This is a genomic window from Terribacillus sp. DMT04, assembly GCF_019056395.1.
Taxonomy (GTDB): domain Bacteria; phylum Bacillota; class Bacilli; order Bacillales; family Amphibacillaceae; genus Terribacillus; species Terribacillus aidingensis_A.
This window is the reverse complement of sequence record NZ_CP077639.1, coordinates 3323651-3381321: the sequence shown is the minus strand read 5'-3', so window position 1 is coordinate 3381321 and position 57671 is coordinate 3323651. Positions and strand designations below refer to the sequence as shown.

At 42.6% G+C, this 57671-nt stretch carries 54 protein-coding genes (2 of these 54 running past the window's edge); 34 read left to right on the top strand and 20 right to left on the bottom strand.

Going from position 1 to position 57671, the window contains the following annotated elements; translation table 11 throughout:
* A protein-coding gene (locus tag KS242_RS17280; RefSeq protein WP_217322473.1) for a histidinol-phosphatase HisJ family protein crosses the window boundary here: on the bottom strand, window positions 1–262 show its 5' portion. Its footprint begins 554 nt before the window's first position; 262 of the gene's 816 nt are visible here — the first part of the coding sequence; its start codon is at window positions 260–262; the stop codon falls past the left edge of the window.
* Between the two features lie 827 nt (window positions 263–1089).
* On the opposite strand from KS242_RS17280, the gene KS242_RS17275 reads away from it, so the two are divergent.
* From KS242_RS17275 to KS242_RS17215, 13 genes are all read left to right on the top strand, one after another.
* Window positions 1090–2028 carry a YybS family protein gene (locus KS242_RS17275; RefSeq protein ID WP_217322472.1) on the top strand — a complete coding sequence of 313 codons (939 nt, stop codon included), beginning with the start codon at window positions 1090–1092 and terminating at the stop codon, window positions 2026–2028.
* Window positions 2029–2064: 36 nt separating this feature from the next.
* Window positions 2065–4035: a DHH family phosphoesterase gene (locus KS242_RS17270; RefSeq protein WP_217322471.1), complete on the top strand. Its 1971-nt coding sequence runs from the start codon at window positions 2065–2067 to the stop codon at window positions 4033–4035.
* Window positions 4032–4478, top strand: a complete 447-nt coding sequence (rplI, locus tag KS242_RS17265; protein WP_217322470.1) for a 50S ribosomal protein L9 — start codon at window positions 4032–4034, stop codon at window positions 4476–4478. The genes KS242_RS17270 and rplI overlap by 4 nt, the downstream gene beginning before the upstream one ends.
* A gap of 104 nt (window positions 4479–4582) precedes the next feature.
* Entirely contained in the window at window positions 4583–5947 is a 1365-nt protein-coding gene (gene dnaB / locus KS242_RS17260; protein WP_217322469.1) for a replicative DNA helicase, read from the top strand.
* A gap of 152 nt (window positions 5948–6099) precedes the next feature.
* Complete coding sequence (locus tag KS242_RS17255) at window positions 6100–7386, top strand: adenylosuccinate synthase (protein WP_217322468.1); 1287 nt, start codon at window positions 6100–6102, stop codon at window positions 7384–7386.
* Window positions 7387–7570: 184 nt separating this feature from the next.
* On the top strand, window positions 7571–8275 hold the full coding sequence (gene yycF, locus KS242_RS17250) for a response regulator YycF (protein ID WP_097039984.1): 705 nt from the start codon (window positions 7571–7573) through the stop codon (window positions 8273–8275).
* A 5-nt stretch (window positions 8276–8280) separates the two neighbouring features.
* Window positions 8281–10131: a cell wall metabolism sensor histidine kinase WalK gene (gene walK / locus KS242_RS17245; protein ID WP_217322467.1), complete on the top strand. Its 1851-nt coding sequence runs from the start codon at window positions 8281–8283 to the stop codon at window positions 10129–10131.
* Window positions 10128–11420 (top strand): YycH family regulatory protein, encoded by a 1293-nt coding sequence (locus KS242_RS17240; RefSeq protein WP_217322466.1) that lies wholly within the window; start codon window positions 10128–10130, stop codon window positions 11418–11420. Before walK ends, KS242_RS17240 begins: the two co-directional genes overlap by 4 nt.
* Complete coding sequence (locus KS242_RS17235) at window positions 11420–12286, top strand: two-component system regulatory protein YycI (protein ID WP_217322465.1); 867 nt, start codon at window positions 11420–11422, stop codon at window positions 12284–12286. The genes KS242_RS17240 and KS242_RS17235 overlap by 1 nt, the downstream gene beginning before the upstream one ends.
* A gap of 13 nt (window positions 12287–12299) precedes the next feature.
* Window positions 12300–13097 (top strand): MBL fold metallo-hydrolase, encoded by a 798-nt coding sequence (locus KS242_RS17230; RefSeq protein WP_217322464.1) that lies wholly within the window; start codon window positions 12300–12302, stop codon window positions 13095–13097.
* A gap of 57 nt (window positions 13098–13154) precedes the next feature.
* Complete coding sequence (locus tag KS242_RS17225; protein WP_217322463.1) at window positions 13155–14366, top strand: S1C family serine protease; 1212 nt, start codon at window positions 13155–13157, stop codon at window positions 14364–14366.
* A gap of 367 nt (window positions 14367–14733) precedes the next feature.
* Complete coding sequence (locus KS242_RS17220) at window positions 14734–17037, top strand: YhgE/Pip domain-containing protein (protein ID WP_217322462.1); 2304 nt, start codon at window positions 14734–14736, stop codon at window positions 17035–17037.
* A 17-nt stretch (window positions 17038–17054) separates the two neighbouring features.
* On the top strand, window positions 17055–17612 hold the full coding sequence (locus KS242_RS17215) for a TetR/AcrR family transcriptional regulator (RefSeq protein ID WP_217322461.1): 558 nt from the start codon (window positions 17055–17057) through the stop codon (window positions 17610–17612).
* A gap of 452 nt (window positions 17613–18064) precedes the next feature.
* On the opposite strand, the gene KS242_RS17210 is transcribed toward KS242_RS17215, so the two are convergent.
* A complete protein-coding gene (locus KS242_RS17210) occupies window positions 18065–18865 on the bottom strand; it encodes a YtvA family blue-light photoreceptor (RefSeq protein WP_217322460.1) in 801 nt (266 codons plus the stop codon).
* Window positions 18866–19065: 200 nt separating this feature from the next.
* Between KS242_RS17210 and manA the strand changes: the two genes are divergently transcribed.
* The 3 genes from manA (at window position 19066) to KS242_RS17195 (ending at window position 22630) form a co-directional block, all read left to right on the top strand.
* Complete coding sequence (gene manA / locus KS242_RS17205) at window positions 19066–20019, top strand: mannose-6-phosphate isomerase, class I (protein ID WP_217322459.1); 954 nt, start codon at window positions 19066–19068, stop codon at window positions 20017–20019.
* A gap of 219 nt (window positions 20020–20238) precedes the next feature.
* Window positions 20239–22257, top strand: a complete 2019-nt coding sequence (locus tag KS242_RS17200) for a penicillin-binding transpeptidase domain-containing protein (protein WP_217322458.1) — start codon at window positions 20239–20241, stop codon at window positions 22255–22257.
* A gap of 112 nt (window positions 22258–22369) precedes the next feature.
* On the top strand, window positions 22370–22630 hold the full coding sequence (locus KS242_RS17195; protein ID WP_217322457.1) for a DUF4190 domain-containing protein: 261 nt from the start codon (window positions 22370–22372) through the stop codon (window positions 22628–22630).
* Window positions 22631–22653: 23 nt separating this feature from the next.
* On the opposite strand, the gene KS242_RS17190 is transcribed toward KS242_RS17195, so the two are convergent.
* Window positions 22654–24129 carry an amino acid permease gene (locus KS242_RS17190; protein ID WP_305852610.1) on the bottom strand — a complete coding sequence of 492 codons (1476 nt, stop codon included), beginning with the start codon at window positions 24127–24129 and terminating at the stop codon, window positions 22654–22656.
* 284 nt (window positions 24130–24413) lie between these two features.
* Window positions 24414–25835, bottom strand: coding sequence for an amidase family protein (locus KS242_RS17185; protein WP_217322455.1), 1422 nt, complete (start codon window positions 25833–25835; stop codon window positions 24414–24416).
* A 149-nt stretch (window positions 25836–25984) separates the two neighbouring features.
* Here KS242_RS17185 and KS242_RS17180 point away from each other — a divergent pair, with 149 nt between their 5' ends.
* Both KS242_RS17180 and KS242_RS17175 read left to right on the top strand, forming a co-directional pair.
* Window positions 25985–26605, top strand: a complete 621-nt coding sequence (locus KS242_RS17180; protein ID WP_254391757.1) for an acetate uptake transporter — start codon at window positions 25985–25987, stop codon at window positions 26603–26605.
* A 35-nt stretch (window positions 26606–26640) separates the two neighbouring features.
* Entirely contained in the window at window positions 26641–28002 is a 1362-nt protein-coding gene (locus KS242_RS17175; protein ID WP_217322453.1) for an amino acid permease, read from the top strand.
* 43 nt (window positions 28003–28045) lie between these two features.
* Here the strand turns inward: KS242_RS17175 and KS242_RS17170 are convergent, their stop codons facing one another.
* Window positions 28046–28723, bottom strand: coding sequence for an ABC transporter ATP-binding protein (locus KS242_RS17170; protein WP_217322452.1), 678 nt, complete (start codon window positions 28721–28723; stop codon window positions 28046–28048).
* 15 nt (window positions 28724–28738) lie between these two features.
* Window positions 28739–30217 (bottom strand): ABC transporter permease, encoded by a 1479-nt coding sequence (locus tag KS242_RS17165; protein ID WP_217322451.1) that lies wholly within the window; start codon window positions 30215–30217, stop codon window positions 28739–28741.
* A gap of 205 nt (window positions 30218–30422) precedes the next feature.
* Between KS242_RS17165 and KS242_RS17160 the strand changes: the two genes are divergently transcribed.
* Both KS242_RS17160 and KS242_RS17155 read left to right on the top strand, forming a co-directional pair.
* On the top strand, window positions 30423–31100 hold the full coding sequence (locus tag KS242_RS17160) for a response regulator transcription factor (RefSeq protein WP_254391756.1): 678 nt from the start codon (window positions 30423–30425) through the stop codon (window positions 31098–31100).
* Window positions 31097–32530 carry a sensor histidine kinase gene (locus KS242_RS17155; protein ID WP_217322450.1) on the top strand — a complete coding sequence of 478 codons (1434 nt, stop codon included), beginning with the start codon at window positions 31097–31099 and terminating at the stop codon, window positions 32528–32530. The genes KS242_RS17160 and KS242_RS17155 overlap by 4 nt, the downstream gene beginning before the upstream one ends.
* A 19-nt stretch (window positions 32531–32549) precedes the next feature.
* Here KS242_RS17155 and KS242_RS17150 read toward each other — a convergent pair whose 3' ends face one another.
* Window positions 32550–34955, bottom strand: coding sequence for an immune inhibitor A domain-containing protein (locus tag KS242_RS17150; RefSeq protein ID WP_371747645.1), 2406 nt, complete (start codon window positions 34953–34955; stop codon window positions 32550–32552).
* Between the two features lie 438 nt (window positions 34956–35393).
* Between KS242_RS17150 and KS242_RS17145 the strand changes: the two genes are divergently transcribed.
* Window positions 35394–35573: a hypothetical protein gene (locus tag KS242_RS17145; protein WP_217322448.1), complete on the top strand. Its 180-nt coding sequence runs from the start codon at window positions 35394–35396 to the stop codon at window positions 35571–35573.
* A 14-nt stretch (window positions 35574–35587) separates the two neighbouring features.
* On the opposite strand, the gene KS242_RS17140 is transcribed toward KS242_RS17145, so the two are convergent.
* Together KS242_RS17140 and KS242_RS17135 are read right to left on the bottom strand one after the other, a co-directional pair.
* The gene (locus tag KS242_RS17140) at window positions 35588–36049 is read right to left on the bottom strand and encodes an 8-oxo-dGTP diphosphatase (protein ID WP_217322447.1); all 462 of its coding nucleotides are present in this window, start codon (window positions 36047–36049) and stop codon (window positions 35588–35590) included.
* Window position 36050: 1 nt separating this feature from the next.
* A complete protein-coding gene (locus KS242_RS17135) occupies window positions 36051–36410 on the bottom strand; it encodes a Lin0512 family protein (RefSeq protein WP_217322446.1) in 360 nt (119 codons plus the stop codon).
* 100 nt (window positions 36411–36510) lie between these two features.
* Here KS242_RS17135 and KS242_RS17130 point away from each other — a divergent pair, with 100 nt between their 5' ends.
* On the top strand, window positions 36511–36969 hold the full coding sequence (locus KS242_RS17130) for an NUDIX hydrolase (protein WP_371747571.1): 459 nt from the start codon (window positions 36511–36513) through the stop codon (window positions 36967–36969).
* A 41-nt stretch (window positions 36970–37010) separates the two neighbouring features.
* Here the strand turns inward: KS242_RS17130 and KS242_RS17125 are convergent, their stop codons facing one another.
* Complete coding sequence (locus KS242_RS17125; protein WP_217322444.1) at window positions 37011–37283, bottom strand: LPXTG cell wall anchor domain-containing protein; 273 nt, start codon at window positions 37281–37283, stop codon at window positions 37011–37013.
* Window positions 37284–37350: 67 nt separating this feature from the next.
* On the bottom strand, window positions 37351–38349 hold the full coding sequence (locus tag KS242_RS17120; protein WP_217322443.1) for a LacI family DNA-binding transcriptional regulator: 999 nt from the start codon (window positions 38347–38349) through the stop codon (window positions 37351–37353).
* Window positions 38350–38528: 179 nt separating this feature from the next.
* On the opposite strand from KS242_RS17120, the gene KS242_RS17115 reads away from it, so the two are divergent.
* Window positions 38529–39854, top strand: coding sequence for a 6-phospho-beta-glucosidase (locus KS242_RS17115; RefSeq protein ID WP_217322442.1), 1326 nt, complete (start codon window positions 38529–38531; stop codon window positions 39852–39854).
* A gap of 420 nt (window positions 39855–40274) precedes the next feature.
* Here KS242_RS17115 and KS242_RS17110 read toward each other — a convergent pair whose 3' ends face one another.
* Window positions 40275–40448 carry a hypothetical protein gene (locus tag KS242_RS17110; protein WP_217322441.1) on the bottom strand — a complete coding sequence of 58 codons (174 nt, stop codon included), beginning with the start codon at window positions 40446–40448 and terminating at the stop codon, window positions 40275–40277.
* Window positions 40449–40644: 196 nt separating this feature from the next.
* Between KS242_RS17110 and KS242_RS17105 the strand changes: the two genes are divergently transcribed.
* The gene (locus tag KS242_RS17105; protein ID WP_217322440.1) at window positions 40645–41901 is read left to right on the top strand and encodes a Y-family DNA polymerase; all 1257 of its coding nucleotides are present in this window, start codon (window positions 40645–40647) and stop codon (window positions 41899–41901) included.
* A gap of 2 nt (window positions 41902–41903) precedes the next feature.
* On the opposite strand, the gene KS242_RS17100 is transcribed toward KS242_RS17105, so the two are convergent.
* The 4 genes from KS242_RS17100 to KS242_RS17085 form a co-directional block, all read right to left on the bottom strand.
* A complete protein-coding gene (locus tag KS242_RS17100) occupies window positions 41904–43223 on the bottom strand; it encodes an MATE family efflux transporter (protein WP_217322439.1) in 1320 nt (439 codons plus the stop codon).
* 61 nt (window positions 43224–43284) lie between these two features.
* Window positions 43285–44436: an FtsW/RodA/SpoVE family cell cycle protein gene (locus KS242_RS17095; protein ID WP_217322438.1), complete on the bottom strand. Its 1152-nt coding sequence runs from the start codon at window positions 44434–44436 to the stop codon at window positions 43285–43287.
* A gap of 101 nt (window positions 44437–44537) precedes the next feature.
* A complete protein-coding gene (locus KS242_RS17090) occupies window positions 44538–45014 on the bottom strand; it encodes a FixH family protein (RefSeq protein ID WP_217322437.1) in 477 nt (158 codons plus the stop codon).
* Window positions 45015–45030: 16 nt separating this feature from the next.
* Entirely contained in the window at window positions 45031–46401 is a 1371-nt protein-coding gene (locus KS242_RS17085; RefSeq protein WP_217322436.1) for a PepSY-associated TM helix domain-containing protein, read from the bottom strand.
* Between the two features lie 290 nt (window positions 46402–46691).
* On the opposite strand from KS242_RS17085, the gene proC reads away from it, so the two are divergent.
* The 4 genes from proC to KS242_RS17065 all read left to right on the top strand — a co-directional run bounded on the left by proC (window position 46692) and on the right by KS242_RS17065 (window position 50752).
* Entirely contained in the window at window positions 46692–47534 is an 843-nt protein-coding gene (gene proC / locus KS242_RS17080; protein ID WP_305852609.1) for a pyrroline-5-carboxylate reductase, read from the top strand.
* A gap of 48 nt (window positions 47535–47582) precedes the next feature.
* Window positions 47583–48692, top strand: coding sequence for a glutamate 5-kinase (gene proB, locus KS242_RS17075; protein WP_217324218.1), 1110 nt, complete (start codon window positions 47583–47585; stop codon window positions 48690–48692).
* An 18-nt stretch (window positions 48693–48710) separates the two neighbouring features.
* Entirely contained in the window at window positions 48711–49973 is a 1263-nt protein-coding gene (locus tag KS242_RS17070) for a glutamate-5-semialdehyde dehydrogenase (RefSeq protein WP_217322434.1), read from the top strand.
* 137 nt (window positions 49974–50110) lie between these two features.
* The gene (locus tag KS242_RS17065) at window positions 50111–50752 is read left to right on the top strand and encodes a FusB/FusC family EF-G-binding protein (protein WP_217322433.1); all 642 of its coding nucleotides are present in this window, start codon (window positions 50111–50113) and stop codon (window positions 50750–50752) included.
* 44 nt (window positions 50753–50796) lie between these two features.
* Here KS242_RS17065 and KS242_RS17060 read toward each other — a convergent pair whose 3' ends face one another.
* Window positions 50797–51459 (bottom strand): DUF4352 domain-containing protein, encoded by a 663-nt coding sequence (locus KS242_RS17060; RefSeq protein WP_217322432.1) that lies wholly within the window; start codon window positions 51457–51459, stop codon window positions 50797–50799.
* Window positions 51460–51787: 328 nt separating this feature from the next.
* On the opposite strand from KS242_RS17060, the gene KS242_RS17055 reads away from it, so the two are divergent.
* The 6 genes from KS242_RS17055 to KS242_RS17030 all read left to right on the top strand — a co-directional run bounded on the left by KS242_RS17055 (window position 51788) and on the right by KS242_RS17030 (window position 55463).
* Window positions 51788–52174 carry a PH domain-containing protein gene (locus tag KS242_RS17055; protein ID WP_217322431.1) on the top strand — a complete coding sequence of 129 codons (387 nt, stop codon included), beginning with the start codon at window positions 51788–51790 and terminating at the stop codon, window positions 52172–52174.
* Between the two features lie 207 nt (window positions 52175–52381).
* Entirely contained in the window at window positions 52382–52831 is a 450-nt protein-coding gene (locus tag KS242_RS17050; RefSeq protein WP_217322430.1) for an HIT family protein, read from the top strand.
* A complete protein-coding gene (locus tag KS242_RS17045; RefSeq protein WP_217322429.1) occupies window positions 52824–53405 on the top strand; it encodes a PP2C family serine/threonine-protein phosphatase in 582 nt (193 codons plus the stop codon). Before KS242_RS17050 ends, KS242_RS17045 begins: the two co-directional genes overlap by 8 nt.
* Before the next feature lie 65 nt (window positions 53406–53470).
* On the top strand, window positions 53471–53608 hold the full coding sequence (locus KS242_RS17040) for a hypothetical protein (RefSeq protein ID WP_217322428.1): 138 nt from the start codon (window positions 53471–53473) through the stop codon (window positions 53606–53608).
* Window positions 53609–53762: 154 nt separating this feature from the next.
* On the top strand, window positions 53763–54416 hold the full coding sequence (locus KS242_RS17035) for a DUF3298 and DUF4163 domain-containing protein (RefSeq protein WP_217322427.1): 654 nt from the start codon (window positions 53763–53765) through the stop codon (window positions 54414–54416).
* Between the two features lie 81 nt (window positions 54417–54497).
* The gene (locus KS242_RS17030; protein WP_217322426.1) at window positions 54498–55463 is read left to right on the top strand and encodes a Gfo/Idh/MocA family protein; all 966 of its coding nucleotides are present in this window, start codon (window positions 54498–54500) and stop codon (window positions 55461–55463) included.
* A 34-nt stretch (window positions 55464–55497) separates the two neighbouring features.
* On the opposite strand, the gene KS242_RS17025 is transcribed toward KS242_RS17030, so the two are convergent.
* The 3 genes in view from KS242_RS17025 to KS242_RS17015 are tightly spaced (at most 18 nt apart) and all read right to left on the bottom strand, a layout consistent with a single transcriptional unit that may run on beyond the window.
* Entirely contained in the window at window positions 55498–56148 is a 651-nt protein-coding gene (locus KS242_RS17025) for an ABC transporter permease (protein ID WP_217322425.1), read from the bottom strand.
* A gap of 14 nt (window positions 56149–56162) precedes the next feature.
* The gene (locus KS242_RS17020) at window positions 56163–57080 is read right to left on the bottom strand and encodes an osmoprotectant ABC transporter substrate-binding protein (RefSeq protein WP_217322424.1); all 918 of its coding nucleotides are present in this window, start codon (window positions 57078–57080) and stop codon (window positions 56163–56165) included.
* A gap of 18 nt (window positions 57081–57098) precedes the next feature.
* A protein-coding gene (locus KS242_RS17015; RefSeq protein ID WP_217322423.1) for an ABC transporter permease crosses the window boundary here: on the bottom strand, window positions 57099–57671 show its 3' portion. The gene runs 81 nt beyond the window's last position; 573 of the gene's 654 nt are visible here — the last part of the coding sequence; its start codon lies beyond the right edge, outside the window; the stop codon is at window positions 57099–57101.

Here is a 57671-nt window from a genome sequence, read left to right as displayed (position 1 = left end):
CCATTTCAATACCCATTTTCACTGGGAGTTTTTGTTTTTTGATTTCTTCGAAGAAGGCTAGGTAATCTTGAAAATGCAGTGTCCGTCGGTTTTCAACCCAAGGATTGGACAAGATTTTATTTGTTTCCTGGAAGAAATATGCGTGCTCAGAAATTCCGAATTCTTCAATTCCCTTGCTGCGTGCCGCCTCAAGGTATTCGTGAATATATTCCAATGTGAAAGTGCCGGTTTCTGCCATATGTACGTGATAATCTGTCAGCAATTCGTTCCACTCCTATCAATAAAGTTAAAAATATTTTGACATATTATATGAGATGTTCCAAGTACAGATTTGTAAGGTAAGCCTTATATGGAGGAAAATAAAAAAGCTCTGCCTTTTCAGGAGAGCTTCAAGAAGAATAAATATTAAAGAATAGAGTTCAAATAGCCACCGACACTGCTCAGTAGTAATGTTGCTGCAAGAATCACATTAAAACGACTGTTTTTCATGATATTCCTACCCTTTCTGTTGATTTATATTCGTTAGTTTCATCTATACCCGTTTTGTTGTTGTTATAACCTCTGATCTTATTATTATCTTAGCACGCAGTCAGCTTGTATATCTTCTCGATCGTGTAGAAAATATGTGGAAAAAATGTGGAATGAAAAAATCGGCAGCATGCTTGTCGCGATGCTGCCGATTTTAGAATCGTCTCATTAGTAACTAATGAGGTGTAAAGTATTTAATGTAAATCTAATGTAAGGTTGTCTACCTATTATAAGGTCTTGTTTTAGAAAAATAAACAGTTATTTTTCATTTTACAAAGGCATGAGGAATGTATGTTGACGGCTTAACTGCTAGACTGGCTGACCGGATAGGACAATTCCTATAAATAGTCCTATTAACTGTTTGCGTTTGCCTCATTCTATTTCCTACGAATCATTTGTTTGCATACTTGCTTTCGGGTATAATTGGTGGGTAGCATTACTTCAGATGAGAGGGCTATTTTGTGCACCTTCATCTCTTTCAAGCGAACGCAAGCACAGCCTAAGCAGCTGTGCTTTTTCTACACTTGCTTCATTACATATTTAAATGGGGTGTCACGATTCATGAAAAACGCTCGGCAACTGACGGAAGGAGCTATGCTGGGGGCAATTTACCTTGTACTGCTGCTGGTTGCTATATATGTTCCTTTCATTAAGATTTTTGCCTTATGTGCTTTGCCAGTACCAATTATATTGTATTGGCTTCGGCATGGAATCAAGTCAGGTTTCATTTTTTCCGCAGCAATTCTGCTGTTATCTATTATAGCGAGTCCAGCGGGTATACTGACTACGCTAACCATAGCAATCGGAGCCTCGATGACGGGGTATGCGCTGCATCGTAAACAATCAACTTATGAAGCATTGCTAAAAGGAACGGCAGGTTATGCGCTTGGTGTGACAATCTTCTGGGTGTTAACGCAAGCAATAACTGGCATTAACATCATTGATACAGCACAGACGACCATGCAAGAAACAATGCAAGAGGTACGCACTCAAATGGAGAATTTGGGTGGATCAATTCCTGAGGAACGATGGGGACAAGTGACCGAAATGATTGATTATATTTTCGTTCTTGTTCCAACCTTGATTGCAATTTATTCTCTCTTGTATGCGTTCGTAACGCAATGGCTGGCGCAAAAGATTCATAACCGGCAGCAGAAGGAAAAGATTTTGTATCCGCCATTCCGCCGTTTTAACTTGCCTGTTATTGTGCTGTTCATTTACTTTATTGGATCCTTTGCTCGCTGGTTCAATATAGACCCAAACGGCGGTTTGTATCCATTTGTAGTAAACATCACCGAGTTTGCAGGAATATTGCTTATCATACAAGGATTTTCGTTTATGTTTTATTTTGCTTATGAGCGGAAACTAGCAAAGGTATTTCCGATATTAGCTGTTATATTCTGTATCCTTTTAGGGCCTCTTCTGCTGTATCTCGTGCGCGTTTTGGGTATAATTGATATAGGATTCAGGCTTCGGGAACGGCTGAGCAGCAAGAAATAGCATGGTCGCGGAATTTAGGTTTAGGAGCTGACATATATGCCAGAGATATTTAAGAAACCAACATTAAGTAAGCATTTGATCGTGACATATGCGCTTGCTGTCGTCCTGCTTGTTTGTGTGTGGTTTTATGAATGGAAGCTTGGACTGCCATTGACAGTACTCCTGGCTCTTTCTTTCTTTTACAGCATTGTGACGGAGCAGCGGATGCAAGACCAAACGGAGGAATATATCTCCACGATGTCTCACCGGGTGAAAAAGGTCGGTGAGGAAGCGCTGCTGGAAATGCCAATCGGTATTGTGCTTTACAGTGAAAACTACCAGATTGAGTGGACGACCCCGTATATGAACAGATTTGCGGAGGATACACTTGTGGGTATGCCGCTGGATGATTTGTCAGAAGCACTTATCCCGGCAATCAAGGATGAGAAAAACGAGGTATGGATAACGCTAGATGATTATGACTTCTTGACCGTTATTAAGAAAGAAGAGCGCTTGTTATACTTGTTTGATCGAACAAAGCAGCTGGAGATACAGAACTTATATAACGAAGAACAAACCGTCTTAGCTATTATCTTTTTAGATAACTACGAAGAGATGACCCAGAATTTAGATGATACGGCTAAGAGTCAAATAAATTCCCGTGTCACGGCACAATTGAATGAATGGTCGCGCCAAAAAGGATTGTATCTGAAACGTACCTCACAAGAACGATTTCTTGCTGTATTGAATCACCGCATTTTGAGGGATTTAGAGAGAACTAAATTCGAAATTCTAGATGAAATTCGAGGATTAATCACAGATCAGAATATCCCAATTACCTTAAGCATCGGTGTCGGGGCAGGCGGGCAGTCATTGCCTGAGCTTGGAGAGCTTGCACAGTCCAGCTTAGACCTTGCACTTGGCCGAGGCGGTGACCAAGTGGCGATTAAAGGAGAAGGCGGTAAAGTGCGTTTCTACGGCGGTAAAACAAATCCGATGGAGAAGCGCACAAGGGTAAGAGCTCGTGTCATTTCGCACGCATTAAAGGAACTGGTTAAACAGAGTGAACAAGTACTCATCATGGGACATAAAGCGCCTGATATGGATTCAATTGGAGCTGCTATCGGAATTTTGAAGATTGCCGAAGCAAATGATACAGCTGGACATATTGTATTGGATCAGCAAGATATCCATCCTGGTGTGTCTAAGTTAACGACAGCTATTCAAGCGGATGAGGAACTTTGGGAGCAATTTATTAGTCCGGAAGAAGCGCTGGACCGAGTGACTAAGAACACGCTTGTTGTGGTTGTAGATACACATAAACCTGTACTAGTAGCAGAAGAGAAACTGCTTAGCAAGTCAGAGCATGTTGTCGTTATTGATCACCATCGCCGGGCAGAAGAATTCATTGAGAAGCCGACGCTTGTCTATATGGAACCGTATGCTTCTTCGACAGCCGAGCTTGTAACCGAGCTATTGGACTACCAGCCTAAGAAGCTGCGACTTTCTACACTAGAAGCGAGTGCGTTACTTGCAGGAATTATCGTCGATACGAAAAGCTTTACACTTCGCACTGGTTCACGTACATTTGATGCTGCCTCCAATCTTCGTTCAAAGGGTGCAGATACGGTCTTGGTGCAGCGCTTTATGAAAGAAGATTTGGATACGTATGTGAAGCGGGCGCATTTGATAGAACATACAGAGATTTACCGGGAAGGCATCGCTATTTCGACAGCCGAAGCAGGGCAAGTGTTTGGGCCGGTTGTGATTGCCCAAGCCGCGGACACACTGCTGACAATGGATGGTGTCAGTGCCAGCTTTGTCATTTCAGAACGTGAAGATGGACGAATTGGTATTAGTGCCAGATCACTTGGACAAGTGAATGTACAAGTAATCATGGAAAAAATGAATGGCGGCGGTCACCTGACCAATGCTGCCACACAGATTGCTGACAAGACCGTACAGGAAGCGAAAGAAGAACTGCAGCGGATTGTTGATGAATATGTTGAAGGGAGAAATGAAGAATGAAAGTAATTTTCACGGAAGATGTAAAAGGCAAAGGCAAAAAAGGACAAGTAAAAGAAGTGCCAGATGGTTACGCACGCAATTACTTGCTTAAAAATAACTTGGCTGCACCTGCAACAAAAGGGAATGTAAAAGTGCAGGAAGCAAAAGAAAATAAACAGCAGCAGCTGGAACAGCAAGAAGTAGAAGATGCGAAGAAGTTAAGTGAGAAGTTGGCAAGCATTACTGTAGAAGTAAAAGCAAAATCCGGAGAAGGCGGCCGTTTGTTCGGATCAATTACGAGCAAGCAAATTGCCGATGAGCTGAAAAAAACACACAAAATCAAGATCGATAAACGGAAAATCGAATTAGATGATCCGATTCGTGCGCTTGGTTACCGTGACTTGGATGTAAAACTGCACCCGGAAGTAACCGGTAAAATTAAAGTTCATATTAGCGAGCAATAATAATTTTTCCAGCAAAATACCAATAGCTTTTCATCCCCCTTTTGACACAAAAGGGGGATATTTCGGTACAATAAAAGCAGTATGCCAGAAATGGGGGAATCATGATGGAAGAAGTCTGGAATGACCGGACCCCTCCACATAATATAGAAGCAGAGCAAGCGGTGATTGGTGCAATTTTCTTAGAACCAGAAGCACTGTCCAGAGCTTCCGAACAGTTAATCGCTGACGATTTCTACAGAGCCAGCCACCAGCGCATTTTCGATGCAATGATGCGCTTGTCTGACAGAGGTGAGCCAGTTGATTTGGTAACTGTCACCACTGCACTTGCAAATGCAAAACTGTTGGAGGAGGTCGGCGGAGTATCATATCTCAGCGATCTAGCAAATGCCGTTCCGACAGCAGCAAATATTGATTATTATAGTAAAATTGTTGCTGAGAAAGCTTTATTACGTCGTTTAATCCGCTCTGCTACAGATATTGTGACATCAAGCTATGCGAAAGAAGACGAAGTAGAAGATGTCCTGAATGAAGCGGAGAAAACGATCATGGAAGTTTCCGGACGTAAGAATTCCGGTGCTTTCCAAAATATTAAAGATGTTTTAATCGATGTTTATGATAATATCGAAAAACTGCACCATCAAAGTGCTTCCGTAACAGGTATTCCAACAGGTTATCGGGATTTGGACAAGATGACATCAGGATTTCAGCGCAATGATTTAATCATCATTGCTGCCCGTCCGTCGGTTGGTAAGACAGCCTTTGCTTTGAATATTGCACAAAATGTTTCCATCCACGCAGGAGAGAATGTAGCAATTTTCAGCTTAGAGATGGGAGCGGAGCAGCTTGTTTCTCGTATGCTTTGTGCCGAGGGAAATATTGACGCACAGCGATTGCGTACAGGAAGCTTGCAGGAAGAAGATTGGGCTAAGCTCACCATGGCAATGGGAAGCTTGTCCAATGCGGGTGTATATATTGATGATACTCCCGGTATTCGTGTAAGTGATATTCGATCAAAGTGCCGCCGTCTAAAGCAGGAAGGCGGCATCGGGATGATTCTGATTGATTACTTGCAGCTCATTGCGGGTTCTAGCTCAGGAAAAGGCGAAAACCGTCAGCAGGAAGTATCGGAAATCTCCCGTTCCCTGAAAGCTTTAGCGCGTGAATTAGAAGTTCCGGTAATTGCTTTATCTCAGCTTTCCCGCGGAGTAGAGCAGCGTCAAGATAAGCGTCCAATGATGTCCGATTTACGTGAATCCGGAAGTATTGAGCAGGATGCCGATATTGTTGGCTTCCTCTATCGAGACGATTATTACGACAAAGAATCAGAGAAACAGAATATCATTGAAATTATTCTTGCTAAGCAGCGTAACGGCCCAGTTGGGACAGTTGAGCTGGCATTCGTAAAAGAATACAATAAATTCGTAGATTTAGATCACCGATATTCGGAAAGTGATATACCACCTGCATAATAAAAACGCCTTATCAGATGATAGGGCGTTTTTTAACGAACGAATATGGTGGGTAGTGAATAATTGTTCGGATGTATCATTGACATGTGTTTTGGGGATTGATAAACTTTAGAGGTGTTAAAAATAGTTTATTTGGCGGAGGTGCCACACAGATGTCCTCAGTAGTCGTAGTAGGAACCCAATGGGGAGATGAAGGAAAAGGAAAGATCACTGACTTTCTTTCACAAAATGCCGAAGTTGTTGCGCGTTATCAAGGCGGTAACAATGCAGGTCACACAATTAAATTCGATGATGTCACATATAAACTTCACTTAATTCCATCCGGTATCTTTTTCTCAGAAAAGAAATGTGTATTAGGTAATGGGATGGTTATTGATCCAAAAGCATTGATTGAAGAATTGGAATATTTGCACGAACGTAACGTCAGCACAGATAATCTGGTTATTTCAAACCGAGCGCATGTTATTCTTCCGTATCATCTAAAATTAGATGAACTGCAGGAAGAGGCGAAAGGTGCAAATAAAATTGGAACAACTAAAAAGGGTATCGGACCAGCTTACATGGATAAAGCTGCACGTATGGGTATCCGTATTGCTGATTTGCTGGACAAAGATGCTTTTCGTGAGAAGTTAGAACAAAACTTGGAAGAGAAAAACCGATTGTTTGAAAAAGTATATGAATGTGAGCCATTCACAGTCGAAGAAATTTTAGAAGAGTATTATGATTACGGTCAGCAGATTGCAAAGTATGTAACAGATACTTCCGTTGAACTAAACGAAGCACTTGATCAAGGCCGTCGAGTTCTCTTTGAAGGTGCACAAGGTGTTATGCTGGATATTGATCAAGGAACATATCCATTCGTTACGAGCTCCAACCCGATTGCTGGTGGTGTTACAATCGGTTCTGGTGTTGGACCGACAAAGATCAATCATGTAGTAGGTGTATCGAAGGCATACACAACACGTGTTGGTGATGGCCCGTTCCCAACAGAATTACATGATGAGATTGGTGATCAAATCCGAGAAGTAGGCCGCGAGTACGGTACAACTACAGGCCGTCCACGCCGCGTCGGCTGGTTCGATAGTGTTGTCGTACGTCACGCACAGCGCGTCAGTGGTATCACAGATCTTTCTCTTAATTCCATTGATGTACTCACAGGTATCGAAACATTGAAAATCTGTGTAGCTTATCGCTACAAAGGCGAAATTATGGAACACTTCCCGGCTAGCTTGAAAGAACTGGCTGATTGCGAACCAGTTTATGAAGAACTGCCAGGCTGGACAGAAGATATTACAGGCGTTCGCAACTTGAACGAGCTGCCAGTTAACGCGCGTCATTATTTAGAGCGCATCTCACAGCTGACAGGTATTCCGCTCAGTATCTTCTCTGTTGGACCAGATCGTACACAAACAAATGAAGTAAGAAGCGTATATAGTTAAGATAAATGAGAAATCGTCCTGTTGGGCGGTTTTTCTTTTTACTTCCAAATAACCCCATGAGACCCCCCGTACAAAGACATTTTCTGCGAATTGCTGTAAAATAGAAATAGTATGCACAAACTAAACTAATAAAGAAAAAGTAATTCATTTAGATAAAAATTATACGAGAAAGCGTGGGAATACGATGAACCATAAGATACTAGTGGTCGATGACGAGAAACCAATCGCTGATATATTGAAATTCAACTTAGAAAAAGAAGGATACGAGGTAGTCTGTGCCTATGACGGTGACGAGGCTGTTGAACTCGTACAGCAGGAGAATCCAGATTTGATTTTATTGGATATTATGCTGCCGAATAAAGATGGTAATGAAGTATGCCGGGAAGTACGTAAGACGCACAATATGCCAATCATCATGCTGACAGCCAAGGATGCAGAGATTGATAAGGTGCTTGGTCTGGAACTTGGTGCAGATGACTATGTCACAAAGCCGTTCAGTAACCGAGAAGTAATTGCACGTGTGAAAGCGAATCTTCGCAGACAGGCACAAATACCAGAAGAAGACAGCAAGGAAAACAAAGATATCGAGATCGGAAAACTTGTTATTCACCCAGAAGCTTACACAGTCACAAATGATGGCGTGCAAGTGGAATTAACACACCGGGAGTTTGAATTGCTCCATTACTTGGCGCGTCACAGCGGACAAGTAATGACACGTGAACATTTGTTAGAAACGGTATGGGGGTATGATTACTTTGGCGATGTCCGTACAGTTGATGTAACCGTTCGCCGTCTCCGTGAGAAGATCGAAGACAATCCAAGCAGCCCGCTTTGGATTATTACAAGAAGGGGTGTAGGATATTATCTTCGCAGCCCTGAACAGGAGTAATAGCAATGAATAAAATAGGCTTCTTTCGATCGGTGAGCCTGAAATTGGTTCTGGTTTATATTTTGCTGCTGATTATCGCACTTTTGCTAATCGGCGTCTTTTTTACAAATAGCTTAGAGAATCAGCTTATTAAAAATACCAGAGTCTCACTTGAGTCCAATATTGAGTGGCTGAATCAATCGTTAGTCCAGGAATTTGAAGAGGAAAGATCTCCTACTGATCCAACTTTAGAAGAAGATATTGCCGATCTGCTCGTCAATTATTCCGACGGGGATAATACAAAAATACAAGTAATTGATAACCAGAGACAGCTGGTAGGTACGAGTGAACCTGGCGGCCAGGACTTGGTAGGAGCTCGTGTAATAGAAAGTAATATTATTCAGGCCATCACCAATAATGGTATTCTTCCTTCTTCAGAGCAACCGAATATCGTTATTGATGAAGAAACCGGTGATCGCACGCTTCGATATTATGATGAAATAATGAGGACAGGCAGTAATGGAGAAGAGGAATTACTCGGCATTATCTATGTACGTAAATCAATAGAAGATGTATATAGTCAGTTGAAGAGTACAAATATTATCTTCTTGCAAGCAACCTTTATCGCATTGATATTTGCTGCCGTTTTAGGAATTCTCATTGCCCGGGCAATAACGAAGCCAATTAAAGAGATGCAAAAGCAAGCACGTGTTATGGCTACAGGGGATTTTTCAAAACGAGTGAATGTATATGGTGAAGATGAAATTGGACAGCTTGCTCGTACGTTTAATCATATGAACGATGAACTGCGGCAGGCACATATGCGCACAGAAGGCGAGCGCAGAAAGCTGAGTTCCGTGCTTTCCCATATGTCAGATGGCGTTATCGCAACAGACAGGAATGGAGCAATCACCTTGATGAATGCGCCAGCAGAAAGTCTGATTGGGCGCAGTGCGGAAGAAGTTCGCGGACAATTTCTAATTGAGGTTTTAAACTTAAATGAAAAAATAGTTGATATAACAGAAATACAAGAAACAGGCTCCATTATTATTGATATGAGTGATGATGATCAATATCTACTTCTGCGCTGTAATTTTTCGATTGTGCAGGATGAATATGAGCAGATTAGCGGATTCATTACTGTAATCAGTGATGTGACAGAGCAAGAACAAATTGAACAGGAGCGCCGGGAATTTGTTTCCAATGTATCTCATGAGCTCCGAACACCGCTGACAACAATGAGAAGTTATTTAGAAGCATTAACAGATGGTGCATGGAAAGACGAAGGTATTGCCCCTCACTTCCTTGATGTAACACAACAGGAGACAGATCGAATGATACGTCTTGTTAATGACTTGCTGCAGCTTTCCCGAATGGATAGCAGTAATTATACGATGGAATGGCAGCGGATCGATTTTACAGAATTCTTCCATCATGTGATTGACCGATTTGATATGAACAAGCGTGAGGATATTCACTTTGAACGCTATTTGCCGAAGGATGAAGCAATTGTATCGGTTGATCAAGATAAGATGATGCAAGTGCTGGATAATATCATCAGTAACGCGATTAAATATTCTCCGGATGGCGGGACAATTCGTTTCCGTCTTCGTAAGGATAGCCAGAAGCTTCTCATCAGCATTTCTGACGAAGGAATGGGTATTGCGCATGAAAAACTAGACAAGATATTCGAGCGTTTTTACCGAACAGACAAAGCACGTACACGTAAACTAGGTGGTACTGGACTAGGTTTAGCGATTGCGAAAGATCTTGTTGATGCGCACCACGGGGTGATTTGGGCTGAAAGCAAGGAAGGAAGAGGTACAACTGTGCTCTTCACCATTCCGCTTAATCGGAAAAGGGGTGAGCTGCGATGAAGCTGGAAACATTTAATACAATTTTACTTGTCATTCTTGTGGCACTTAGCTTGGTGTTAACAGCTTTTGTATGGACATTTCAGTCAAACGGTTTTGAATCAGATAATCTAATTACGGAAGAGCCGCAGACTTTAGATGGAACAGAGAAACAGCTTGCAGACTTGGTAAGACCGAGCCACGTATATATCAATGAAGAGAATAACCACTTTGTCTTCGCATCAAAAGACGATACAGAAGAGGCTTTTGTGAATGGATTGTCGGAATGGACGCTGACTAATCTGAAACAAAGTGAATTATCGAGTATACCCGATACGAGTATAGAACTTGTATATCCAGTAACAATCTCGTATTCGCAGCTGAATACCTTATTTCAGGTAGAAGGGACAAATAGTGATACAAGCAGTCTGGTAAACGGTGAATTCACAAGAATATACCTATCCAATAATGATGATAACACCACTACGCTGATCTTTCTAAACGAGACTTTGGATAATCCTCTAGAAAATGTTGTCACGGCAACCGTTGTAAACAGCGTAAATGATGTTATAAATGATAAGGAAGATTTATTAGCAGCTGTACCATTAGCTGAAAATCAATCTAATGCTTGGGATCAGATTTATCTGCCGCAAAATCTTCAGATAGAAAACAGAGTTGTTCGCAGTGAGACAGTGTCCAGAGATGAATTTTCAAATATATATTTAGATGATCCAATCACATTGGGCGATCAATACATTGACTCCAATCGCTTGGAATCTGTGAAATTTAGCAATAACGGAAACTATGGTACTTATTATACAAATCGTACTTCTTCCACGAGAGCAGCGAGCAGAGCAGAGCAGCTGCAGGCGGCAATTCATGCGATCAATTCACATAAAGGTTGGACAAATAACTTCCGTTTATATGATGTTGCAGGGAAAGGGAATTTCACGTTTGAATTCCGGATGATACTAGATGGCTACCCGGTATTTCAGCAAAATAAATTGTCACTCTTATCTATCCAAATGCAGTATGGTCACCCTGAGCCTGGTAGATACGAAAGAACATTGCTTAATATAAGCTCTACGTCAGGTCGGCCAGATGGGGAGAAAACGCTGACAGCTCAGGAAGTAAAGAATTGGATTTCAGATAATAATTACATTTCTCGTGACATACAAGATGTTGCAGTTGGTTATCAGTTAGAAGAGTTTGATTCAGATATCTACAAATACAAGCTATCACCATACTGGTATATTGAAGTTGATGGAAGATGGATTGAAGTAGGGGACAATACGGCAGGAGGCACAGACTGATGCAATGGAATAAGATTAAGCTGACGTTTATCCTTGCCTTCCTTGTTTTGAATGTTTATCTCGTTATTCAGTTGTTTCCGCAGGAAGAGACGGAACAAATTGGACTGGAAACAGAATCTACAGCATCTGTACTAGAAAGTGTAAAGGGGTATCAAGAGCTTTCTGATGAGGAAACGGAAACGAATCAGCAGTACGAAGCAACAAAGATGCAATTTAAAGCAAAAGATTTGGAAGAGCTTCCGGGTAATATAAACTTTGACATTAATTCAGGCACAGAGCTTGTTGCAACATTTGAAGAGCCTGTAGAATTGCCAGTTGAGCTGCCTTTTGATAAGGAAACAAAAGAGTCTATTGATGACTTAAACAGCTTTGTTAACGAATATGTTCTGCATGGAGAAGATTATGCGTACTGGGGCCGACAAGGAAAAGAATTGCTTTTCTTTCAAGAAACCGATAAAGGACAGACTTATTTTAGTGAAGACAGTTTGCTGATGGTAACAATTAATGAGGACTATCATGTAACTGACTACACACAGACATATATTGAAAACTTTAAGAAGAGTGAAAACGAGGAAGGCTGGGAAGTGAATCATTATTCAGAGAAACAGGCAGTGAAGGCGCTGACAGCAAAGCAGTATATTGAACGCGGGGATACAATTGAGGTAGAGAAAGGCTTCTATCCGATTATTGAACTTTCATCCAAGCCGAATTATACACCTGCTTACAAAATCACTGTTAATAATACGAAGCATTATTTCTATTTGATGCTTCCAGATAATAATCCCTATATACGCCAGCAAACCGAGTCAGCGTTTATAAACAACTTAGACTTAGAGAAAGAAACAGAGACAGAAGATACACAATAAGAGGTGAAACAGCATGACATTAAGCTTTAGCGTACTTGCTTCAGGCAGTTCTGGTAATGCATTTTTTATCGGAACAGAAAAAGAGCGTATCCTGGTGGATGCTGGTCTAACGGGCAAGGAGCTGCAGCGTTTATTAGAGGAGACGGGGATTGATCCGGCTTCGCTCACAAAGATTCTGGTCACGCACGAGCATAGTGATCATATAAAAGGATTAGGTGTGGCAGCACGGAAATTTGATTTACCAATCTATGCGAATGAAAAGACGTGGAAAGCGATGGAGAATAGCATCGGAAAGATACCATTAGATCATAAGTTTGTCTTCCAAATGGAGGAGACAAAAACATTTGGTGATCTGGATGTTCAGTCCTTCGGTGTTTCCCATGATGCGGCTGAACCGATGTTTTACACATTTCATCATGAAGGAAAGAAAGTCGCCTTAGTGACAGATACTGGCTATGTCTCAGAACGAGTGAAGGGAATTGTGGAGAAGGCTGATGCGTATATCTTCGAAGCAAATCACGATGTGAGCATGCTGCAGATGGGAAGTTATCCGTGGAACGTAAAGCGGAGAATTTTAGGCGATTTAGGTCATGTGTCGAATGAAGATAGTGCTTTGGCGCTCACCGATTTAATTGATAACAACACAAAGCGTATTTATCTTGCGCATTTAAGCCGCGATAATAACATGAAGGATCTGGCTCGTCTTGCAGTAGGTAACATCTTAGAGGAACGAGGCTTTGACCTTACAAAACATATTGAACTGCATGATACAGATCCAAAAATGCCAACACCGCTCTTCCAAGTAGTTTAAATTTCCAAAACGGTGGAAAGATAAACTATATCAAAAGATGCAGGAACGGAGGCTCATATGGATTACTTTGATGATCAACACAAAGAACCGAAAAAGCCGAAGCGCCCAAATTGGCTGCTGCCAGCTATTTTAGGCGGTATTATCGGTGCTGGTATTGTATTGCTTGTTGCGTATGGACTTGATCAAAATGGTATGACAATGAACAATCAATCACAGTCGCAGCAAGAGGGAACTGTGCAGCAAGTGTCTGATACGAATCAAGATACTGGTTTGCAGAATGTAAGTGTTGATGTTCAATCAGGTATTACCGACATTGTGGAGGAAACATCTCCAGCAGTTGTAGGGGTTGTTAATCTTCAGCAAGGAGATGCTTTGTTTTCTCAAGAAGAAAGTACTGCAGGAAGCGGTTCTGGTGTTATTTATAAAAAACAAGGAAACAAAGCTTATGTGGTGACCAATCATCATGTTGTCGAAGGGGCAACAGATGTGGATGTTGTTTTGCATAATGGCGCAGAGATCTCTGCTGAATTACTAGGCAGTGATGTTTTTACCGACTTAGCAGTGCTGGAGATGGACGCTTCCCGCGTGGAAAAGGTAATTGAAATTGGGGATTCCTCTTCTGTTAAAACAGGTGAACCTGTCATTGCTATCGGTGATCCGCTAGGTTTCTCTGGTTCCGTTACACAAGGAATTATCAGCGGTATCAATCGTACTGTTCCGCAGGATTTCAATGGAGATGGCAGATCTGATTGGCAGGCAGACGTGATGCAAACAGACGCAGCCATTAACCCAGGTAACAGCGGCGGAGCACTTATTAACATGGCAGGTCAGCTAATTGGAATCAATTCCATGAAGATTGCAGAATCATCCGTTGAAGGAATTGGATTTGCTATTCCTGTAGATTCAGCGGTACCTGTCATGGAACAGCTCGAGCAGAATGGCCAAGTGAAACGTCCATATTTAGGTGTGGAGGCTTATTCTTTGAATGAGATTCCGGCTGGAGAAAGAACAGGACATCTAGGTTTGCCGGAAGATATCGAGAATGGTGTATATATTTGGAGTCTGGTACCGTCATCTCCTGCTCAGCAAAGCGGGCTGCAAGAACTGGATGTTATTACGGAACTTGATGGCCAGGCAATCAAGGATATGACAGCGTTACGAAAGCATCTATATGAGGAAAAGCAAATAGGAGACAAAATGAAAGTCACGTATTATCGTGATGGGCAGCGTGGAGAAACAACAGTCACTCTAAGTGAACAAGAGCAGTAAAAGCAGCCATTCGCGGCTGCTTTTTTAGTTATGCACAACTTGTGGATTCAGTGAGGATAAGATACTCTATTTGGTAGCGAACAAGTATTCTTATCACTAAATAAAGAATTGCGATTGTGTATATGTGTATAAGTGTGTGGATAATTTGTTTATAGTATGTGGAATACTGTGTATAAGGAACTTGTCCACAGGTTGTACACATTAAAAGTGGATAACATACTGAAAGCGGATACTTAGCTAGGATTAGGTCTATCTATTGTACAGATAGGCTTTTTCTGCTATTATAAGTCAGTAAAATGACCAAAAGTCCAAATTGGTCAGTTGGTATTTGTGGATAAGTGTTACAGTGAATATAGGGGGGAAAGTTATGAACATGTTGAAAAAGGAATGGCGGCGTATATGGAAAGATCGTAAGTTGCTGTTGGCGATATGCGGTATTCTTGTTGTGCCTTTGCTATATAGTGCTATTTTTCTAGCAGCAAACTGGGATCCTTACAACAATACGAATCAATTGCCTGTTGCTGTCGTCAATTTAGACAAAGGGTCAACCTTTGAAGGAAAAGAGCTTCATGTTGGGTCGGATTTTGTGGATAATCTGCAGGATAACGATAAATTCAATTGGCAATTTGTAGAAGAAAAGCAGGCAATGGATGGATTAAAGGCAGAGGATTATTATATGGTTGTCAAAATCCCTGAAAATTTCTCTGCTAACGCAGCAACATTACTCAATGAGAATCCGGAGCAAATGGATATTAACTATTACTCAAACCCTGGTAAGAACTATCCGGCTTCCAAGATTACGGACAGTGCGATTCAGCAATTAGAAAGAGAAGTTGCTGAACAAGTGACCGAAGAATATGCACACGCTGTATTTACTAGCTTAGCGGATGTTGCAGATGGATTAAAACAGGCAAGTGATGGTTCGAAAGAGCTGGCAGATGGCTCAAGTGAATTAAATGAAGGTGCAAAAAATTTGAACAAAAACTTAGCCAGTTTATCAACTAGTACTGCCACTTATACAGAGAAAGTCGGAGAAGCGGATCAAGGTATGCAGGATTTGAATCAAGGTATAGGAAGTCTAGCTTCCCAATATCCTGAAGTAGATGATGGCATTACACAGTTAAATAAAGGCTTGCAAACTTTAAATGGTAAAAGCGGTGATCTGACAAGTGGGTCGGATCAGTTAGTGAGTGGCACTAATGCGTTAACCAGCGGGCTAGATCAGCTGCAGCAAGCGACAGGCCAATTGGCTGGGAGTTTTCCAGAATTAAATAATGGGATAGCGGCTGCTAATGAAAAAGTGCAAACTGCCGGAGATACTATAAAAACTAGTCTGGATGAACTTGCCGAGGTTGCACAGCAGCTGCAGAAGTCACAGGAAGAGCAGACGTCTCAACTCAGTCAGCTGCAAGCTACTCTGGCAAATGACGATTTAACAACGGAGGAAAAGCAGCAGCAATTGCAAAAACAGGTAAAGAAACTTGCTGATCATGCATCTGTTCCAGAAGTTCAACTGCCAACTATTGACCCAGAAGCGGTGCAAGAGGAACTTGAAGGAATCAATAAGCAGCTTGGTCAAATTCAAAAACTTGCAGATGGTGCTGAGCAAACACAAACTGCACTGACGGATATCAACGCGGCTGCTGGCAAATTATATAATGGAGCAGCAGAAATTCAATCTGGTCAGTCAGAACTCAATAGCGGCATAGGTGCTTATGCAGATGGTGTTAGTCAAGCTGCAAATGGAGCACCAGCTTTAGTGAGCGGTTCCCAAGCTGTGCGTGACGCTTTAGGGCAGCTGCAGTCAGGCAGCTCCAAGATCACCAATGGACTCGATCAGTTGAACATCAATGGTCCGCAGTTAGCGGATGGTGCGAGCAAGCTGACAGATGGCTCTAAAACATTATCTGATGGAACACAAAGTGTAACGGATGGAAGCAGCGAATTGTATGATCAGCTGGCCAAAGGTGCAGAAGATGCAAATGTTAGTACCAGTGATAAGACAGAGACGATGTTTGCCAGCCCTACAGATGTGCAGAATGAGAAATTAAGTACAGTGCATAGCTATGGAGAAGGGCTTGCTCCGTACATTCTTTCCATCGGGCTGTTCGTTGGGGCGCTCGTGTTTACAAACATCTTTCCGCTTCGAGATCCTGCGGGCAGACCAACATCTGGTTTCTCTTGGTTCCTAAGCAAATTTAGTATTGTGTTCTTTGTAAGTATATTGCAATCGTTATTTGCGGTTATTATGCTCGTCCATGTTGTTCATTTACAAGTACACAGTGAATGGCGCTTGCTCGTCTTTGCTCTCCTCTTTAGCTTAACAAGCTTCCTGTTAATACAGCTGCTTACGGTTGCTTTAGATAATGTCGGACGTTTCCTAGGTATCATTGTATTGCTCGTCCAAATTGGAGCTGGTGCGGGAACGTATCCGGTTGCATTGCTTCCGGAATTTTTCCAAGTCATTCACAAGTTTGTACCGATGACGTACGCAATCAGCGGTTTTAGGGAGATAATCTCGATTGGAGATGACTGGGGATTTCTCTGGCAGCAAGCAGGTTACTTGAGTATCTTTTCTGTGCTATTCTTAGCATTGACGATTTTAGTTTACGCATTGCAGACACGGAAATATAAAAAAGAGACAGAAGAAGAAACAGCGGTCTCCATGTAAAGAAGGGGTAGAAAACAATGATTATAGATAAAAAAGAACGGATTATAGAGGCTGCTGAGACGTCATTCAGCCAATTTGGATTCAAAGCGACAACCATGGCATCAGTCGCAAAGATTGCCAAGGTAGCTAAAGGGACAATCTATACGTTCTTTGATAGTAAAGAAACATTGTTTTCTACTATTCTTGACCGAACAATGAAGAATCTTCGGCAATCGGCAGAAGCAGCCTTACATGAAGACGCGGCATTCCATGAGAATATCCAGGCGATGCTGGATGCCATTCTAAACTTCCGAGAAAACCATCAGCTATTAATCAAGCTGGGACAAGAAGCGAAGGAATTAGGTACAGCTGAAGTGCTGGAGATTTTGACACAAGTGGAGAGGATGATTCTCGATTACATCAAGTCAGTGATCGAGAAGGAGCAAGAAAAAGGGATTAGTACAATGCATGAACCTGAGCTTCTGGCATTTTTAATTTATCGAACCTATATTGCGCTCATATCAGACTGGGAGCGGCAGCATGAACCACTGCCGAAAGAAACCATTACAGAGATAATTAAGTCGCAAATACATTGAAAAAGACTGGGACAAACTGTTTAAGCTATATAAAAATCCAAACAATACTGCAATTAAAAGCAGTATTGTTTGGATTTTTGCATTGAAGGAATAGGAGAGCATCGCTTCGGAAATACACTCCGCTTTCCTGCGGGCGGCTGGGAAGCCTCCTCGTGCAAAAAGCGCATTGCGGGGTCTACCCTAGCCTTCCTCCCGCGGGAGTCTCCGTGTATTTCCTACACTAATTCTTGTTATGAGGACCTTTACTAGTATAGAAAGAATACGTAGACTCCTCGAAAATAAAAAGCGATTTTCTTGTCGGCATCTACTTCAAAAGCCATTCTTGTCCGACTATAACAGCTAGATTTGGAAAGCAGCAACTATCAGAGGGCTGCATGAAAAAGTATGGATCTAGTCATTGTTCGCTTTTAGGATGAATTAATCTCGTTTTGTCCCAGCCTCTTTCCATTATATTAAGTATTCAAGGCACGGATACCTTCTAAAGCCTGCTGTACACTGGCATAGAAAGATATATTGTTTTTACGAAAATCAGCCAGATTCACACCAGCTTTAGCTGTGCTCGGCTCAATTCCAGTTACAATGAGTTTTGCTCCCATCACTTGAAGCAACTGCTGTAATTTCAGAATCCCTTTATGCACATCATCATTTAAATCCTGGATACCTTGGAGATCCATAATAAAAATTTCTTCATCATGATCATACACATGAGCAGAAATACGCTGATATATTTCTTCCCAACGCTGAGCATCTATATTACCGACAAGCGGCAGAATGCAGATATTCTCGGTAATTGGGACAAATGGCGTCGAAAGCAAGCTAGCTTCCTGTTTATAGCCTGCTGTTTTTGCTTCTTCGGACTTACGGTCAGAGACATCTTTTTGAACTCCAACAAAATAAAGTTTATCTTCACTTGGAACATAGATTGGGTATAAAGCAAGTTCATTCCAAAACATTGTCCCGTCTTTGCGGTAATTCTCCAATTCTACGACCACTGAGCGCTCTTCCTTAATTGCCTCACGAACTTTTGCTACTTCTGTTCTAGTAGTCTTTTCACCTTGCAAAAAGCGGCAGTTTTGACCAATGATTTCTTTCGTCGGATAGCCAGAAATCTTTTCGAAGGCAGCATTCGTATAAATGATCGGATTATCTGGCAATGCGGGATCTGTAATGACAACCCCTGCGCCTACATAATCAATGACCTGGCGGAAAAATGCATCGCTAATTTTCGTAGAATAATGGATTTCTTTCTCCATAGTTTTCTTTCCTTCCTTTGTTAGAGTACATTGTATAAGTTCCTCATTCGGTAGTTTCTAAACGCTTTTGTAAAAAGATAGATTATTATATCCATCATATATAAATCAGAACAATCAAACAACAATAAAGTATAGTCAGCAGTATAAATCTATTGGTAAAATAAAGGAGGTTAGTAGAATCGGAAGGTGAGGATTTATATATGTATACAGAAGAACCTATCTTCCTGGATCCTGTTTTGCAGGAGCGAATCTGGGGAGGTACCAAATTGGCAGAGGTATTTGGATATAATCTGTCATCGGAGCATACTGGCGAAGCTTGGGTAATATCGGCACACCCAAACGGACCAAGTAAAATAAAGAACGGCGCTTTAGCTGGTAAGACATTATTAGATGCCTGGCAGCATCATCGAGAATTGTTTGGCGAATATAGCAACGAAGATTATCCTTTGCTAGTAAAGTTACTTGATGCTAAGACGGATTTATCCGTGCAAGTGCATCCAGATGATACATATGCGCAGAAAGTAGAGAATCAACCGTACGGAAAGACAGAGTGCTGGTATATTGTTGATGCAGAGCCAGGTGCTGAGATTGTGTTCGGCCACCATGCGCAAACGAAAGAGCAGTTAGAGCAAATGATTGACCAAGGCGAATGGGATCAGCTGCTGCGCCGTATTCCAGTATCAAAAGGAGAATTTGTTTATGTGCCAAGTGGCGCTATCCATGCCATTGGTGCGGGTATCGTTATTTTAGAAACACAGCAAAGTTCCGACATTACCTATCGTGTATATGATTACGACCGAGAAGATGATCAAGGAAACACACGTGATCTGCATCTAGATTCGGCCAAGGCCGTTTCAACTGTTCCACATGAAACAACTGATACGAGAAAGCCTGCTGTGACGATAGGAAATTGTACAGAGCAGAAGCTTGTGCAAAACGAATATTTTTCCGTTTATCATTGGCACATAACAGGTGAGTCAGAAGTGAAAACCCCTGATAGCTTCATGCAAGTTAGCATCATTGCCGGGACAGGAGAGATAACTTTGGGCGGCCAGTCTTTCCAGCTGCACAAAGGGGATCACTTCGTTTTACCTGTACACATTGATCGTTACGTTATAAGAGGCAGCATGGAAGCTATTGTGTCCCATGTATGAGGCTTAAACTGTGAGCTTATAAAGCGTAAACAAACCGAACTTCTGAAAATTCTAGTGTAGGATTCTCTGCAGTTCGGTTTGTTATTTGATAACTTGTAATAAAAGCTCATTAGCGACATAGTTAGGTTATTTCCTGGGAAATACTTGGGTTAATTCTGCAAAGTTTTTCCTTTGCTATGCTATAATTGGGGACAGCATATTGAAGAGGAAAGGTGAACTATGAAACGTCTAGCAGCAGTTTTATTTATCGTGAGTGCGCTATTCTTGCTTTCCGCTTGTTCGGATGATCAGTCAGCCAAAGATGGCTTGAATGAGTTCGTTGACAATTGGAATTCACAGGATTTCGATAAGATGTACAGTCAGTTGACAGAAGAATCGCAACAGGATATTACCAAGGAAGCGTTTGTTAAACGTTATACAGATATTTATGAACAAGCTGGCGTCACGGATTTAAAAGTGAAAGTTGGCGAAGTCTCCGAGGAAGAAGCGAAATCTGATGCAGATACCCAGCAGCTTCCATTATCTGTCTCTATGCAGACGGTTGCTGGAGAAGTAGCTTTTGATAAGGATGCAGAGCTTGTGAAAGTGGACGGAGAAGATGGGGCAGCTTGGAAAGTAAACTGGGATCCATCTTATATCTTTGCGCAGTTGAACGGAGAAGAAAGTGTGCGGATATCATCAATTGAACCAGAGCGGGGTCGTATTCTTGATGCAAATGGAGCAGAGCTGGCATTTAATGCAACTGTACCATCCATTGGACTTATCCCAGGTCAGCTTGAAGCTGACGGCAAGACAAAAGATGAGACTTTGAATCAAGTAGCAGAGATTTTGGAGATGGATAGGGAAGAGATTGATTCGCTATTAGAGCAAAGCTGGGTGACGGATGAGGTAAATGTTCCCATCAAGACATTGCGCCCAGATGAGCGTGATCTCGCGAAAGAAGTGACCGCTTTACCTGGTGTACAAAGTACAGAAACTACTTCCAGATTTTACACACTTGGAGAAGCTGCAGCACATTTGACTGGTTATGTGAAGAAAGTAGATGCAGATTTCTTAGAGGAAGACGACAATGCTTCCAATTATAGTTCGACTTCTTATGTCGGCTCGACTGGATTAGAATCTGTCTTTGAAGATAAACTTCGGGGTGAAATCGGCTGGAAGATTTACACAGACTCTAGTGAAGAACAAGAAATTATTGCAGAAACCGAAGTTCAAAATGGGGAAGATGTTGAAACAACAATTGATAGCGAAACGCAAAAAGAGATCTATAACCAGCTGAAGGATGATAGCGGTGCATCTGCAGCAATAGATCCGAAAACCGGAGCAACATTAGCCTTAGTAAGCACACCATCTTATGATCCGAATAATTTCATTTTCGGCTGGGATGCAGAGGAATATGAAAAGCTGTCTAATAATGAGAACAGTCCATTTTCTGCAAAGTTTAATAAAACATACGCACCTGGTTCTACAATCAAGCCGTTAACAGCAGCGGTTGGCTTAGAAAATGGTGTTATCACACCTGATGAGGCGAAACATATTGAAGGAAAAACGTGGGATAATGATGGCAAATTCGGTGACTACAGTGTTACACGTGTATCGAGTAGTTTAAGTGATGTTGACTTGGAGAATGCGCTGATTACTTCCGATAATATTTATTTCGCTATGACAGCGGTGGATACAGGGGCAGAAAACTTCCAAAAAGGTCTGGAGTCATTCGGCTTTGATGAGGAATTAGACTACGCATTCCCAACAAAAGCATCATCTGTTTCAAATGATGGTCTTAACAGTGAAACATTGCTGGCGGACTCTGGATATGGTCAGGGTCAAGTACTCATGTCTCCGCTGCATTTAGCCGCTGCTTATACACCATTCTTAAATGATGGGAATCTGATTAAACCTACATTGCTGAAATCAAAAGCAGCTGAACCTGCAGTGTGGCATGAGGATGTTCTGCCGGCTGATGGAGCAAATGCGATTACAGAGGGTCTTCGCGGTGTTGTAGAAGATGAACGCGGATCAGCTCATCAGCCTGCAGTGGACGGTTTAACGATTGCGGGTAAGACTGGTACAGCTGAGCTGAAGCAAAGCAAAGATGATGAAAATGGGAAAGAAAACGGCTGGTTTGTAGCATATGATTATGATAAGCAAGATATGCTGATTAGTATGATGATAGAAGATGTACAAGATAAGGGCGGCAGTCATTATACGGTTGAAAAAGTGAAGAATGTATTCAAGTAAGTATGGGAAGGCATGCGGTGCAGCTGCATGCTTTTTCTATGATTTGGAAAATGTGCTATAAAAGCAGTTCGTACGGGAATAAAGATAGAGAGAAAAAGGGAGGGATTTAGTCATGGAAGAAAAACGTTATTCGCCGTCAGGTACATTAGCATTAGGAATTTTAGCTATCTTCCTGCCTGTTATTGGTCTTATTACAGGTATCATAGCAATTATATTTGCTAACAAGAGTCTTAAGACTACAGAGGATACGGAGGCAATTAAAGCATTGTACTTAGGCGGAAGAGTATGTGCCATCATTGGTTTATGCTATCAAGGTCTTTTCGTTCTTTATTTAATCTTCATTATCGCGTTGGCTATATCAATGCCTTATTAGTAATGAAAAAACAGCCTCGGACATTAGTCCGGGGCTGTTTCATGTTCAGGAGTTGTTAAATCAACATCCTCTAATTTATGCACTTTTGTTTTGTATTTCACTTTATAGATAATCCAGCACAGCAAGAAGATCGGGATTCCGATATAGGAAGCAATAAAACCGCCCCAGTCAAATCCGTTCTCTGTAAAGGATGAGACACTTTGTCCAATAATGACAAAGATACTCAAGGTGAGTGCAAACAACGGCGCATATGGGTAAAACTTCGCTGTGTAAGGCAAGTCTTTGATGTCATATCCTTGCGCCACATAAGCTTTACGGAAGCGATAGTGACTGACAGCAATCCCGATCCAGATAATAAATCCAGTCATTCCTGATACACTCAGGAGCCATGTATAGACGATACCATTGCCGAAGAATGAGGTAAGGAAGGCCGCGCATCCGACAGCTGCTGTTGCAAGCAAAGCGTTTACCGGTACGCCGTTTTTATTCAGTTTGCCAAGAAAACGCGGAGCTTTTCCTTCTTTTGCAAGATTCCATAACATCCGAGTGCTGGCATACATGCCGGAGTTACCAGCTGACAGCACAGCAGTCAAAATAACAGCGTTCATGACAGATGCAGCAAAAGCAATCCCAGCCTTCTCAAACACTAAAGTGAAAGGACTTAGTCGAACGTCTTCGCTTGCCAAACTCTCCGTTGTATAAGGAATGAGCATACCAATAACGAATATTGCTAGAATATAGAACAAAAGAATTCGCCAGAAAACAGATCGAATTGCTTTCGGTATGGATACTTTTGGATTATCTGCTTCACCTGCAGCAGCTCCTAATAGTTCGGTTCCCATGAAGGAGAACCCTGCTGCCATGAACACCCCAAGTAATGCAAGAAAGCCGCCATTGAACGGAGCATCTTTTACTGTGAAGTTTGAGAAACCAGGAGATTCTCCGCCAAAAATGCCAATGATCATTAATACGCCGACGATAATAAATACAATGACAGTGATTACTTTAATAAGAGAGAACCAATATTCAGATTCTCCAAAGCCTTTAACAGAAATATAATTCAATAAAAACATGATGATCAGGCTGATACCGCTCCAAATCCAAGACGGTACATCTGGAAACCAGAAATCCATAATGAGCGTGACAGCTACGAGTTCTGCCGCAATGGTAGTTGCCCAGCTGAACCAATAATTCCAACCGAGGGCAAAGCCAAGTGATTCATCAATGAATTTGGTAGCATATGTGCTAAAGCTTCCGGATACAGGCATGAAGGCTGCCATCTCTGCCAAACTGGTCATTAGGAAGAACACCATGCTGCCAATTAGAGCGTATGCAAGCAGCGCGCCACCGGGACCTGCTTGGCTGATCGCTCCGCCGCTTGCTAGGAACAACCCTGTTCCAATTGTTCCTCCAAGGGAGATCATCCCCAAATGACGGGCTTTGAGCTTTCGTTGCAGTCCAGGTTCCGTCTTGTTATGTTGTTTGCTCACTTCTTTCACCTCGTCTATAGTATGGGCTTGTTTTATTTGTTTACTAAAAAAAGCCGCAGCGGATACACTTGCTCTATCCGAACGGCTTATTATATACAACAGTGTCATTCTAAATAAAAAAGATAGTGCCCGCTCAAAATGTGCCGAGCTTCGGCAGCTTTACGCTTGAGAGATACATACAAACAAGCTGTAATTAATGATTGGCTATGCAAATTAATGAGTTCTTATGCAATTTAAAACCTCTATAACCTTACTATACAAGGCAAGAGATTTCAACTGTAATTTAGAATAGATTAATTTGGAGCTCTTCGATGCTTTGTGACACTTTCATAGCTGCCGCCGATTTCTATTAAGGTAGATTCCTCAAAAGCACCAGCAGTAAACGTAATTCCAAACGGCTCTCCAGTCTTTGTGTAACCTGCTGGAACAGTTATGGAAGGATAACCCGCTTTTGCTGCAATATCACACCCATGATAGCTTGGAAAGACAATAGCATCTAAAGTAGATTCTGTCATGATTTTATCAATGCCTTCTGTTTGGGAGTCGTGAATATCTGCTAAACGGTCCGCTAAATAGTTACTTTGTTTTAATGTGCCGTCTGTTTTCTCAGCTGCTTCTAACAGATCCTGACCATATGGTAAAGCATTATCGGTGTGCATGCGGTTCCAGTCAATTACCTCTTTTAGTGTATGAGCCGGTAAGTAAGATTCCACAGACTGCAAGTAGCGGTTTACCCCATGTTTAAACTCGTGAAATAAGACGCTTGAATCTCGCGTGATCTCTGGCACATACACATCAATAAGTTCAGCCCCTTCCTCACGTAAGACAGCAAATGCTCTCTCCATCAGTTCCAGTCTGTCTGGATCTAAATTTTCTAATGTGCGTCCATCAATACCAAGACGCTTGTCTTGCAGTCCCTTGTTCTTCAGAAACTCTGTATAATTCGGTACTTGGGGTGCGGCGAGTGTTGCAGGATCACGTGCATCTGAACCTGCTATTACTTGGAGCAACATCGCTGCATCTCGAACAGTTCTTGTCATCGGTCCAGCGGTATCCTGGCTGTGTGCAATCGGGATAATACCAGTTCGAGAGACGAGCCCGACAGTTGGTTTAATCCCGACTAATGAGTTACTGCTTGCGGGACTGAGAATAGAACCACTGGTCTCCGTACCAATACCTACAGCGGCGAGGTTATTAGCTATAGCAGCTCCAGTGCCCGAACTTGAACCACCAACGTCAAAGCTGCCATACGGATTGCGAACTTGACCGCCACGGCTACTAAAGCCATTCGGCATAGGATCGGACATAAAATTAGCCCATTCTGTCATGTTCACTTTGCCTAAAATAATGGCACCTGCTTCTCGCAGCTTTTTGACAATGAAGGCATCAGTTTTAGCATAATGATGGGCCAGCACGAGAGCACCCGCACTTGTATGCATACCATCTGCTGTATTGATATTGTCCTTTAAGAGGACAGGGATACCGTGAAGTTCTCCGCGCAAGTGTTGTTCTTTTCTCTCTTTGTCCATTTGTTCAGCAAGAAATAAGCTATCAGGATTGATTTCCAATATACTGTTCGTTCCGTCTTTACTTGAATCTCTTTTCGCAATTCGCTCCAGATATGTCTGCACTAGCGTCACGGAGGATACTTTCCCGGATGCAAGGTCTGCTTGTAAGGATGAAATACTGGTTTCTTCAATCTTAAATTTACGCATAGACTAGATTCTCCCCTATAAAATGTGTATGATTAGAAAATCTGCTGTATTTGGACAAAACGGGCATTCATATAATTATACTAAATTTTCTTGCAATTGATCTCCCGTATATTTCCAATATAAAGATAAATATGAAAGGGGTATTCATTTTGGAAACATCAAAAACATCAGTGAAGATCGTTACAGCTGACCCGAGTGCATTAGGATTATTCGGTCTGGCAATGGTAACGCTTGTTGCATCTTCTCAGAAGCTAGGTTTAACGGATGGACTTTCTATGATCCTGCCATGGGCATTTTTCTTAGGAGGAATTGCACAGCTGATCGCTTCGATTCAGGATTTCAAACACAATAATATTTTTGGAGCAACAGCTTTTGGCGCTTTTGGACTTTTCTGGTTCGGCGTGGGGATGAGCTGGCTTATGCAGCTTGGAGCACTTGGAGAAAGCTTGCAGACAGGAGCAGACGGCCATCAGTTGGGCGTAGCTTTTATTGGGTATCTTATTTTTAGTCTCTTCATGACAGTTGGAGCTATGGGTACACATAAAGTATTGTTCTTTATTTTCGTGGCAATTGACTTCTTATTTATCGGTTTATCTTTAAGTTCATTTGATATAGCATATGAAGTAACGCATACAATTGCAGGAATTGCAGAGTTAATCATTTCCCTATTATCTTTCTATGGTTCTGCAGCAGCAGTACTAAATGGGCATTATGGTCATACTGTCTTGCCAATTGGTAAAGCATTTGGCCGTTTCATTAAGAAAGATTAAGGCAATTTATTAGATAGTTGGTAAGGAGCATCGACATGGCAAGAAAAGATCAAACACCGAATACATTACACAAAGGGTTGAAGAACCGACATGTGCAGATGATTGCACTTGGCGGGGCGATAGGGACGGGTTTGTTCTACGGTTCTGCTTCTTCCATCGGATTAGCTGGACCGGCAATCTCGCTTGCGTATCTAGTCGGTGGATTGATGATCTTCCTTATTATGCGCGCTTTGGGTGAGTTGTCTGTTGACTCACCTAATTCTGGCTCGATTAGTTATTATGCTCAGCAGAATATGGGCGATTACTTTGGATTTATCTCAGGCTGGAATTATTGGTTCAACTATATTGCCATCAGCATGGCGGAACTAACCGTTGTCGGCATCTATGTGCAATATTGGTTCCCAGATATTCCGACTTGGTTAACAGCATTTGGTTTTCTAGTGTTGATTACCTGTATCAATTTATTGAGTGTCAAGTTATATGGAGAATTTGAATTCTACTTTGCGATTATAAAAGTTGCAGCAATTATCGGGATGATCATTCTCGGGTTGCTCATCATTTTTACTGGTATTGGTAATGACGGCGTTCCTACTGGAATTTCGAACTTGTTTGATGAAGGTGGGTTCATGCCGAATGGCTTGACTGGCGTCGTATTAGCGCTTGTTCTTGTGATGTTCAGTTTCGGCGGAGTGGAGCTTATCGGTATTACAGCAGGTGAAGTAGAGACACCGAAAAAAACGATACCCAAAGCAATCAATCAGGTTGTTTATCGTATCTTAATTTTCTATGTTGGCGCATTACTCGTCATTATGGCGATCTTTCCATGGAATGAAGTGGATGGCAATAGCAGCCCATTCGTCCAGATTTTTGATAGCGTTGGTATACCGGCAGCTGCTGGTATTCTGAATGTCGTTGTTCTTACTGCTGCAGTTTCTGCTTATAACAGCAGTCTGTATAGTAATGGCCGTATGTTACATTCCCTAGCCCGGCAAGGAAGTGCACCTAAGTTTCTTCAAAAGGTGGACAAGCGGACAGGAGCGCCTGTACCTGCTATCTTAGTTTCCTCGGGTGCAGCTGCTATCACAGTCATTCTCAACTTCTTATTTCCCGAGAAAGTCTTTAGTTATTTGATGTCAATTGCAACAGCATCTATCGTGATCAATTGGACAATGATTATGATTAGTCAAATAAGATTTCGGAAACGAATAGGAAGAGAAGCGGAGAAGAAGCTGACATTCAAGCTTCCGTTCTATCCGATATCCAATTATCTTGTCATGCTATTTCTAGCTGCAATCGTTGTAATCATGGCATATATTCCAGATTATCGTCTGGCACTTGTCATTTTACCAATCTGGATTGTTATCTTGTCTATCGGTTATATAGTAAAAAGGAAATAAGAAAATGCGTATCCGTTGATGGATACGCATTTTTCATTAGCTTTTATACATGCTGCAACATGCGGAAACTGCCGTTGGACAGTTGGATGTTAACATCAGATTGTGCTGCAATTTGAGGGTCATGGGTAACCATAATGACACATTTATTTTCCTGGTGAGCGAGATCAATAAACAGTTTTAAGATGTCCTTTGACGTTTCATCATCAAGATTCCCTGTCGGTTCATCTGCTACGATCAATTCGGTATCACAGCAGAATGCACGTGTGATTGCAACTCGCTGCTGCTGTCCGCCGCTAAGGGTGAGAACACGCTGTTTTGCTTGTTCTTCAGAAATACCAACTTTTGCGAGCATCTTTAAGATAAAATCCTCTTGGTTTTCCACTTTTGTCCCAGTAATAGCCATCGCAGACGCTATATTTTGATAAGCTGTCATATAAGGAATCAAATTGTAGGATTGAAAGACAATCGAGACGTAGTCGTGACGAAATTTGCCAAGTCCCATTTTGCGAATAGATTTTCCGTTGTATTCAATATCTCCTTCTCGCGGTTTATCCAACCCTCCTGCTAGAGACAGGAAGGTAGTTTTACCGGATCCGGAAGTTCCAGTAATGGTGTAGAATGTATTTTTATAGAAATCGATATTTACTGTTTGAAAGAGTGGATTTTCTTTATCTGTATACCAATAGCTAACGTTTTTAAATGACAGTAAAGCTGTTTTCATACTTATACCTGCTTTCTATTCTTGTTTAGTTAAAATGTTTTTCGGCTGTAATCGAAGGATGGAAATGGACGGAATCAGTGCTGAGATAATCGCAACTGCCAATCCAATACCGACAAGCAATAGGATATTTTCCCACGTCACATTAATATTTAAGCTGCTGACTGCGTCACTAGACTGGCTGAATACATCAGACACAGCTTGTCCTGGACCGCCGCCCATCGGACCACCGCCGCCAGGTCCTTGCTGCATAGAAGTTGAAGCAGTCTCCGCTGATGCAGTTGTTTGCTGATCTAATAGTTGATTGCCTAACACGTTTGCAATCGGGTTTCCGAATAAAGAAGACAATCCAATTGCTACGATGCTAGTTACCACAATTTCTGTTACAAATTGTCCTGCTAGCTTCCATTTGCTCTCACCAATGGCCATCAAAACACCCATCTCGTACTTACGCTCTCGAATAGAAAGCATAACAATTAGTGCAAGGATAATCGCACCGGCAACTGTGACAAGGTAGACGATATTTTTAGCAAATGATGCCACGTTTTCGATTGGTCCTACCATCTGCTGGTAAAGATCATCGTTTGCATCTAATTCATATACATCAAAATCGACATCTGTCTTCTCAGCTGCACGAAGGAATGCATCAATGTTCTCTGCATCATCCATTTGATATGTTACCGATTCTACGGTATCCGTATAATCTTCGCCTTTTAGCGTATTTGCTGCAGTATAAGGTACATAAACTGTGTTGTACGGATTCAAGAATGAAAAATTCATTGCTTGGTCACTGCCTGCAGAACTAGTCTCATAAATACCGACAATTTCTAATTCTTGTGTTGTATCTTCATCGTTGGAAGAACTGATTGTGATTGTATCACCAACTACTAAATCATTTTCCTCAGCAAGTGTTTGCTCAATTACAGCAACATTGCTGCCAGCATCAGATGTTTCAATACCGCGACCATCAACAATTTCTGCTTCTCCATCGCTAAAACTGTCTGCTTCATCACTCGTTAGTGTACCGTTGACAGTCAGGTCAGCTTGTACCATACCGCCTCGGCCTTGATCTCCACCAAGGGCCTGTTCACTATTAGTATCACTGCTGTCACTTTCTGATGAGGTGCTGCTTTCTATAATATCGAAGTCTTCTGCATTCGCTGATGCTGATACAGAATAGTTGTAGCTATTCACATGATCCAAAGCTGCAATAGACGCTGCATCATCCAAGCTTATAGGGGTACTTGTAAATTGCGGCGGTCCATCTGTTTCACTTTGCTCACTTCTTTGCTGCTCCATTGCTGCTTCACGATCAACCTGCAGTGTGACAGAGCCTCCGAGTTCTTGCCTTGCCAACTCACTGGATGCTTTGGCAGCAGATTGTATGGTTAATCCAGATAGTACAAACACACATATGACTGTGAAAATAATCAGCTGAAGCAATGTCTTACCTTTTTTTGCTTTCATACTCCAAAATGCACGTTTTATAAAATTCATTACACCGTCTCCTTTATGTTTTTCAAGCATGCTATAATGCGTCTGTGTCATGCCGACTCTAACTAATTGCTAGTATGGCGTCTTGCGCTGAAGTACACATGAAAGATAGCTGAAGGTTTGCTGAAAGTGAAAAAAAACGGGAATCTTCAGCTGTTTCTCAGCTAGTTGTTCCATAATGAAGAAAAAAGAAAGAATGGATAACAGGATGGAAAAAATCAAAGTTTTAATCGTTGATGATGAACAAACAATTACACAGTTCCTAATGCTGGGATTACAAAATGAAGGATATATAGTAGAAAGTGCTGCTGATGGAATGCAAGGAATTTCCAAAGCAGAACAATTCGAACCGCATCTGGTTATTTTGGATGTGATGATGCCGGGGATGGATGGTTTTGAGGTATGTCGCATGCTGAAAAAGAAAGGCAGAAAGCTATCTATTATTATGCTGACTGCCAGGGATCAAGTAGATGATCGGATTAAAGGGCTGAACGACGGAGCTGATGATTACTTAGTCAAACCTTTTAGCTTTGAAGAATTGCTCGCCAGAATGCAAGCGCGCTTGCGTAATCAATTCCCGGAAATAGGTGATTCATTGCAAGCAGGTCCTTTGCGAATTGATGACCGTCGGAAAGAAGCTTATTTGGAAGAAGAGGTGCTAAAGCTGTCACCAACAGAGTATGAACTGCTCAAGTATTTAGTAATGAATCAAGGTATTGTGCTGAGCAAGGCACTCATTCTTGATAAAGTATGGGGCTACAGTTTCAATGGAGAAGAAAACATTGTAGAAGTGTATATACGGTCTTTGCGAGAGAAGCTGCATGACAAAGATCGGCAGCTGATTCGAACGATCCGTGGTGCGGGCTATCGCCTGGATGTGAGATGAAGAAAAGATTACAGCAAGTAAGACCAAAAACGCTTAATAAACAGATCGTGGCTTTATCTTGTCTGATTCTAGCCATCATTCTAATCGTAGTCGGTATCCTGCAGTATATTTTAATGAAAGATTTTCTCTATCAAAATGAAGCGGATGCGATGCAAGCGCAGCTGCATTCACTTCCGCCGGTATTATTAAATGATGATGTATCAGATATGCGCCAGCCCTTTCTGTTTGATCATTCTTTGGCGAAGATAGATACAGCTGGAAACTACACAGATCTGTCAGCGGAATCGAGTCTTTCTAGCCCCCGCCTCGAGCAAGAGGATATTCAGACGGCGGTGAATAACAGAGACGATAAGGACGCACAATATATCGTTACAGAAGATGAAGAAGGGAATGAACAGCTTGTTGTTATCATGGCGGAAGGCCGCTTTGGTAATATAACAAGCTACTTGCAAGCAGGGACAAAAACAGCGCCTTTAGAAGATATCATCAATGGACAGCTGCAAGTCTTCATCCTATTAGCTGTATTGGCATTAGGAGCAGGCGGCTTACTGTATACACAAGTAATTAAAAAAGCATTGGATCCGCTGCACCGGATTATTCGCAAGGTTGAGCGAACAAGTGCGGAAAACTTGTCGGAACGGCTGGATGAAGAAACAGAACAAGTTGAGATTAAGCGGCTTACACTCGCGTTTAACCAAATGATTGAGCGAATTGACCGTTCGTTTCAATCGGAAAGGGAAGCGAAGGAGCAGATGCAGCGTTTTATCGCAGATGCTTCTCATGAATTGCGCACACCGCTCACATCCATCCATGGATTTCTTGAAGTACTGCTGCGCGGAGCCGCGAGTAACTCTGACCAGTTATATCCTGCATTGGAGAGTATGCTAAAGGAATCACAGCGGATTAAGAAGTTAGTTGAGGATTTGCTGTTACTTACCAAGCTTGAACAATCAGAAGGGCTGCAGTTACAGCAATTGAACTTGAATCAAGTATTAGAAGAATTGCAGCCGCATTTTGAAATGCTGGCTGGGAATCGGGAACTGCGTCTTTTGATGCAGGAGCAGATTATGGTGGAGGCTGACAGAGATAAGCTGAAACAAGTGATGCTGAACTTGTTTTATAATGCTGTCCAGCACACCAATCCCGAGCAAGGCGTCGTTGAAATACAATTGCAAACAAATCATGCTGCAGCGGAAATGCGTATCCGTGATAATGGCTCCGGTATACCTGCAGCGCATATAGCGCATATATTTGATCGATTTTATCGCAGTGACAGTTCGCGTACACGTCAGCAAGGCGGTGCAGGACTAGGTTTGTCGATCAGTCATTCTATTATAAAGGCCCATCAAGGTACAATTGAAGTCGCGAGCGAAGAAGATAAAGGCACCATTTTCACCGTGCTGCTACCGAAAAAAAGCAGGAACCTTTAACAGGTTCCTGCTTTATCATTTAATCTTCATGTGAGATTTCAATTTTACCAACTGAACCGTCTCTGCTGTCCGCTTTTACTTCAAACTCCAATCCGTATTCTGGTACGTTACGTCCAGCATCAGGGAGTGCTTTATTCAAGTAGTTGTCATCATCCTCAAATTCATCATAGCGCTTTGTATGGTTATCTTTAAGTGTCAAACCAGTTGTAGCGCGATAATCAAGGAACATTTTTTCTGACTTGTCTTTGCTAAATGCTGCATCATGGATTTGATATCGTGTGGAAGCCACAGATTTATCGCTCCAGTAAAGTGCTTTTTGGTCCGCATCGACTACACCTAGGAATCCTTCACCTGGATGTGTGCCTGTGTAGTTATTGTCATAGGAATTATCTACATACCAGACTAGCAGACCTTCATTGTAGCTCATCAAGCTATCTCCACGGCGAATATGGTCAAGTCCAAGGTCAACACCGTTGTGCGTACGCCATTCAAGCAAGTAATAATGTTCGGATAAAGAAACTCCCTTATCCTTTGCGAATCCATTTAGCGCAAAGCTGCTGTCAGACTCTGCATCATCTGTGAGGACAGAGCTCCCATCTGCTGTCACTTGAATGTCATCGACATAGAACCCGGGGTTGCTTGCTGCTACATCTGTCCAGTAGTTTAGTGAAAGTTCAACTTCCTGACCAGCGTACGCACTCAGGTCGAAGGTTGCATCTACCCAGCCATCAGAAGTACCAGTGATCCCATCACCTGGGTTTTGTTCATTCGGATTATCTGTTGTTGTAATGGAGCCAGGGATGGTCTTACCGTTTACTTGAACAGAAGCATAATCCCAGTCTTGTTCAATGTCATACCACGTCTTGAATGTAAGCTCGGCTGAAGAGGCATTAGTCAAATCAACCGCTGTTGTCATATTGTTATCAACGTCATTTCCTTTCCCGCTAAAGTACGCATAAGTACCGCTAGCAGGCTTTGTAATCTCTTTTTCCTTATCTGGCAGATTCACACGGATGACATCATTATTGGTTCCTTTTGTCACTGCTTCATCCAACAGCAGCTCAATTCCGTCATCATCTAGATCTTTGGCATCAATAGTTGTACCGCTAAGCCAGTTGCCGCCGTGCGCGTTTTGCAAGTATTCCTTAGCATAAGCACTGAATCCAGACGGCTCTGTTCCCGGAACATCACCAGCCCAGCTTCCGCTTGCCATAATAGACCAATATGCAACAGCTTCACCTTGACCTGTATAATTTGTGTCATACTCATCCGGTAAACCTAGGTCATGGCCATATTCGTGTGCAAACACGCCCATTGCGCCATCTTCTGGCATCATTGTGTAATCATATGCCGCCAGCTGTCCGTCAAAACGGTCACTTGTAGAGCTTCCGCCCGGAACAGCTACAAGTCCGCCAAGATTCCAACGGTGAGACCAAATCGCGTCAGCGCCAAGGTTTCCGCCGCCAGCTTCCTCACCAACACCTGCGTGAATAACCATCAGATGGTCAATGATGCCATCTGGCTCATGATAGACACCGTCACCATCATAGTCATCGCGATCCCACTGATCATAATCGCTAAGATTTACATTTGGATCTTCGCCCGCTTTTCTTAGAGCTTCATAAACCAATTCACGAGCTGCCGCATCACTTCCATCTGGAGCAGGGTCATTTCCACCGTAATATGCAGCAGGATGATCTGCTGTATACCAGCCGGCTATCTCGCCATCAACGGTATAGCTTCCGCCAGACTGATTTTCATAATACTGTTTCATGGAAGTGAAATTTTGGCCATCGGGACCAGTGTAGCCCTTTTCACCAAAGACCATGTCTTGGTAGTGATCATGTGTATAATCTTCATACCACATATCTGTTTCTTCAGGTGTAATGGAACTGTTCTGGTAATCAGGGAAGTCAATTGCCAAGACAAGTACTTTATCTTTGCGGACTTCTCCGTCATATGCTTCTTCTTTTACGTTATCAACTTTCTTGTTTTTCTTTTTGTCTTTCCCTTTCTTCCATGAATCTTCTCGCTTAGACTGGCTCGCAGCATTATCTGCGTTCCCATTCTCTTTATCCGTGTCGCTTACGACCGTTTCATCAATCTTAGCTTCTTCTAATTCCTCTGGCAGTGGTTCCTTCGCAGCTTCTTCACTTTTTTCTTCCCGCTCTTTCAAGTAGGCATTCACTGCTTCCTGTGCTTCTGTTTCGGTAGCATCTCTACTGATTTTTCCTTCTTCTTTCAGTAATTCAATAAGTTTATCTGTATTGGCAATTGCACTGTCAAAAGGACCACCTTGTGTGGTTTTCGGCGAATAGGTTACAGCAGGTACGTTCTCTGCGGTTGCAGCTTCTGTTTCTTGTGCGGGCGTCAATGATAATGTAAAAGTGCTAAATCCAATAACTGCTGCCATCGCAGAAGCCATCCATTTATTCTTCTTCAAGCATGTCACTCTCCCTTGTGCTAATAGTTTAAATAGTCGGAAAACAAAAGGTGTATGTAGGTAAAGTTTTCCTTAAAAGATAGTATAGCTTCAAGTTTGCTAGATTCACAATGGTTCTTTAGAAGGGGGAGCAGCAGTAAGGAGCCTGATTTCATGCGGTTTTCGTGAGTTATTCTCACACAATCCGACAGAATAAGAAGGAAAGTTGGGAAAGATGATAGTAGAAATAATTACAGATTTCATATAAATGTGTAGAAGCATGCAGGAAGTTGGGAAAGTGGGAAACTGCTGAAAATCATGCTTCACACCTAAAAAATAAGTAAAAATACCTAGTTGGTAATGTTCTATTTATCATATTACCTATTAAGAAGTTACAATAACTGGAACTGATATATAATAGATTTTAAGGGGGAGCTAAATATGTGGATTAAAGTAGGTATTACAATGCTGATTATTGCGTTTCTGCAGTTATTCACACTGCATGTAGCAGAACAATTCACTGTTATTTCTACGTCACTATTTTATTATCCGGTAGGAAGCGCCATCTTCGGCAGCTTTTGCATCACATTAATGTATATAGTAAAGGAAAGAGGAAGCTGACTGGCTCCCTCTTTTTAGGTGTACAAAACTGCTTCCTTGTCAGCGGTTTCTTCAGATCCTGCTTGAAGATACAATTCGAAGGTGCCTTCTTGAAAGAATAGTGGAAAGGCTGTACGAACAACATCTTGCATAGGCAGCTCCATTGCATCTGATTTTTTGAACCAAGAGGGCTTCCCTTCTCGTGATTCTGTCAGTAAATGACCGGAAAAGGAGCTTGTGATATAGTAAAAAATCAGATAACGAACATGTTGTTTCTCATCGACATAATGCTGTATACCTTTGTATTCCAAGTCCTGCACATCCAGCCCGGTCTCTTCTTTTACTTCACGTATGGCACTGGACATAAGACTCTCCGGAAAGTCGACTTTCCCGCCAGGCGGAATAAAACCGCTGAAATCATCATGCTGCCGGTCTAATAAAAGTACGTGATCTTCTGTGTGCACCATGACCATGTTATAAAGTTTGTGAGCAACCATGTTAGCAGCCTGTTTCGACGGAAGCATTAACGATATACATCATGTCGTTTTTATCCTGTTTCTCCTCTAAGAAAATAGCGCTTGAAGTCAGCATTCCACCATCAATAACTTCCACTGTAACGGTACCGTATGGAATACGAGCTTTTACTTGTTCGATATCTAGCTTGTCCTTATCGGCAGGAACTGCGAGTCGTATATTCACCTTCATATTATGTAAGTCATTTTCGGGAAGCACACTCTTAATACCTGGCATTGAGTTTGTGTGAATGGCATTCACAACTGCGCGGACGGCAGCCTTGGTCACGTCTTGACCATGAACATCAACGCCGAATCCGGTTTGAATGAACATGATTTTATCCATATAATCACTCCTTGTTCTCTTTATCTTAACTGTATCACATCGGGAACAAAGAATTCTATTAGCTGGGTATACATTTGGTAAAATGAAGAAGAGAGGAGTAATGCTTGTGAATTATGTAGAAAATCTCCGTAAATATATTGGGCATCAGCCGGTCATATTAGTCGGGGCATTATGTTTGCTTTTTGATCGTGAAAAACGTGTTCTATTGCAGCAGCGGGTTCACCCTCATGAAACATGGGGTTTGCCAGGAGGATTGATGGAGCTTGGTGAATCAGCAGAACAAACAGCCGCTAGAGAAGTGTTAGAAGAGACAGGACTGACTGTTGAAGGTCTAGAGCTGGTCGATGTGTATTCTGGGAAAGATAACTTTGCCGTAGCTGCAAATGGTGATGAATTCTACAATGTAACGATTGTTTATCGTGCGAATTCTTATATTGGAGAGCTCGTGCATGACGAAACGGAATCAATCCAGCTGGCATTTTTCCCGCTGGACGCATTACCGGAAAAGATGATCGGCAGTCACCGGCGTATTTTAAATGACTTTAGTGAAAAGGAGTAGCTGCTTAGGCTATTCCTTTTCATTCTACGTGCCTCCGTCCTTCACGGCATGGACGAAACACTGATTTCAATGAGCGCAGATAGCAATGCCAGCAGAATAAGTATAGAGGTAGATAGCGCTACTAACCGATCACTATTGTCTATTCTTTCTCTGCGTTTCCATAATAAGAATAGACCGGCACCTAATAACGCGGCAGCGCCCCAGATGATAAGGCCAAATGTGGTGAAAAGCTTCTCCCATGCTGCCAGCCAAAACACTAGTATACCTAGATGGATTGTACAAACTGTAAGATTAGTGAGTTTCCTTATTACCATATTATGTATTCCTCCTATGTGACTATCCTAGCATAGGAAACGAATCTATTTACTATTTTCTATAATTTTATGTCCCTTGCGTCACAGCTTTGGCAGTTGATTGTCGCTCGGTAATCGAGAAGGAAAGTGGTCTAGCAGTATAAGCAGACGCTGTTAACAGGGCATACAAGCGGCGGAATGCTTCAGCTCCCATTTCCTTAAGCGGATTACGTACATGTGTCAGCTCCATGAGGCCAGCGATATCACTTTGATCAGATTCAAACCCGACCAGACCCAGCTCATCTGGAATACGAATACCATTCTTTTGTGCTTCTGCTGCCATGCCGGCAGCGACATAATCGCTGGCATGGATAACTGCATCAGGCATTCTTTTCCTGGCTAGCAGTTCTTGAAGGGCTTTACGTCCGTCATCAACAGTGAATGTCTCATTTAAAATCCACTCCTTATGAATGGGAAGGTTATGTTTTCTCAACACATCCTCAAATGCTTTCTTTCGCTCCAGGCTATTTCTGCTGTCTGTTCGGCCGATTGTGCAAGCGATGCGAGTATAACCTTTCTCTATCAAATGCTCCAGACCGAGCTGGAAGCCCTCATAATGATTCATATAGATAGATGATATTTTCGAGTGCTGCAAAGGCTCGCATGTCATAATCGGTCCGTATTTTGTATAGGTGCTGACTTTTTCCCAACTAGTTTCGCAGCGCAAAATAATTAGACCATCGAGGCGTTTCTGGCGCAGCATCTCCAACGCTTGCAGTTCCTGTTCAGGCTTTCCGTTCGTTTGATAAAGTAATGTTTGATAATGACAGGAAGCGCCTGCCTCCGCTATGCCTTGGACAATTTGCATAAAGTAGTGGCTGATAGAAGGAGATACAATGCCTATTGTATTTGTTTTGCCTTTTTTCAGCTGAACAGCATTGCTGTTTTGTATATAATCCAATTCATCAATAATTTTCTGTACTTTGTTTCTTGTCTCTTCGTGGACGTGCGGGTGGTGATTGAGGACACGGGAAACAGTGCTGCGGGAAACACCAGCCAGCTTGGCAATCTGCTTGATATTACTCATGTGCATCACCTCTTTGGAAATCGCTTTCTTTCCTTTATTGTAGCGGAAAATGACCTTCTTGTATGCTTTCAGCTGCTCCTTTACAAATTCCTTACGAATTTGTACTTGACCTGGGATGCATTCCAGCATATAAGCTTTGTTTGCAGAGATAAAACATAACCAAATAGGAGGCCGAAATCATGGGGAAATTGAAGATCGTTACAATTGGCGGAGGTTCCAGCTATACACCTGAAATCGTAGAAGGATTCATTAAGCGTTATGAGGAGCTGCCGATTACGGAGCTTTGGCTTGTCGATGTGGAAGCAGGAAAAGAAAAGCTAGAGATTGTAGGAAACATGGCAAAGCGTATGGTCAAAGAAGCAGGACTTCCAATTGATGTACATTTGACATTGGATCGCCGCGAAGCTTTGAAGGATGCCGACTTTGTAACGACGCAATTCCGTGTCGGTCTATTGGATGCCCGTGCAAAAGATGAGCGTATTCCATTAAAATATAATGTTATCGGTCAGGAAACAAATGGACCGGGCGGCTTGTTCAAAGGTTTGCGAACTATTCCAGTTATTCTTGATATCTGCAAGGATATGGAGGAGTTGTGTCCGAACGCTTGGCTCGTTAACTTCACCAATCCAGCTGGTATGGTAACAGAAGCAGTGCTTCGCTATTCCAATATCAATAAAGTCGTTGGCTTATGTAATGTGCCGATTATGATGAAAATGCAAGTAGCAGAGCTGCTCGGGGCAGATGGTGATCGTGTGCATATTGACTTTGCTGGGCTGAATCACATGGTATTTGGTTTGAATGTATACTTGGACGGCGAGAATGTGACAGAGACAGTGCTTGATAAAATGACGAGCGAAGAGAATAAAATGACGATGCAAAATATCAAAGCGATGGATTGGGAGCCGGGTTTTATCAAAGGATTGAAGGCGATTCCTTGTCCATACCACCGTTATTATTATAAAACATCCAGCATGCTGGAAGCGGAGCTGGAATCAGCGGATAGCGAAGGAACTCGTGCTGAGGTTGTGCAAGGCGTAGAGCGTGACTTGTTCGAGCTTTATAAAGATCCAAATTTGGCGCATAAACCAGAACAGCTGTCCAAGCGCGGCGGTGCATACTACAGTGATGCAGCCTGCAGCTTAATCAACTCGATTTACAATGACAAACGCGATATCCAAACAGTGAACACAGTGAATAACGGTGCGATTCAAAGCATTCCGAATGATTCAGCCATTGAAATCAACAGTGTCATTACAAAAGATGGTCCAAAACCTATCGGAATTGGTGACTTGCCTGTTGCTGTACGCGGACTCGTTCAGCAAATAAAGTCATTTGAGCGTGTTGGAGCAGAAGCTGCCGTAACAGGTGACTACAATACGGCGCTGCTGGCAATGACAATCAACCCGCTAGTTCCTTCTGATGAGACAGCGAAGAAAATTGTGGATGAGATGCTGGAAGCACATAAAGAGCATTTGCCGCAGTTCTTTAAAAAGATAGAAGCATAAAAGGAATAAAAAATAGTTGCATGAAAATCCAAACAATACTGCTGTTAATTGCAGCGTTGTTTGGATTTTTCGCACTAGATACTTAGATAGAGCACCGCTTCGGAAATACAATCCGCTTTCCTGCGGGCGGCTGGGGAGCCACCTTGTGCAAAGAACGCACTGCGGGAGTCTCCGTGTATTTCCTACGCTGATTTGTGTATGGGAAATCTTCACTAGTGTAGAGCTAGAACACAGACTCCTCGAAAATATGAAGCGATTTTCTTGTCGGTGTCTTGCATCAAAAGCTAGGCTTGCTCAATGGTAACAGCAAAAGTTGGAAAGGCAGCAGCCGTCAAAGGACTGCATTAAGATGTATTAATTGTTCGCTTTTAAGATGGAGTAATCTTATTTTGTTCCAATCTCTATTTACATATGCCTACGTTATTCGGCGACTTGCTCTTTCTGTTCTTTCTTTGCTGCATATATAGCACCTATCTGACTAATTAATATGACGAAATAAAACCAGTTAATGCTGACTTCTTGAACGAACTGATAGATAAGCTCAGCACTTGCTAAAAATGCCGCTATATAGAATAAAGTTAGCCATTTTTTCATCCAATACCCACCTCTTAATTATTCAAAAAACACCTATTACATAACTATAATACCAAAATATAGTATGATTTTCAGCTGTTGGAAGCAGACTCTTTCCTCATTTTCCTCTCTATCCAAAAATTACAGCTACTATAACCGCCAGAAATCGAGTAAGCTATTAACAAGAACATTTGTTCCCTTTTTGGAGGTGGAGAGAATGGATTACAGCGGATTTCAGCAGCATGAGCTGCTATGTGTGGATATGCGGAGTTTTTATGCCAGTGTAGAATGTGTGAAGCGCGGCTTGGACCCGATGACGACATTGCTTGCGGTAGTCGGAGATACGAAGCGGCCTGGCAGTATTGTACTAGCAGCAAGTCCTGCATTGAAGAAAAAGCATGGTGTTAGTAATGTAAGTCGTTATTTTGAACTGCCGGAAGATCCGGACATCGTGATTGCAGAAGCGCATATGAAGGACTATTTAGAAGTTTCCGTAGCGATTACGGAGCTGGTTCACGAGTATGTACCGATGGAGGCCATCCACGTCTACTCGGTCGATGAGTTTTGGGTAACACTTGATGGGACGGAACAGCTGCACGGATCAGCAGAAGAAACAGCAGCTAAGCTGCAAGCTGATATATTGGAGCAATTTGGCGTTACGGCAGCAATCGGTATTGGGGATAATAAGTTTCTCGCTAAAGTTGTCATGGATATTCACGCAAAAAAGCAGGCTTCTGGCATAGCTGTTTGTCGTTATCAAGATGTTCCACGCTTATTATGGCCTGTTCCGATACAAGATATTTGGGGAATAGGGCGCCGAATGCAGCGAAATTTAAACAGAATGGGCATTGTCACACTTGGCCATTTGGCAAATGCTTCTTTGGAACAGTTAAAAAAACGGTATGGTGTTATGGGAGAGCAGTTGTATTGGCATGCATGGGGAATTGATGAAAGTGAAGTGCTTGGTGATTTTGTTAAACAAGAGCAGAAGAGCTATGGACATGGCATTACCTTGCTTCGCAATTATCAGGGGGAAGAAATCCCGACAATCATTTTGGAGCTGTGCGAAGAGGCTTGCAGGAGAGCAAGAAGAGATAAGAAGGAAGGCAATACCGTACACCTGTCTGTCGGATATGCAAGTCAGTACGGCGGAGGATTCAGCCGCTCTCGTTCTTTTACCAGTCCATCCAATTTGACGACGGATATGTATAAGTTGTGCTTGGAGTTATTTTATGAGAATTACCAAAAAGGCCACGAAGTCAGACGTGTGTCTGTCTCCCTGACCAATTTATATAATGAGGAAGCAACGCAGCTCAGCTTGTTTGAGGACAAAAGCAAGCAAAAAGATTTGAGCAAAGCAATGGATCAAATCCGCGCTCGCTTTGGAACGACTGCCATACTGCGCGCCAGCAGTTATAAAGCTGCCGGAATGACAATTGAGCGCAGTACAAAAATTGGCGGTCACCAAGCTTGAGTTTATGCTGCTGCCGTTTGTTTAAACAGGCGGCGCAGCTTTGGTACATAAAGGATAAGAAAAACAGAGCGTCCAAGGCTGAACAGCAGGAAAGCGAGCCAAAGTCCATGGTTGCCCAGCGGCTGAAACAGGAATAGTGCAGCCAGATAAAGCAGCACTGCTAATATCATGGAATTACGCACGAACCTTACTTCTGTCATGCCGGTGAATACACCGTAATAAACAAGGCCAAGACTAGCAACAAGCGGAAACAGAACAAGCCAGTTTGCATATGTGCTGGTTAAATCAATAATATGCTGCTGGTTCGAAAAGAGCGGGTAAATCCACTGCTTTCCTGCTAGGAAAACAAGCGCAAGTGTAATACCTAAACCTATTCCCCACTGTAAAGACAGCCGCAGTGACTGCGAGAAGAGTTTTTCATTGCGTTCGCCAAGTGCTCGGCCAGCTGCAATGCTGGAGGCATTGGCGAAGCCGTCAAAGAAGTATGCCATCATATAATGAATCTGAATAAGAATCGCATTAGCTGCTAAAACATCTTCTCCAAACGCAGCACCATTTGCAGTAAACAGATTAAACACAACAAGCAGACAAATGGTTCGGATAAATAAATCACGATTCACTTTCATCATCTGCCACATCGGTTTAGGATCCAGTGCGCGCTTGAGCAGCTGCACCAATGGATGCTGCCAGATGCTCCCGGCATATTTCCGCAACAGCACGAGACCGAATACACAAGAGAAAATCTCCGCAATGAGGGTGGATGCGCCTACTCCGGCTACACCCCAATCCCACACATGAACTGCTAAGATACACAGAAAAATATTCAGCACATTCGTACTGATCTGAAGGATAAGTGTTGCTTTAATATAACTCATACCAATCAGCCAGCCGAGGATAACATAGTTTGCAAGTGCAAAAGGTGCTCCCCAGATTCGAATGGAAAAGTAAGCGGAAGCGCTGGCATTGACTGCATCACTCGCTCCCAAGAAGGAAAGGGAATAGTGCAGAATGGGCTGCTGAATCAAAACAAACAGCAAACCGACCGCAAAAGCGACCACAAAAGGCCGCAATAGTGCCATAACATGTTCTTCTGTGTTAAGACTAGTGGAAGCTTGCGCTGCAAAGCCAGAGGTGCTGACCCGCAGGAAACCAAAGAGCCAGTACATGGTATTAAATATAATGGTGCCAATCGCAACTCCGCCAATATAGGAAGAATCGGAAAGCTGACCGACAACGGCAGTATCAACAACTCCGAGAAGCGGGGTTGTGATTGTTGAGAGGGTCAGCGGCAAAGCTAAGGCTAAATACTGTTTATGCTGCATACGTTCTCCTTAATAGTAGTGATTACGAATAATATAACGCAACTGTTTGCAGAAGTAAACGTTATTTGCTTCCGAACATAAACGTCATCGTATTCACGCGCATATTAAGGATCAGTCCAAGGGAAGCAAGTGTAATGACAAGCGCACTGCCTCCATAGCTGATTAGCGGCAATCCAAGTCCGGTAACAGGCATCAATCCAATACTCATGCCGACATTCTGGAATATCTGAAACGTTAAAAAGCCAGCAATTCCAGCTCCGATGAGGGAACCGAAGGAGTCGTGATAACGCTGTGAGATCATGATGATTTTGTAAATAAGTGTGAAGTATAGCAGCAAGACAATGCTCGTGCCTAGGAAGCCAAACACACCGCCAATAACAGCGAAAATCAAATCAGAGTAAGCGTATGGCACATGCGGCAATTGTTCATAGCCGCCCATGTTCCCAGCCCCAATTGCCATAATCGATTGGTTAAGCTGATAGCCCGAAATAGCATATTTCTCCGGCTGCAGCCAGCCATAGAATCGACTTGCCTGGTAACTCGGCAGCATACCAAGAATTCGGTCAAAGAAAAAATCGGGCGCTGCGAAATAGGTAATCGCCAATGCTAGCACAACCGTGATAGGTATCGAAAATATTAAAAGAATTGTTTTCATACGCACACGGGAAACAATTAGCATCACACCGTAGATAGCAAGATAAACCATGGCATTTCCGAAATCCGGGAACTGCATCACAACACCAACAGGAATTAACGTGATTAGTGTCAGTTTTCCCACAAGCAGCATCTCTTCTTTCAGAGTAGGTGGTACTTCGGTCCCTTTACTAATAACCTGAGCAAGGTACAAGATCAAACCAATCTTCATCGACTCCGCCGGCTGGAAGGAAAAGCCGCCAATCGAGTACCACCCGTATGCTTCATTAATCTTTGTAGAAATACTAGCTGGTGCAACAAGAATGCCGATTAGCAACAGCAGGAAAAACAAGTAAATAAACAGTGACAGACGCTTTATAATGTCTAAATCAAGGAAGAATGAGACAACAAAGCAGCCTCCTAGACCAACGACATACCAGACAATTTGCTGTACAACAAAATATTCACCCTGCAGAATTTGGACTTGATATAAACTGACAAGGCTTGTCAGCCCAAGCAGTACGATGAGTGAAAAATATATATAATCGAATTTCTCAAAGTAAGATTGCAGTCTTTGCATCGTTTCACCATTTCATAATGTAATAAGATATGACTCTATCGTAACAGAAATTTCCATTGAAAAAAGCCGTATTTCGCGAAAATACGACTTTTTTCTATCAATTAGTGGTGATGATGACCGCCACTGTCCTTTTGTTTTCTTTGTTCTTGTTCTTGCAGAATCTTTTGTTTCTCTGCCTCTGTCAACTCACCGACTCGGAGCTGTTTTGTTGGCATCAGATGGATATTATCTACGTTAATGTCAGCTTTTACATAATAGACGCCTTCCGATGCAAATTTATATTCCAGTTGATAGCTGCCCTCTTCGTTTCGTGACGCTGGAATTGTGTCTGCATCGGCTTTGTTATCATCTTTCCAAACAAGGAAGGTAACGGATGCTTCCTTGTCGAGGGCCTTTCCATCACTTGTCAGCAATACATCAATGCGAGGAACGGAATCAGCTTCAATGGAGTCAGGGACTTCAATGTTCACGTTCACTTCTTTCCGTTGGGCATAGTGTTCAGCTGCATCCGGATCAGCGGAGCAAGCAGCGAGCAGGAATAACATCAGTAGCAACCCTGTGAAGACAAGTCTTCGCATCTGCTTTCCCCCTTTCTTAAGCATTGAAAAATCGTTTTAGTGCAGGTACACGCGGGATGACGAATCGATCAAACAGCCAGACAAGAATAATGGAAATTCCCACAAGCGGGAAAATAATGCCTAGAATAATCATGATGGCAATGACACCCTTCATCACCTTATCAGACGGTGCCTTCGGTGAACCAAGCTTTCCTTCCGGCTTACGAGAAAGCCAGAGAATAAACCCACTTACTGCAATACCGACAATTCCCAAGCAAACGAGTACGCCGATAATTTGGTTCCAAATGCCAAACTCAGTTCCTTTGTGAATGGTAATACCGTACGCAATAATCTTTCCTAGCAGGTGGTAATTATCATATCGATAGTCTGCGAGAACAGCGCCTGTATACTGATCAATATGCATCGTCACTTCATCGCGAGCATTCGGCGGGAATGCAGACAGTGTGAAGACGCCATCTTGTGTTTGTGGAATCATGATATTATAGCCAGGTTTCACGCCTTCCTCATCGGCTATTTGTACGACATCATCTACAGACAGCTGTGCATATTGCTGGTTAGTAGATACAGGGACTGGCAAATTCTCAGCTGACCATGGCACATCGGCTATTTCTTTTGTTTTCACATCAGATGCTGGTGCATCGCCGACCCATACGGAAGGCGGGTAGCCAATGCCAGCATTTGTTGTTAGTGCCTGAAAATTGTTACCCCATAATCCCGACCAAGGAAGACCGGTTAGTATTAAGAAAAGCAGACCTAAGGAAATCCAAAACGCTGGTACAACGTGCAAATCGCGTGCACGAAGTTTCTTTCCTTTATTTAGTCGCGGAACAAGTACACCGCGGATTTTTCCTTTTGATTTAGGCCAGCCTAAGTAAACGCCGGTAATAAGCAATATGAGCGCCCAACAAGCAGCCCACTCTACGATACGATCCCCGACAGTTCCCAATAAGAGTTCACCGTGAATCTTTTCTATAACATTAACCAGCCGATAGGAATCCTCCAATTTGCCGAGTACAACGTTTGTATATGGGTCGACAAAAACGGTAAATGCAGTACCATCTTGCTGTATGCCTATTTCAGCAGAACGATCTGGACTGTCACTTGGTCGATACGACGTTACGGCTGCATCCGGATAGATTGTTTCTACCGTATCAATCTGTTCCGATGGAGTTGCGGCAGTCGTCTGCGGTGTCACTTCGTAATAGTCCGCATAAAGGGCAGCTTCAATTTGTGGTTTAAAGAGATAGATACCGCCCGTGACAGCCAAAATGATAAGAAATGGCATGATAATCAGACCAGCGTAAAAATGCCAGCGCCAAACAGACTGATAAAGAGAACGACGTCGCAGTTTCTTCTTATGTGCCGGTGGCTTTTGTTGTGCCTCCATTCGTTGGACAACTCCTTTTTCTATATAAAATCCAATAATAAGCGTAGTAGTACAAGCATAAGCGTAGGTCAATTTCCTCTCTAATACAAGTAGGAAAGAGCATGATATTATGACCATTTCTTGAACTTCTTCAATATAACTTGTAAAGCGCTTCCATCGTGTTGTCTTTGAGGATGAAACGCTGATGGGACAGGCTTTTGCGCTGTGACATTCCTTGACATCGTATCCTATAGTGATAGCATAGATAACTGTTAACAGAGATCGAAATATTCTAAAAGGAGCGATTAGGTATCTTAACTAACAAACGGATTATGTATGTAGGAGCAGGATCAATGGCAGAGGGAATGATTGCGGGGATGTGCGGATCAGACAGCTTGCAGAATGAGCAGATTTTCGTGACGAACCGAAGCAACGCTGCACGCCTTCGTGAGCTGCAGGAGCGTTACGGTCTTACCGCAATTTCGCAAAGTGATGTGGATTGGCACAGTATGGATGTCATCATACTCGCAATGAAACCGAAGGATCTAACTGCTGCATTGATTGATTTGCAAGACAAGGTTCAGGAAGAACAGCTGCTTATATCAGTAGCGGCAGGCATCCAGAATGAACAGATCGAGCATTATCTTCCCAAAAATCAACCCGTTGTTCGTATTATGCCTAACACCTCCAGTACCATTGGGGAATCAGCTACAGCTATTGCACCAGGAAATCATGTTTCAGCTGAACAGCTTAACATGGTGACAGAACTTGTGACGGCCTTTGGTGAGGCGTTTGTGATTAAAGAAGAACAAATGGATGTATTCACAGGGATGGCTGGCAGCGGACCTGCTTACTTTTATAAGCTGATGGAGCATTTCACAGAAACAGGTGTAGCGGCAGGATTTGACCAGGACACAGCCCGTCAAATTGGAATTCAGACGATGCTGGGAGCAGCCAGAATGTTAGTGGAAACGAAAGAAGACCCAGCCAGTTTACGAAAGAAAGTTACGTCTCCAAACGGAACAACAGCAGCGGGTCTGGAAACATTAAACGGTGCTGGAGCAGGAGAAGCGATGACAAAAGCCATTCTAGCTGCAGCAGAACGATCAAATGAAATCAGTGAAGATCTAAAGAAACAATTGCTGACACGCTAGTACCTTTGCAAACACTCGGTCAAAAATCGAAAACTGGAGGAACTTATCATTTCTAAACCAGCAACAGAATTAAAGCGTATTGTCGTCAAGATAGGAAGCAGTTCATTAACAAGTTTACACGGAGAAATCAGCCGCAAAAAGCTTGAAAAGCTAGTAGAGCAGCTGGTGAAGCTGAAGGACAATGGGTATGAAGTACTGCTTGTCTCTTCGGGTGCAGTAGCAGCCGGCTACCGCAAACTAGGATTTTTGGAGCGTCCAAAATCACTCCCCGAAAAACAAGCTGCTGCATCAATCGGCCAAGGACTGCTGATGGAGGCTTATTCAGATCTTTTCCTGTCGCATGGCTATGTTGCGTCACAAATTTTGATTACCCGTGGCGACTTCTTGGATGAAACTCGCTATAATAATGTTAGGAATACAATCAATGTATTAGTAGATCGAGGCATTATCCCGATCATCAATGAAAACGACACAGTAACAGTTGATAGGCTTCGCTTTGGCGATAATGACACACTTTCAGCTAAGGTAGCAGGTTTGGTTGGAGCAGATTTCCTTGCAGTTCTTTCTGATATCGATGGATTGTACACGGATAACCCAGCCAAGAACCCGGAAGCGACACGTATTGAGCTTGTAGATGCGATCACTCCGGAAATAGAAGCTGCAGCAGGCGATGCGGGCAGTACGATTGGAACTGGCGGCATGAAATCCAAGCTGGATGCCTTCAAGATAGCGATGGCTTCTGGTATCAAGGGCTTTCTTGGTGAAGCAACAGCAGAAGACATTATCTATCGCTCTGTGCGCGGAGATGCGGAAGGCACGTATTTTGAGGCGAGTGAGGATATAGACTATTTGAACCGCAAAAAACAGTGGATTGCTTTCAATTCCGGTCCAGTTGGCGAAATTATCATGAAGCATAGTAATCAATCACCTATATTGATCAATTTGAGTGATATCCAAACAGTTAAAGGTAATTTCAAGAAAGGCGATGTTGTCCGAATTCAGAGTGAGGCAGGAGAAAGAATTGGACTTGGCATCGTAAACCAAGATGCATCCGAGCTTTGGCAGGCATTGGCGAGCCCGGTGAAGAATATGGAAGAGACGATTGTCGATCAAGAAGCGTTTGTTTGTGAACTAGATCATACTGTACCGATTCAATAATATACAAGGAGGAAAACCGTGGAGCATACATTAAAAGGACTAACAGTTGAAGAACAGGCGATTTCTGCCAAAGCAGCTGGCAAGCAGCTTGCACTTTTAACAACAGATGAGAGAAATGAAGCACTGCTGGCGGTTGCCGATCAGTTGGCAAAGGACTACGAAGTGATTTTAGCCGCAAATGATAAAGATATGCAGGCGGGGGAAGCGAAAGGCTTTGATGCAGCATTTCTGGATCGTTTAAAGCTCACAAGAAATCGTATCGAGGATTTTGCCAACGGATTGAAGGAAGTAGTCGATCTTGACGACCCTACTGGCAAGGTTACGAGTGAGTGGACGCTGGAAAATGGCTTACAAGTCAGCCGCATTACTGTACCATTGGGCGTTATCGGCATGATTTATGAAGCACGTCCGAACGTAACTGCTGATGCAACGGGTTTAGCACTTAAATCCGGTAATAGTATCGTTTTAAAAGGTGGTTCTTCTGCCATCCATACAAATAAAGCTATTGTTGAGGTAATCAAGCGAGCACTGGAACAGACGAAGGTGCCAGCGGAGGCAGTGCAGCTTATTCAATCAACAAATCGAAAAGAAACAGCAAAACTGTTTACAATGAAAGAGCATATCGATGTGCTTATCCCTCGCGGAGGTGCATCTTTAATTCAAGCAGTTGTTGATTCAGCAACCGTACCGGTACTGGAAACAGGTGTAGGCAACTGTCATATGTATATCGATAGAAGCGCAGAAGTCGAAATGGCGCTGGCAACATTCTTAAATGCGAAAACAGATCGGCCTGCTGTATGCAACGCGTTGGAAACGTTAATTGTTCACCGAGATTGGCTGCAGGCACATAAAGCGGAATTCGTGAAGGCGTTACAAGATAATGGCATTCAAACACATGGTGATGAATCGGCGGTTCAGCTGCTTCCTGACTGCAAGCCAGCGACAGAAGAAGACTGGTCCAATGAATATCTGAGCCTTGATGTTGCGGTGAAGGTTGTAGATTCAGTCGAAGAAGCGATTAAGCATATTGATCAATACGGAACAAAACATTCTGAAGCGATTATTTCAGAAGATGACGAAGCAGTTAAAGTATTTATGAAAACAGTAGATGCGGCAGCTCTTTACCATAATGCTTCCACTCGGTTCACAGATGGTCATGCATTAGGTTTTGGAGCAGAAATCGGAATTTCAACCCAAAAACTGCATGCTCGCGGACCAATGGGACTGCCGGCATTAACGACTTATAAGTATGTCATGACAGGCAATGGCCAAACAAGATAAAGTGTTAGCTCATCCAATATTGGGTGGGCTTTTTTTTATTTTCTGCTGATCATGCAAACTCGTTATCCTGCATTTTTTGTTTCCTGCTCATTATCTGCTAAAATAGGAGGAAGCGATCAAAACGGAGGGATGTCCACATGCAAGCCTTTATCCGAAACGACCAATATAATAATATAAAAGAGCAGGCGCAGCAGCTGGTGAATAGCTCAGCTGCAGTAAAAGATATAGATATGATCTACGGACTTCGCTCGTTGGCGGAAGAGAAAATTAAAGACCGTTTCGAGGAGTTATCAGAAGAACAAGCAGAAATGTTAGAGCGCATTTCAACGGTAAGCGATGAAATTGATGCAGAGCTTTACTTGGCACAGCTTCGTCCGTCTATTAAACCTTTCCCTGCATATACAGAGCAGCAGCTGCGAGATTTGTTTCCAAAGGTAAAGCAGCTGTACTTGCCGAAATTAAGTGAAGTAGACTTAGAAAAAACCTCTTATCTTGGCTGGAATGATAACGGTCAGCAGGCAAAGTACTTGGTTGCGCCGTATAAGGAAGGAACATTAGCAGCTCGCGGTACGTTTACGCCTTCCTCACAGCCGGGAATTTGTACGATATGCAATAAATTAGAAAGTGTTGGTCTTTTCATGGCTGATCCAGTCAGCCGCAGTCACGGTACGTACGTGAAACGCGGAAATTATGTATGCAGAGATAGTGCCAAATGCAACCGAAACCTTACAGACATTCGTCGATTTTATAGCTTTCTGTCTCATTTGCATGCCTCGTAATAAAAGAAGAGCACATGCGCCATCCTGGCCATGTGCTCTTCTTCTTAATTTGCGGGCAAATCGAACGTTAAGTCCGCTGCCAGCAGATCTTCTTCCTCGTCATCTAAAACACTGGAGATCCGCAGGGAAAATGTGTCCTCTTTTTTGAAATCTTTCTGATCCATTAGAAAAACAATATATTTGGTAGAAGTTTTACCAGGATCAATTTCGCCTGTATCTGCTTCCAGTATATTATGGTTCAAGATACGATAGGTTGACGTTTCCAGAAAAGCGCCGAGCTCACTCAATGGTATTGCCTGATCACTATCATTCTTTACTTTCAGTTTTGCTGTAGCAGCTACAATTTTATTCGGGTCCTGAAAGCCAGTAAATGATGACGCATAGGATGAAGCGGGTGTTAACTTCGTATATTGAATTCCCTCTAGGGTTACTTCCAAATTATCAGCAGTTTGAGACTGATCAAGGCTCTGTTCAGCTAGTATTTCCTTCTCCGCTACTGCATCTCTTGTCAGGCGGTCAGGGAAGAAGGGATTATCCGCTGCCACAGCCTTTGACAAATCAGCGGGCAATGTTTTGGCGCTGTTTGTCTCCGCAGCTTCTGCTGTCGGTGTAGATTTCTCCGCAGCTTCTTCGTCGTTACTGCAAGCTGATAAAACAAGGGTGAGTGCGAATAACAATACTGCAACCGGTGTACGGAACAGTTTCATATTTCTTTCATCCTCTCTGTTACAGGTCTTGTCTTCTAATAATAAACAAATAAAGACATAAACATCATACCGTAACACTATATGGAATGAAATGAAAAGAGCCTAAATTCCTAGAAGAAAGTCTAGGAAGGACTGGAAAATACGGTGCAAGGTGGTATCATTCTGTACAAGGTGCTGGTAAAATGTAGGTTGATTAGCAAACATTTGACTGCTTATGAAGTGCAACAGCTGTTACTTTTCCTTGCATAATTTCCAGAATGATATATATATTTAGAAGGTATGGAATAAAGTCGTGAGTGAGTATATTTAAGTGAGGAGAACGCGGAGAATGGGACAAAAAAGAGATCTGAAGGTGTTGTCCACGTATTTAGATGAAGATGAACGAATTTTTCTCTACGCACCTTGTAAGCTAGAGGAAAAGAACGGCATAGTTGGTGTCACACAAAATCGAATTCTGTTCACGCATAAGCCGTTAATGAAGCCTGCTTACCTGGATATGACGCTTTATGAGAACATCGATTATGTCCTCTATACCGAAGGCACAGGTGAAGGAGAGTTATCCATTCATTTAAATAGCGGTGATATTAAGTATATGACAAGTCACCAGCTGATTCATCTTAAAGGTGTAAGTGATATTGTTCGTATGTTTGTGAACAATCACCAGCGGGATCTCTTGTTTCGAAATACATTCAACCGCAAACAATTTTTGGAATAGATAAACACAGTGAACAGCTGCCGGATGGTGCAAGGCAGTCAGAGAATCATCTGAACTCAGCTGGGAGTGTTCGGAAGGAAATGTCCGACCGGCAAGCTGCCGTTATCAGCATAGGAGGGCGAGCTTGCTCTCTGAGAAAGAGTGGTACCGCAATGTCCATTGTCTCTTTAGGAGATGATGGGCATTTTTTTAAAAGGAGGAAAAGAGATGGGTTGCTTTATTTGTGATAAGCATGCAGGGCGTATTCAAGCTAATGGTGATTGTATTTTTGAAGATGACTATATTTATGTAAGTCATATCGATAAGCAGGGCCAGCCAACCTATATTGGTCATATTATGCTGGATCTTAAAAGGCATGTTCCGCAAATAGGAGATCTGTCAGAGAAGGAAGCCGAGGTTCTTGGTGTAACGATGAAACGAGTAGCACAAGCATTGCAGGAAGTTTTGGAAGCTGAGCATGTATATACACTTGTGTCTGGCAATGCAGTACCCCATGTACATATGCATATTGTCCCGCGATATCCAGGAACACCGGTAGAACACTGGGGACCAATGGATGTCTATGATTGGCCAGACGCTCCCTTTGGCAATGAGGAAGACATTCGGCTTGTCTCAAGTAAACTACAGCAATACATGAGCAGGTATCACCATGGATAAATTCTGTTGGACAGGCAATCAGGAAGCATGGCTGAATCAATCACACACAAAAGCAATAGGCCATGTAGTATTAGGCAGATTAGGTGGCATGACACAAGCAGGACAAACAAAAAACGAAGATGGATTTTTACTTTTTAGTGGGCGGGATTGGGAATTCATGCTGCTGATGGATGCACATAACTCTGCTGCAAGTGCAGAATTGGTTGCTTCTGCTTTTCTTGCTGCAGAGGAAGATTTGAGAGCAGCAAGCAATGCGGAGAATGCCTTTCATCAAATACCTAATCTAGTAACAGAGCAATTATCAAATCCTAATTTTCTGGAAGCTTGCAAACAGGTCCAGGGAGAAACTGCTTGCTTGTTCGTTTTTCGAAAGGGTTCCTATTTGTGGTGGCTGTCAGTCGGTGATTGCCAGCTCTATATATTCCATGAGCAATTAGCGCAAATTGGGGAATTTGAACAAAATACACGGCATTTTTATGAATGGATTGGGGAGAGAAATTCGTGGGCATTACCAGTTCCCTCTTACACGACAGGAACGCGTCAGCTGCGGAGGGGTATGAATAGAATTTTTTGACAACAGATGGTTTGTTGGAGTGTCGAGGTTTATCTATAAATGGACAAGTGCTGTGGGAGAAGAGTTTGGATAAAAGTGACGTGAAACTTGCAGAGGAATTGCTTCTTAACTTGGAGAAGCATGAAGTACGGGATAGCTGTACTTTCGCATGTTGGACAGTGGAAATAAGTAAAGAAGGATTGATGCCAAGTGACCAAGAATAACCAGTCCCTTTCTTGCTAAGGAAAGAATTTAGACGCGTTCTTTCTCACCAGAAAAGCAAGTTTTTGTGCGAAGGAATTTGCTGTTCAATTCCTTGCTCATAATTAATCCGTTCCCTGCGCACACTGTAAAAGAGAAAACAGTGGAGGGAAACGGATGAAAAAAACGCTAATACTATTTGCAATGCTACTTGCTCTTTTTACAGTGGTTCAACCTATCCAAGCAGCGCCGACCAAGAATGTCATTGTAGAAACAGAGTACTACAATGATATAGAAGAACTAAAATTCCCGCAGGTTAAGCAGGCGGGAACAATGAAGCTTACGAGAAAGATAAACAAAGATTTCAAGGATTATATAGAAAAAGCAGCAGCGATGCGGAAGCAAAATGAAGAAGCGGGACGGAAATATGGGTATAAACCGGATTTCCAGACGGAGTTTGAAGTTAAATACAATACAGACGGTAAGCTGAGCATAATAATGAGCAGCTATATATTTACCGGTGGCGCACACGGCTCTACAGTTGTTGAATCGTATAACTACGACTTGAAGGAGAAACAACGCGTCTATCTGACGGATATTTTGCAAACACCAGGACAGCAAGAAAAGGTGAAGCAATATGTTTATACGTACGCAAAAGCAAGACCAGAGATCTTCTATCCAGATCTAAAAAAAGAGGATATCTCGCTGAACGAAAAAACTGCCTTCTTTTATACAGACGATGGAATTGCCCTTGTATTCCAGCAATATGATATTGCGCCGTATGTGTCAGGCAACCAAGTAATTAAGATACCAAAGAAAGTATATAGTTAAAAAAGAAGCCATGGATAAAGCTAATTCCATGGCTTTTTAGGGTATACGTATAGTACGACAAAGAGGAAATGGGGAGAAAAAATGATTAATTGGGCAATTTTAGGGCCGGGTTCGATTGCACATCATTTTGCAGAAGCGCTGATAAAAGAGGGAGAATCAATTCACGCAGTAGGGGCGCGTAACCAAAAAAAAGCAGAAGTATTCGCAGAGCAATTTGACATTCCTAAGGTTTATGAAGGGTTTCAAGGGGTGCTCGAGGATCCCGATGTTCACGTCGTATACATAGCAACTCCGCATGCCTTCCATTACGAGACTATAAAAGAAGCCTTGCTGCATGGAAAGCATGTATTCGCAGAGAAGGCGATTACAGTGAATTATGAGCAGCTTGAGGAGCTAGCAGCTTTAGCAGAAGAGAAACAGCTAATCTTAGCAGAAGCAATGACAATCTACCATATGCCAATTTATAAAGAACTGCATCAATTAATTGATGCCGGTAAAATTGGCGAAGTACAATCTTTAAGTGTCAATTTTAACAGCATTAAGGAAAACGTACCGACAAATCGATTCTTTAACCCTGACTTAGCAGGCGGTGCTTTACTCGACATTGGTGTTTACGCCTTATCCTTTGTCCGTCTCTTTATGAAAGAGCAGCCTAGCGAAATTATCAGCACCGTCACCAAGCATGAAACAGGTGTGGATCAGCAAGCGGGGATTATTCTTAAAAACAAACAAGGCCAAATAGCGACTATCACGTTATCATTCATGGTCGAGTCACCAGAACGTGCGACAATTATGGGCACAAATGGGTTCATTGATATTGAGAGATTCTCGCGTGCACAGAAAGCAACTGTTTGTTATGTAGAAGAAGAAAAAACGGAAACCATAGAGAATGGAGAAACAGAGAGCGCATTATGTTACGAAATAAGAGCCATGAAAGAATTGATTAAAAGCGATGTTCCACATGTAACATTGCCGTATACAAAGGATGTTATGAGGATTATGGATCAGCTGAGACAACAGTGGGAGATAAAGTTTGATTTTGAATGAAGAATGCTCCGGAATTTATCCGGAGCATCTCTTTTTACCCTATTTTTCTTGTTGGAGAAAGCAGTCGTTCAAACCATCCCATGACAAAGTCTGCCAATACGGCCATGAGTGCTGTTGGAATAGCACCGGCAAGTATAATGGCACCACCTTCTGCAGCATTTGTGCCTCGAACAATAATAGAACCCAGACCTCCAGCACCGATAAAAGTACCGATTGTCGCAATCCCGATTGCGATAACAAGTGCCGTCCTCAGTCCAGCCATGATGACCGAAAGCGAAAGGGGGAGTTCTACCATCCGTAAGATTTGCAACCTGGTCATACCCATCGCATGACCAGCTTCCTTCAATGTCTTATCAACACCAAGGATACCGGTATATGTGTTCTTCACAATTGGAAGAAGCGAGTACAAAAATAGTGCTAGGATGACGGTGTTTGTACCTAATCCCATCACCAGCATTAATACAGCAAGCATAGCGAGGGCTGGAATAGTTTGAATGACATTCACGAAGGAAATAACCCAAGGACTAAGTTTGCTGTAACGGGCTATTAGAATACCGAGTGGAATGCCGACGATACCGGCGAATAATACCCCGTAAGCTGACATTAGGAAATGTCGGTAGAATTCATGCCACACATATGCTCCATTGTCAGTGTAATACGTCACTAATTCTGTTAAGAAGTCCATTTTTCTCCACCTCCTTACGCATTTTCAAAATAGTTATGAGCTTCCAAATATTCACGTGCAATCGTACTTGGTTCTTTTTTCTCAATATCAGCTTGATAGTTTAATTCAATGATTGTCTCATTATCAAATTTTCCTACTAGTTTTTGCAGAATATCATCTATTTCTGGGTGTTCTCTCAGTATTTCATTTGATACAACTGGAGATGCATCGTAAGGTGGGAAGAAATTCCTGTCGTCTTCTAAAGTGGCCAGATCAAATTGTTTCAGTCTTGCATCTGTGGAGTATGCCAAAACCGCATCCATCTTTTCACTGTTAAGTGCGGAGTATACAAGGCCAATTTGCATTGGATAGACGTTGTTAAATTCAAATCCATATTCCTCTACAAATTGGTCATATCCAACTCCTTCACGGTTGATCCAGCTATTATCGACACCGACTTGGTAGTCATCAGCAACTGCTTCAAGGTCGGATACCTGCTCAAGTCCATCTTCTTCAGCAACCTCCTGCCGCACAGAAAAGACATACGTGTTATCGAAGCCGTACGTATCATACCATTTCTGGTCAAATTGCTCCTGAAACTCTCGCTGTACGATTTCTGTTGCTTTATCGGGATCCTTTACAAGGTCCATATGCAATGCACCGCTTAAATCAGTACCGGTATACCTTACAGATGATATATCTATATCTTCATTAACCATCGCTTGATGCATCACAACGGACGACCCTAAATTACCGATGATTTCAGCATTTAGGTCGGTATAGTGCTCAATCATGTATTTCTGTATATAGCCCATTGTTTGTGTTTCAGAGGTTGTAACTGTTCCGATTTTTATAGTTTCACCTGAACCCCCGCCTAGACCGGGAAGTGCACAGCCAGACAGAAGCAGAACAGTTAGCATACTGAAAAGAATAAGTTTACCTCTATTTTTCATAATGCTTGTCGCTCCTTTCTATGCAGTCTCGTGCATGGCGCTCTTTGTAGTTGGTGTCAGCTTTTTCTCAACTTTTCCTAAGATGAAGTCAGCAAGAAGAGCAAGAATAGTAGATGGTATAGCTCCGGCCAAGATGAGTCCTGGTCTGTAGAGGTTCAATCCATCGAATATGAAGTCACCAAGTCCACCAGCTCCAACGAATGAAGCAAGTGTAGCCCAGCCGATAAGGTAGACAGTAGAAACTCTGATACCTGCCATGATGACAGGAATAGCTAGTGGTAGTTCAACGCTCAGAATGAGCTGCATATTCGTCATGCCCATTCCGCGGCCGGCCTCCAGTAAATTCTTATCTGTGTTCTTAATGCCAATGTAAGTGTTGCGGAGAATGGGGAGCATGGAATAGAAGAATAAGGCTACAATAGCTGGCACCTTACCGACCCCTAAGATGGGAATAAAGAACGCTAGAATTGCTAGACTTGGAAAGGTTTGAATGACACTGACAATCCGAATGACGGTATTAGCTACTCGCTCAACTCGTGTGAGTAAGACACCGACAGGTACAGCGACAAGGATTCCAAGCACAACTGCAAT

Excerpts from the sequence above, each read along its gene's own strand:
- KS242_RS17155 (WP_217322450.1), top strand. The coding sequence starts at position 31,097 with ATGAAGAAAAGATTACAGCAAGTAAGACCAAAAACGCTTAATAAACAG.
- KS242_RS17235 (WP_217322465.1), top strand. The coding sequence starts at position 11,420 with ATGCAATGGAATAAGATTAAGCTGACGTTTATCCTTGCCTTCCTTGTT.
- KS242_RS17035 (WP_217322427.1), top strand. The coding sequence starts at position 53,763 with ATGAAAAAAACGCTAATACTATTTGCAATGCTACTTGCTCTTTTTACA.
- KS242_RS17220 (WP_217322462.1), top strand. The coding sequence starts at position 14,734 with ATGAACATGTTGAAAAAGGAATGGCGGCGTATATGGAAAGATCGTAAG.
- KS242_RS17160 (WP_254391756.1), top strand. The coding sequence starts at position 30,423 with ATGGAAAAAATCAAAGTTTTAATCGTTGATGATGAACAAACAATTACA.
- KS242_RS17140 (WP_217322447.1), bottom strand. The coding sequence starts at position 36,049 with ATGGTTGCTCACAAACTTTATAACATGGTCATGGTGCACACAGAAGAT.
- KS242_RS17030 (WP_217322426.1), top strand. The coding sequence starts at position 54,498 with ATGATTAATTGGGCAATTTTAGGGCCGGGTTCGATTGCACATCATTTT.
- KS242_RS17225 (WP_217322463.1), top strand. The coding sequence starts at position 13,155 with ATGGATTACTTTGATGATCAACACAAAGAACCGAAAAAGCCGAAGCGC.
- KS242_RS17115 (WP_217322442.1), top strand. The coding sequence starts at position 38,529 with ATGGGGAAATTGAAGATCGTTACAATTGGCGGAGGTTCCAGCTATACA.
- KS242_RS17105 (WP_217322440.1), top strand. The coding sequence starts at position 40,645 with ATGGATTACAGCGGATTTCAGCAGCATGAGCTGCTATGTGTGGATATG.
- KS242_RS17090 (WP_217322437.1), bottom strand. The coding sequence starts at position 45,014 with ATGCGAAGACTTGTCTTCACAGGGTTGCTACTGATGTTATTCCTGCTC.
- KS242_RS17055 (WP_217322431.1), top strand. The coding sequence starts at position 51,788 with ATGGGACAAAAAAGAGATCTGAAGGTGTTGTCCACGTATTTAGATGAA.
- KS242_RS17095 (WP_217322438.1), bottom strand. The coding sequence starts at position 44,436 with ATGCAAAGACTGCAATCTTACTTTGAGAAATTCGATTATATATATTTT.
- KS242_RS17165 (WP_217322451.1), bottom strand. The coding sequence starts at position 30,217 with ATGAATTTTATAAAACGTGCATTTTGGAGTATGAAAGCAAAAAAAGGT.
- KS242_RS17170 (WP_217322452.1), bottom strand. The coding sequence starts at position 28,723 with ATGAAAACAGCTTTACTGTCATTTAAAAACGTTAGCTATTGGTATACA.
- KS242_RS17120 (WP_217322443.1), bottom strand. The coding sequence starts at position 38,349 with ATGAGTAATATCAAGCAGATTGCCAAGCTGGCTGGTGTTTCCCGCAGC.
- KS242_RS17135 (WP_217322446.1), bottom strand. The coding sequence starts at position 36,410 with ATGGATAAAATCATGTTCATTCAAACCGGATTCGGCGTTGATGTTCAT.
- KS242_RS17020 (WP_217322424.1), bottom strand. The coding sequence starts at position 57,080 with ATGAAAAATAGAGGTAAACTTATTCTTTTCAGTATGCTAACTGTTCTG.
- KS242_RS17045 (WP_217322429.1), top strand. The coding sequence starts at position 52,824 with ATGGATAAATTCTGTTGGACAGGCAATCAGGAAGCATGGCTGAATCAA.
- KS242_RS17200 (WP_217322458.1), top strand. The coding sequence starts at position 20,239 with ATGAAACGTCTAGCAGCAGTTTTATTTATCGTGAGTGCGCTATTCTTG.
- KS242_RS17210 (WP_217322460.1), bottom strand. The coding sequence starts at position 18,865 with ATGGAGAAAGAAATCCATTATTCTACGAAAATTAGCGATGCATTTTTC.
- KS242_RS17130 (WP_371747571.1), top strand. The coding sequence starts at position 36,511 with ATGCTTGTGAATTATGTAGAAAATCTCCGTAAATATATTGGGCATCAG.
- KS242_RS17215 (WP_217322461.1), top strand. The coding sequence starts at position 17,055 with ATGATTATAGATAAAAAAGAACGGATTATAGAGGCTGCTGAGACGTCA.
- KS242_RS17185 (WP_217322455.1), bottom strand. The coding sequence starts at position 25,835 with ATGCGTAAATTTAAGATTGAAGAAACCAGTATTTCATCCTTACAAGCA.
- KS242_RS17060 (WP_217322432.1), bottom strand. The coding sequence starts at position 51,459 with ATGAAACTGTTCCGTACACCGGTTGCAGTATTGTTATTCGCACTCACC.
- KS242_RS17195 (WP_217322457.1), top strand. The coding sequence starts at position 22,370 with ATGGAAGAAAAACGTTATTCGCCGTCAGGTACATTAGCATTAGGAATT.
- KS242_RS17125 (WP_217322444.1), bottom strand. The coding sequence starts at position 37,283 with ATGGTAATAAGGAAACTCACTAATCTTACAGTTTGTACAATCCATCTA.
- KS242_RS17275 (WP_217322472.1), top strand. The coding sequence starts at position 1,090 with ATGAAAAACGCTCGGCAACTGACGGAAGGAGCTATGCTGGGGGCAATT.
- KS242_RS17255 (WP_217322468.1), top strand. The coding sequence starts at position 6,100 with ATGTCCTCAGTAGTCGTAGTAGGAACCCAATGGGGAGATGAAGGAAAA.
- rplI (WP_217322470.1), top strand. The coding sequence starts at position 4,032 with ATGAAAGTAATTTTCACGGAAGATGTAAAAGGCAAAGGCAAAAAAGGA.
- KS242_RS17065 (WP_217322433.1), top strand. The coding sequence starts at position 50,111 with ATGCAAGCCTTTATCCGAAACGACCAATATAATAATATAAAAGAGCAG.
- KS242_RS17145 (WP_217322448.1), top strand. The coding sequence starts at position 35,394 with ATGTGGATTAAAGTAGGTATTACAATGCTGATTATTGCGTTTCTGCAG.
- KS242_RS17150 (WP_371747645.1), bottom strand. The coding sequence starts at position 34,955 with ATGGCTTCTGCGATGGCAGCAGTTATTGGATTTAGCACTTTTACATTA.
- KS242_RS17270 (WP_217322471.1), top strand. The coding sequence starts at position 2,065 with ATGCCAGAGATATTTAAGAAACCAACATTAAGTAAGCATTTGATCGTG.
- KS242_RS17230 (WP_217322464.1), top strand. The coding sequence starts at position 12,300 with ATGACATTAAGCTTTAGCGTACTTGCTTCAGGCAGTTCTGGTAATGCA.
- walK (WP_217322467.1), top strand. The coding sequence starts at position 8,281 with ATGAATAAAATAGGCTTCTTTCGATCGGTGAGCCTGAAATTGGTTCTG.
- KS242_RS17025 (WP_217322425.1), bottom strand. The coding sequence starts at position 56,148 with ATGGACTTCTTAACAGAATTAGTGACGTATTACACTGACAATGGAGCA.
- manA (WP_217322459.1), top strand. The coding sequence starts at position 19,066 with ATGTATACAGAAGAACCTATCTTCCTGGATCCTGTTTTGCAGGAGCGA.
- yycF (WP_097039984.1), top strand. The coding sequence starts at position 7,571 with ATGAACCATAAGATACTAGTGGTCGATGACGAGAAACCAATCGCTGAT.
- KS242_RS17085 (WP_217322436.1), bottom strand. The coding sequence starts at position 46,401 with ATGGAGGCACAACAAAAGCCACCGGCACATAAGAAGAAACTGCGACGT.
- KS242_RS17100 (WP_217322439.1), bottom strand. The coding sequence starts at position 43,223 with ATGCAGCATAAACAGTATTTAGCCTTAGCTTTGCCGCTGACCCTCTCA.
- KS242_RS17240 (WP_217322466.1), top strand. The coding sequence starts at position 10,128 with ATGAAGCTGGAAACATTTAATACAATTTTACTTGTCATTCTTGTGGCA.
- KS242_RS17110 (WP_217322441.1), bottom strand. The coding sequence starts at position 40,448 with ATGAAAAAATGGCTAACTTTATTCTATATAGCGGCATTTTTAGCAAGT.
- KS242_RS17050 (WP_217322430.1), top strand. The coding sequence starts at position 52,382 with ATGGGTTGCTTTATTTGTGATAAGCATGCAGGGCGTATTCAAGCTAAT.
- dnaB (WP_217322469.1), top strand. The coding sequence starts at position 4,583 with ATGGAAGAAGTCTGGAATGACCGGACCCCTCCACATAATATAGAAGCA.
- KS242_RS17175 (WP_217322453.1), top strand. The coding sequence starts at position 26,641 with ATGGCAAGAAAAGATCAAACACCGAATACATTACACAAAGGGTTGAAG.